We start from the raw sequence: 42,142 nt of genomic DNA on the forward strand, positions 1-42,142 counted from the left end.
CCCCGACCGAGTCCGCTCCCGAGTACCACAACCCGTGGCACGCCGAGCCCGCCGGCGGTGCGCCCGCCCCCGGTTGGCAGCCGCGTCCGAGCCGCTCGCCGCTGCGCCCCGGCGACGACCAGCAGTGAGCGCCGCCGACCGCGACCGCCTCGCCACCCTGGTGCGCGAGCTGGCGGTCGTCCACGGAAAGGTGACGCTGTCGTCGGGCAAGGAAGCCGACTACTACGTCGACCTGCGCCGCGCGACGCTGCATCACGAGGCGAGTCGGTTGATCGGCAAGCTGATGCGCGAGATGACCGCGGACTGGGAGTACGCGGCCGTCGGCGGACTGACCCTGGGCGCCGACCCGGTCGCGACGTCGATCATGCACGCCGACGGGAGCCCCGTCGACGCCTTCGTCGTCCGCAAGGAGGCCAAGCGGCACGGCATGCAGCGCCGGATCGAGGGTCCGGACATCGCCGGGCGCCACGTGCTCGTCGTCGAGGACACCTCGACGACCGGGGCGTCGCCGAGCGCGGCGGTCGAGGCCGTGCGCGAAGCGGGCGCCACCGTGGTCGGGGTGGCGACCGTCGTCGATCGCGCGACCGGTGCGGACGAGGTCATCGGCAAGCTGGGTGTTCCGTACCGCTCGCTGCTCGGCCTGGGCGACCTCGGCCTCGCCTGAGAAACCCGTGTCGGAGAACCCGCCCGACGATGCGACCGGCCCCACCGAGTGGCAGAACCGGTCGACCCCCGTCGTCGGGGTGGGCCCGTGGCCCGGTGAACCGCCCGACGATCCGCGGTATGACCCCCAACTGCTCGCCGAGGGCGATGCGCGCAACGTCGTCGACGCCTACCGCTATTGGACCCGCGAGGCCATCGTCGACGACATCGACCGTCGTCGGCATCCGTTCCACGTGGCGATCGAGAACTTCTCCCACGACGCCAACATCGGCACCGTCGTGCGCACCGCGAACGCCTTTGCCGCGGCCGCCGTGCACATCGTCGGGCGACGCCGCTGGAACCGGCGCGGCGCCATGGTCACCGACCGCTACCAGCACCTCGAGCACCACGAGACGGTCGCGGACCTGATCGCCTGGGCGCGGGCACGGGGCCTGGCCGTCGTCGCGGTCGACAACACCCCGGGCGCCCGGCGCATCGAGCGGACCGAGCTGCCGCGGGACTGCGTGCTGCTCTTCGGCCAGGAGGGCCCGGGGGTGAGCGACGACGCGCAGTCGCAGGCGGACCTGACGGTCTCCATCGCCCAGTTCGGCTCGACCCGGTCGATCAACGCCGGCGTCGCGGCCGGGATCGCCATGCACGTCTGGATCGGCCAGCACGCCGACCTCGACGACGCCTGGTAGCCGAACGCGCACCTTGACGTGACGGCGCTCACACCCTAGCGTCATACATCATTCGAAAAATGTATGACGTATAGCGGGGATTCGATGGGCAACCTTGGCAAGCGGGCAGTGGTCCTGGGCGGCAGCATGGCCGGCATGTGCGCGGCGGGTGCGGTGGCGCCGCACTTCGACGAGGTGGTCGTGCTCGAACGCGACGAGATCCCGGCCGACGCACAGCACCGGCGCGGCGTGCCACAGAGCAAGCACCCGCATTTCCTGCTCAACTCCGGCCGTCGGTCGATCGAGCAGATCTTCCCGGGCTACGAGGAGGCCCTCATCGACGCCGGGGCGCTGCACCTGATGCCGTCGTTGGCCGCCGCCCACTGCGAGGGGTCGGGCTGGATTCCGCGGCAAGAGGGCTCGATGACGATGGTCTACGCCTCCCGCCTGCTGATCGAGCGCACGCTGCGCGCCAAGCTCGCCGAGGTACCCAACATCCGCGTCGTCGAGGGCGTCAGCGTGATGGGACTGCAGATCGACGGCGACGCCGGGGCCGGTGGGCGGGTGAGGGGCGTGTGGATCGCCGGCGGCGAGGAAGGGCCCGACCGCCGACTCCTCGACGCCGACTTCGTCGTCGACACCCTGGGGCGCGGGTCTGCGGTCTCGGACTGGCTGCACAAGGCCGGGTGGCCCGAGGTCCCCGTCCAGTCGCTCGACGCGGGCGTCACCTACACCTCTCAGTGGTTCCAGAAGCCGGCCGACCTCCCGGAGAGCTGGTGGTGGGCCCACATGTCGGTCATGCCCACCGTCGAACCCGGCGACCACCCACCCGAGCACGACTTCCTCTGCCAGATCTTCCCGATCGAGGGCGACCGCGTGCTGGTGACCCTGGGGTCCTGGGGGCACCCGATGCCGCGCAAGGAGGACGAGTTCCTCGACTCGGTGCACAAGGTGCGTGCGCCGGGCTTCGGTCGTGCGGTCGACCTGTGCGAGCCGATCTCCAAGGTGTTCGTGACAAAGTCCACCGGCAACAAGCGGCGCCGCTACGACCGACTGCCGAACCCGCCCGCGGGGCTGGTCTACGTCGGCGATGCGATCTGCGGGTTCAACCCGTTCTACGGGCAGGGGATGAGCTCGGCGGCCAAGTCCGCACTGCTGCTCAAGGACAAGCTCGCCGACGCCACCGCCGTCGACACCCCCTTCGTCATCGACTACCTCACCGACCAGTGTCGGCTGCTCGACGACATCTGGACGCTGGCCCTGGCCCGCGACCAGGGTTACGCGAATGCCGAGGGCACCGAGATCGCGCCGCGGTGGCGGCAGAAGCTCGCCTACCGCGCGAGCTGGCCGGCGTTCCACCACATCTCGGCGACCACCCGCGAGGACCCGGTGGTCGAGGAACACTTCTCGCGGGTCTTCAACCTCGACGAGTCGGTGACCACCTTCGTCAAGAACCCGCGCGTCGTCGCCGGCCTCGCATGGTTCGCGGTGAAGCGGGCCTTCGGAAAGAACCGGCTGCCGCTCGGCTTCGACAGCCGCGCCGACCCACCGTCGGACATCTGGCGCGACGGCGTCCCGCATCCGGGCGGTCGAGTACAACCACTCCCCAAGGGCACCAAGCCCGGGGCCATGACGAAGGGAGCCTGAGAAATGGCTGTCTGCACCGCGGGCGACGTCCCGTCGATCATCACGCGCTACCTCGGCTTCGACTGCGCGAACGCCAATCCCGTCATCACCGTCCGCAACCCGGCCGATCTGGCCAACTGGACGTTGCCGGTCCTGGAGATCACCATCATCCTCGGCGCGGTCCTGGCCCTGCTGCACGCGATCCGCCGGTGGCGCCGCGACGGCGACCCGACGAATCTGACGATCTGGGTGGCCTCGCTGGTCTATCTGTTCGTCATCGAGCCGCCGCTGTATTTCCCGGAGTGGTTCCACGCCCAAGAGGCGATGGGCTTCATGTTCTCCCACAACGTGTTCACGGTGAACCTGATGTACGACCGGCTGCCGCTCTACATCGTCGCGATCTACCCGGCGCTGAGCCAGCTCGCCTACGAGATCGTGCGGTCGTGGGGCTTCTTCGACGGGACGACGCGCTCGGCGGTGAAGGGCTCGGTGGTCATGGCCGTGGTGTTCCAGGCGTTCTACGAGATCTTCGACCAACTCGGACCCCAGCTGAAGTGGTGGGCGTGGAACGTCGACGCCCCGTTCTACTCCGACACCATCGCGCAGATGCAGGCGCAGGGGGTCCACGCCGACAAACTCGGCAACCCGGCCGCGGTGCCCACCCTCGCATCGGTGCCGTGGGGCAGCGTGTGGCTGTTCGCGACGGTGTCATTCGCCGTGTTGGTGTTCCTCGCGGTCCGGCTGGTCTACAACCCGACGGTCGCCGGCCATCGCCCGCGCGGGTTGTCGTGGGTCTGGCGCACCCTGGTGACCGGCGTGCTCGCCGTCGTCAGCCTTCCGCTGCTCTCCATCCCCACCGGGATCTTCGGCCGCGACGAGCACGCCAACCTGACCGCGCAGCACATCGTCTACGTCACCGAGTTCTGCATCGTGTGGATCCTCGCCGGCTACGCGCTCTACACGCAATGGCAGCACCTGCGCCGCGAACCGGCGGCAGCGGTCGCCGCCGCCCGCTCGGCCCGCCCGTTCCTGGTGGTCTTCGGACCGCTGTTCCTCCTCGTCCACCTCGGGCTGTGGATCACCGCGCTGCCGGCGTTCTTCGTGGCGAAGGACGGGATCACCGCCGACGACACCCCGATCGGCAACCTGCCCTACGTCGTCGTCTGCTTCATCGTGGCGACCGTGGTGCTGGGGGTGGCACTCGCGCGGGGTCGGTCGAGTGCCGTCGAACCGTCGCCGGTGAGTGCTGCGTCGCGCTAGCGGCCTGTGGGAGCATGGCGCCATGAGGACGCGCGGCTGGCAGGGTGACCTGCCCCAGGATTCCGACGAGGCCCGTGCCCGGATCCTGGCCGCCGCGGCCACCTGCGTCGAGCGGTTCGGTGCGGAGAAGACGCGGCTGGCCGACGTCGCGGGCGAGCTCGGGGTGACCCGGCAGACGGTGTACCGCTACTTCGCCTCCGTCGACGACATGCTCGTGGCCGTCGCCGAGGCCGGCGTCGACGACTTCCTGGACCGGATGCGCGTCGAGCTCGGCCACGTCCACACCGCTTCCGACGCGGTCACCGAGACCATCATCTGGTGCCTGCACGCACTGCCGGAGGAACCCGCGATCGGGTTGATGGTGCGCACCGGCAAGACGGACTTCTTCACCCGTGAGGCGACGACGCCGGGGGCGGTCGCGCTGGGAGCCCAGATGCTTCGGCGGCTCGATGTGGACTGGGCGGCCGAGGGCTTCGACGACGCTGCGCTAACCGGGCTGGCCGAGCTGGTCATGCGGGTCTGGCTGAGTTTCCTGCTCTACCCGGCGAGCCCGCCGCGCTCGGACGACGAGCTGCGCGACTACATCCGGACGTGGGTGTGTCCACCGGCGCTCGCGCGGGCCGCCGGCTCGACCGGCGGCTAGGAAGCGGCGGTGGCGTTGCGACGCCGGCGCCACCACTCGAAGACGATCGGCAGCACCGAGACCAGCACGATCGCGATGAAGATCGGCTCGATCAGCTTCTGGATCGTCTCGAACTGGCCCAGCCAGTAGCCGAGCAGCGTGATGCCGCATCCCCACACGATGGCGCCGACCACGTTGTAGGCGGTGAACTTGGCGAACGGCATCCGTGCCGAGCCGGCCACGATCGGCGCGAGGGTGCGCACGATCGGGACGAAACGGGCCAGGAAGATGGTGACCGGTCCGCGCTTCTCGAAGAACTCGTGGGCCTCGTCGAGGTAGCGCTGCTTGAGGAAGCGGGCGTCGGGCTTGAACATCTCCACGCCGATGAACCGGCCGATCCAATAACCGACCTGTCCGCCGAGGATGGCGGCGATCGGGATGCCGATGAGCAGCAGCCAGATGTTGAAGTGCGCCTTGTCGACCTGCGCCGCGTGTTCGCCGGCCTTGCCGGCGGCGAGCATGCCGGCGACGAACAGCAGGGAGTCGCCCGGCAGCACCGGGAACAGGACGCCGGATTCGATGAAGATCACCAGCAGCAGGCCGATGAAGGCGAAGGTGCCGAACCAGCCGATCAGGTTGAACGGATCGAGGATGCCGGGCAGGGCGACGACTTCGCTGGTGGCGGTGGTGGCCAACGACAAGGTGTTCACAGGCCATCAGGGTACCGGCGGGGTACTGAGAACCCGCTGAGGGTGTCCGATTCCCAGGTGGCGGCATGGCGCCCGGGGCGGCTTGCCATACTGGTAGCTGCTCATTGACACTCGCGTCGCGCGAGTGCCCGAAACTTCGGTTGGAGGACCGTTCCATGCCCATTGCGACTCCGCAGCAGTACGCCGAGATGCTCCAGAAGGCGAAGGACGGCGGGTACGCCTTCCCGGCCATCAACTGCACCTCGTCGGAGACCATCAACGCCGCCATCAAGGGATTCGCCGATGCCGGCTCGGACGGCATCATCCAGTTCTCCACCGGTGGCGCCGAGTTCGGCTCGGGCCTGGGCGTGAAGGACATGGTGACCGGCGCCGTCGCGCTCGCCGAGTTCGCGCACGTGGTCGCCGACAAGTACGACGTCACCATCGCGCTGCACACCGACCACTGCCCGAAGGACAAGCTCGACGGCTTCGTGCGGCCGCTCATCGAGATCTCCCGCAAGCGCGTCGAGGCCGGTCAGAACCCGCTGTTCCAGTCGCACATGTGGGACGGCTCGGCCATCCCGATCGACGAGAACCTCGAGATCGCCCAGGAGCTGCTGGCGGCCACCCAGGCGGCCAACATCATCCTCGAGGTCGAGATCGGCGTCGTCGGCGGCGAGGAGGACGGCGTCGAGAACGAGATCAACGAGAAGCTGTACACCTCGGTCGAGGACTTCGAGAAGACGGTCGACGCGCTGGGCGTCGGTGAGAAGGGCAAGTACCTGCTCGCCGCCACCTTCGGCAACGTCCACGGCGTCTACAAGCCGGGCAACGTCAAGCTCAAGCCGTCGGTGCTGAACGACGGCCAGCAGGCCGCCATCGCCAAGCTCGGCCTCAAGGCCGGTTCGAAGCCGTTCGACTTCGTCTTCCACGGCGGCTCCGGCTCGCTCAAGAGTGAGATCGAGGAGGCGCTGAGCTACGGCGTGGTGAAGATGAACGTCGACACCGACACCCAGTACGCCTTCACCCGTCCCGTCGCCGGGCACATGTTCAGCAACTACGACGGTGTGCTGAAGGTCGACGGCGAGGTCGGCGACAAGAAGACCTACGACCCGCGCAGCTACCTGAAGAAGGCCGAGACCTCGATGGCCGAGCGCGTCGTCGAGGCCTGCAACGACCTCAAGTCGTCGGGCAAGTCGATCAGCGCCAAGGCCTGACGACCCCGACTGCGAAAGAAGCCCCGCCGATCGGCGGGGCTTCTTTCATGTCCGGGTCCGGCTACTTGGGGGTGCAGACCTTCCAGGTGCCGTCGACCTTGCGCAGGTTGATCGCCGTCGGCGTGACCTCGCCCGGCTTGGCCGTGCGGAAGGTGTCCACCTCGACGACGGCCTGGTCGCCGCTGACGACCTTGGCCGCGCGGACGCTGCTGATGTTCACCAGCTCGTTGCGCGACTGCTGGGCCTGGAAGAGCTTGGCGTACTCGGCGTCGTCGATGTCCTTGTAGTACTTGTTGGTGTCGCCGCAGGTCACCGACCGCAGCGTCTCCAGATCGCCGCTGTTCATCGCGGCCACGTACTTGCTGGCGGTGTCCGCGGCGACGTCGGCCTGGGCCGGCTTGCGGAGGAAGAAGAACCCGCCGGCGGCCGCGGCGGCCAGCAGGATCACCGCGGCGGCGATGGCCAGGGGCTTGCGGCTGCGCTTGGGCTTGTCGACCGTCGTCTTCGGGATCGTGGTCGGCTCGGCGGCCTTCTCATCCGCCGACTTCCACTTGCCCTCGACCTCTTTGGTCTTCTCCTCGACCTTGGCGGCAGCCGCCTTGGCCTCATCCTCGACCTTGTCGGCGACCTTCTCGGTCTTCTCCTCGACGGCCGCCGCGGCTTCCTTGGTGTCCGTTTCGACCTTGGCGGCGGTCTCCTTGACCTCTTCCTCGACCTTGGCGGTCTCGGTTTCGGCCTTCTCCTGCACCTCGGCTGCCTTCGCCTTGGCCTTGGTGACCCGCCCCTTGGCGGACTTCTTCACCTTGGCCTCGGGCTCTTCCTCGGCCTCGGCCTCGGCGGCCTTCGACTTCTCGACATTGTGCGTCTCCGCGGCGGCGACGGCCTCGGTGGCCTCGCCCTCCTCGGACTCAGTCTTCTCGGCGGCCGGCGCCTCGGTTTCGGTCTTCTCCGGCTCGTCGGCGGAATCCGCCTCGGTCTCGGCGGCCTCGTCCTTGTCGTCGGACTTCTTGCCGCCGGCGAGCTTGGCTGCCACGGCACCGGTCGCGGCGGCGAGCGTGGCGCCCACCGCGGCCTCGGCGCTGATCGACGAGTCGGCCTCGGTGGCCTCGCCCTCGTCGGCATTGCCGGCGGCGTCCTCGTCGACGCCGTCCTCGGTGTCGGCGGCCGCGGCCGACTCGGCTGCCTCGTCGGCAGCGTCCTCGTCGGCCTGTCCCTCGGCGGCCGAATCCTCGGCCTTCTCGGCCTGGTCGGCGACATCGCCCTCGTCGGCGGCCGTCAGGTTCTCGGCGGCCTCGGCCTGTGCCGCGGCGTCGAGATCGGCCTCGTCGGCCTTCGGCACGTCGGCGGCGTCGGCGGGCTCGTCCTTCGCCACCGCGTCGATGTCGTCGAGCTCGGGCAGGTCGGCGGCCTGGGGGAGGTTGTCGCGGTCGATGATGCGGGTGGCCGCGTCGACACCGCCACCGCCGCGCGGCTTGGGCTTGGCCGCCTTCTTGGCGCGGCCCTTGCCCGCCGTGGAAGTCTCCGGGGTGCCGGAATCCTCAGCGGTGTTCTCGCCGGTGTTCGGGGTTTCGTCTGACTGCGCCATCTGCCGCGCCCTGCCTTTTGTCCATAGATCGCTAGCGCTCACACATTAGCGAAAACCGCCGGGTAAGACACACCCGGTATGCCTGTTGGCGGAGGTGATCACACCGACCCGAAGTGGTTGAATTGGGTGGTGACTTCCTTCGGAGACCTGCTGGGCCCCCCGCCCACGTTACTCACCGGCGACGATGAAGCCGAGTCCGAGCTGTTGAACGGTGCCGCCCCGGCCGCCGTGGCCGCCGGTTCGCCCACCGCCTCGATCGCCTGGGCCTACCTCGCCGAGGCCGCGCTGGACCGCGTCAACGGGTCGGCCGCGGCGGACGAGGCGCCGGCGGCGGCCGTCGAGGCCTACGCCTACGCCCGCACCGGCTACCACCGCGGCCTGGACCAGTTGCGCGGCCACGGCTGGAAGGGCTACGGGCCGGTGCCGTGGGAGCACCAGCAGAACCAGGGCTTCCTGCGCTGCGTCGGAGCATTGGCGCGCGCCGCGAAGATCATCGGCGAGGAGGACGAGTACCTCCGCTGCCTGGACCTGCTGGGCGACTGCGACCCGCGCGCCGCCGCGGAGGTCGGGCTCGTCTAGAGCAACTCGCGACTGACCATCTCGGTGGTCACCAGCACCGCGATGGCGCTGACGGCGAGCAGGGCGATCAGCACGAACAGCTGCATGATCGCCGCCGCCGTCGTCGACGCTCCGCCCAGGACCATGCCGACGAAGGCGCCCGGAATGCCGACCAGGCCCACCGAGCGCGTCTGGTCGATTCCCGGGATCAGGGCGGTCGCGGCTGCGGGCTTGATCAACGCCAGCCGGGCGTCGCGCGGCAGGAACCCGAGGGACAGCGCCGCCTCGACCTCGCCGTAGCGGTGGGCGAGCTCGTCGTGGGAGTGCTTGCCGGCCAGCGAGGTCGCCGTCATGGCGCTGCTGAACATGATCCCGGCGGTGGGGATGATGGCGATGCCGGAGGCGGGCACCACCCCGGCGGCGACGACGGCGGCCATGATCACGGCCGTCGGCAGCGCCACCGGCAGCAGGCAGAGGGCGACGGTGCGCAGGGGAGAGGTCGACTTCCGCAGATGGCCGCCGGTGAGGCGGCTGGCCGAGGTGGCCGCGGCCGCCACGGCCATGACGGCGGCGAACAGGATCGAGAGCCCGAGGTTCCGGATCACCACGGCGAGGATCGCGGCCAGTGCACTGAGCTGCACGACCGCGCGGATCACGGCGATGACGGTCTCGCGACCGTGCCCGCTCGACGCGGCGACGTTCACCGCCACCGCGACCCCCGCGAGCACCACCATCACGATGACGAGCGCGGGCCCGATCCGGATGATCGTGTCGCCGAGGTGGTCCACCGCCCCATCTTGTCAGTTGCGGGTATCCGGGAGCCAGGGGAGCCGGTCGCTTAACCTTTAGCCGGTGAGGCCACGGAACCGGGCGGAGCGACCGCATCCCGCGCAGGCGGTGGGGGAGCAGTGGATGCGCGCCCGGGAGCCGGGCAGCCGCGCCCTGCGCCGCTTCCCGCCGCCGGTGCAGCGCCGGATCCGCCGCCTGCTGAACTCCGCCGTCCCGATCCTTCAGTGTGCGGTCGCCGCGGCCGCCGCCTGGTGGATCGCGACCGAGGTGTTCTCCCACCACTCGCCGTTCTTCGCGCCGATCGCCGCCATCATCTCGTTGGGGCTGTCGCTGTCCAAGCGGTGGCGCCGGTCGGCCGAGCTGGTCGCCGGGGTCACCATCGGCGTCCTCATCGGCGACTTCCTGGTGCGCCAATTCGGGTCCGGAGCATGGCAGATCGCCGTTGCCGTGCTCATCGCGATGTCCCTGGCCGTGTTCGTCGACAACGGCCCGATCATCCCGATGCAGGCGGCCTCCTCGGCCGTGCTGGTCGTCGCGCTGCCGGTCACCGGCGCCGGGTTCACGCGCGCCGTCGACGCGCTGATCGGTGGCATCGTGGGCATCCTCATCGTGGTGATCCTGCCGACCAACCCGGCCCACCGCGCCCGCCTCGACGCGGCTCGAATCCTCGCCACCGAGCGCGACGCGTGCGCCCGCCTCGCCGCGGCGATCCGCGCCGACGACGCCGGGGCGATCAGCGACGTCCACCGTCAGATCAGCGGGCTCCGCGGCAACCTCGACGAGATGCGCACCGATATGCGCGCCGGTCGGGAGGTCAGCGTGATGTCCCCGCTCTACTGGGGCTCGCGGGCCCGGATCGCGCGCATCGCCGCGACCGCCGAGCCGATCGACGCGGCCGTGCGGAACCTGCAGGTGCTCACCCGGCGCATCGACGGGATGGCCACGCGCGGCGAACCGGTACCCGAACCGGTGGTCGAGCTGATCGCCCAGCTCGCCGACGGCTACGAGATTCTCCGCGCCTTCATGTTGGCGCCGCCCACCGGAGCGCCCGACGCGGCCGATGCGGCCCGCGTGTTGCGCGGCATCGTGCGCCAGGCGCGTCCCGAACTCGTCGCCGCCGAGGATGTGACGGCCGCGTCCACGCTGGCCCAGATCCGCTCCCAGCTGGTCGACATGATGATGATCGCCGGCCTCTCCCGCACGACCGCCGTCGCGCAGCTGCACCGCGGGAGCTGACCACCGCTTGCAGATATGCATGGCGGCGCATATGTTTGCCGCATGGGGCACTCACACGACCACGCGCACGTCGATGCGACGGCCGGCAACCGGCGGATCTGGCCGCTGGCGTTGTCCGCGGTGCTCATCGGCGGCTTCCTGGTCGTCGAGGTGGTCGTCGGCTTGAGCACCAAGTCGTTGGCGCTGATCGCCGACGCCGGGCACATGGCCACCGACCTGGTCGCCCTGCTGATGGGCCTGTCGGCCCTGCTGCTGGCCCGGCACGGCTCGGCGACCGCCAGCCGTTCCTTCGGCTGGCACCGCGCCGAGGTGTTCAGCGCCGTCGTGAACGCGGTGCTGCTCCTGGCCGTCGGCGCCTACGTCCTCTACGAGGCGATCGCGCGCTTCGGCAAGGATCCGCACGTGCCCGGCGGCCCGCTGATCATCGTCGCCCTGATCGGCCTGGTGGTGAACCTCATCGTCATGGGACTGCTGCGGGCCGATGCCAAGGAGTCGATCGCGGTGCGCGGGGCCTACCTGGAGGTACTCGCCGATGCGCTCGGCAGTATCGGCGTCCTCATCGCCGGCATCGTCGCGATGGTCACCGGCTCGGGCTACGCCGACATCGTCGTGGCCGTGCTCATCGCGCTGTGGGTCGTGCCGCGCGCGGTGCGCCTCGCGGCCGACGCCCTGCGCATCCTCAACCAGCAGGCTCCCAAGCACGTCGACGTGCAGGCCGTCGAGAACCAGCTCGCGGCGATCCCCGGCGTCGTCGACGTGCACGACCTGCACGTATGGACGCTCACCACCGGCATGGACGTGGCCACCGTCCACGTCACCAGCACCCAACCGGGCGCGCCCGTGCTGGCCGCCGCCCAGGACGTGTTGGCCGCCCACGGTCTCGAGCACGCGACCGTCCAGGTCGAATCGGGACACGAGGGCTGTCGCGAGCTCAGCTGGTAGTCGGCACGACCAATCGCCACGGCACGTGGTGCGGGTAGAACGTCGACCGCGGCGCCGCCCGCGGCGTGAGGACACCTTCGCGTTCGACGAAGACCGCTGGGCCGCCGGTCTGCACCGCGCGTCCGCTGGTCCAGCGGCGCCCGATCACCCGCCGGGGCACACGCCCGCGCAGACCCGGCAGGTGGGGCAACGGCTCGATCTCCACGGCCGCGACCTCGCCGTCGAACAGGCGCAGGTCGTCCAGATAGCACTCACCCGACAGTGGCCCGCCGTCGGCGCCGACGTGCCGGGCCCGGCCGACCAGGACCGAGGCGGCGTCATCGCGGATCAACGGGAATTCCCGGGCGAGGCCGGTCCGCGCCAGTTCGGCGGCGGCCGGACCGGTGGGCAATCGGTAGACGCCGGTCGCGACGGTGGGGCCGTCGGTCACGTACGCGACCTCCACGTCGAGTCGCTCGAGCGTCATCAGCCGTGCGACGACGGCACCCAGGAAGGCGTCGGCGCGCGGGCCCTCGGCCTGCACGATCAGGCGGTCGATACCGGTGTCGGCGAGCGCGTCGTCGACGACCGGTTTCACCGCGGCGCGCAGCGACAGCAGGCTCCAATCGGCCAAATCGGGCGGCGTCAGAACGGCGGCGGTCACGGCGAATAGCGTAGCTGTGGCGCAAACCAAGTAGGGTTGGGCGGGATTGTCTGGCGAACAAGGAGTCTTCTGCATGCCTGCGATCGTGCTGATCGGCGCCCAGTGGGGCGACGAGGGCAAGGGGAAAGCGACCGACTTGCTGGGCGGCAAGCTGCAGTGGGTCGTCCGCTACCAGGGCGGCAACAACGCCGGACACACCGTCGTCCTGCCCAGCGGCGAGACCTTCGCGCTGCACCTCATCCCGTCGGGGATCCTGACGCCGGGCGTGAAGAACGTCATCGGCAACGGCGTCGTCGTCGACCCGAGTGTCCTGCTGAGCGAGCTCGCCGGTCTCGAGGAGCGCGGCGTCGACACGTCGAACCTGCTGGTCTCCGCCGACGCCCACCTGCTCATGCCGTACCACGTGGCCATCGACAAGGTGACCGAGCGCTTCCTGGGCAACGCCAAGATCGGCACCACCGGTCGCGGCATCGGCCCCTGCTACCAGGACAAGATCGCCCGCGTCGGCGTCCGTGCGGCCGACGTGCTCGACGAGAAGCTGCTGGGCGAGAAGGTCGAGGCGGCGCTGGAGATCAAGAACCAGATCCTCACCAAGATCTACAACCGCAAGGCGCTCGAGCCCGAGGCCATCACCGACGAGGTGCTGGGCCTGGCCGAGGGGTTCAAGGGCCGCATCGCCGACACCCGGCTGCTGCTCAACCAGGCGCTCGAGCGGGACGAGACGGTGCTGCTGGAGGGCTCGCAGGGCACGCTGCTCGACGTCGACCACGGCACCTACCCATACGTGACCTCGTCCAACCCGACCGCCGGCGGCGCGTCCGTCGGCTCGGGCATCGGACCGGGCCGCATCTCGACGGTCCTGGGCATCCTCAAGGCCTACACGACGCGCGTCGGTTCGGGCCCCTTCCCGACGGAGCTGTTCGACGAGTCCGGCGAGTACCTGGCCAAGACCGGCGGCGAGGTCGGCGTGACCACCGGGCGGGCCCGCCGCTGCGGCTGGTTCGACGCGGTCATCGCGCGCTACGCGACCCGCGTCAACGGGATCACCGACTACTTCCTCACCAAGCTCGACGTCCTGTCCGGACTCGACGAGGTGCCGATCTGCGTGGCCTACGAGGTGAACGGCAAGCGCTTCGACGAGATGCCGATGACCCAGTCCGATTTCCACCTGGCCAAGCCCGTCTACGAGACGATGCCCGGCTGGTGGGAGGACATCTCGGCGGCGCGGAGCTTCGACGAACTGCCCGCGAACGCCCAGCGGTACGTGCTACGACTCGAAGAGCTGTCCGGCGCGCACATCTCGTGCATCGGTGTGGGGCCGGGCCGCGACGAGACCATCGTCCGGCGCGAAATCGCCTGACGCGCTGACCGCCACCGACGGAAGGAGACGCGGCGATGCCGTTCGCCTCCACCGCGCGTGACTACGGGTCGGTGTTCCTGGGATCCGCCGGCGACAGTCAGCTGGTCAAGCGGATCCGCACCCAGACGCTGCTGACCTCCGCGATCGTCATCGCCAACGTCATCGGGATCGCGGTGGCGATCGTCCTGCTGACCGTGGGCATCCCGGTACCGTCCATCTTCCGGTCCGACACCGTGTGGCTGAACTTCGTCGCCGCGCCGATCTACATCGTGTTCGCACTCGCCTTCGGGGTCGTCACGGGGACCTACTTCACCGTGCGCGACCTGCGCTGGGCGATTCGCGGCGAGAAGCCGACCGCCCAGGACGCCAAGAACACCCGCCGCGCCCCGCGCCGCCTCACCGCGATCCAGGGGTTGCTCTGGATCGGCGCCACCATCGGCTTCACCGTCGCCTACGGCGTCGTCGACGCCCAGCTCATCCCGAAGGTCCTGTTCGTCCTCTGGTTCAGTGGGACGGTCGTCATGGGTATCTCGGCGCTGTTCGTCGAATTCATCCTGCGGCCCGCCGAGGCCGAGCTGATCGAGGCCGGGTTCACCGGCGGGCGTCGCCGGCTGCGCGGTCGGGCGATCTCCGCGTGGCTGGTGGGTTCGGGCATTCCGATCATCGGGATTCTGTTGGTCGGTCTGTTCACCCTGCTCTTCGACAACATGGGCAAGCACGACATGGTGGTCGCGGTGTGGATGATCGGCGGCGTCGCACTCTTCACCGGCCTGCTGCTGACGGTGCTGTCCAACATGAGTGTCGTCGGACCGGTCCGATCGGTGCAGGACGGTATGCGGCGCGTGCGTGCCGGCGACACCGACGTCGACATCGTCGTCTACGACGGCTCCGAGCTCGGCGACCTCCAGTTGGGCTTCAACACGATGGTCCACGGCCTGCGCGAGCGCGAGCGCATCCGCGATCTGTTCGGCCGGCACGTGGGGCAGGACGTCGCCGCCGCGGCGCTGCGGGCCGACCCCGAACTCGGCGGCAGTGAGCAGACCGTCGCGACCATGTTCATCGACGTGATCGGTTCGACGACGCTGGCCGCCACGCGCACCCCGACCGAGACCGTGGCCATTCTGAACCGGTTCTTCGCGGTGATCGTCGCGGCGGTCGAGGCGCACCGGGGGCTGGTCAACAAGTTCGAGGGCGACGCGGTGCTGGCGATCTTCGGGGCACCGTTGGAGGTGCCCGATCCCGCCGGTGCCGCACTGGCGACGGCCCGTGCGATCGCCGAGGCCCTCCCCGAGCAGGTGCCCGAACTCTCGGCGGGGATCGGCGTCGGCTACGGGCCCGCGGTCGCGGGGAACGTCGGGGCGATCGAGCGGTTCGAGTACACCGTCATCGGCGACCCGGTGAACGAGAGTGCCCGTCTCTCCGAATTGGCCAAGCGGGACCCTCGGCGGCCCCTCGCATCGGAGGTCGCGGTGAAGGCCGCCGACCCCGCCGAGGGGGCGCATTGGGAGACCCTGGCGGCCGAGGTGCTGCGCGGGCGCACCGAGCAGACCGTCGTCTGCGCGGCTCGCGTCTAGACACGTCGACCCGAACCCGGAGATCGGCGTCCCGGCGTGATCCGGCGCACGTTAGGATTCTCGGCATGAGTAGCGATTCGCGCGCCGCGGTGCCCGCTGTGCTGGGTACCCCGTTGACCGATGCCGCCGTCAAGGTCTTGATCCTCGGTGCCGGTGAACTGGGCAAAGAGGTCACCATCGCCTTCCAGCGGTTCGGCGTCGAGGTGATCGCCGTCGACCGTTATGCCGACGCTCCGGGGCACCAGGTCGCGCACCACGCCGAGGTCGTCGACATGACCGACGCCAAGGCCGTCACCGCCGTGATCGAGAAGTACAAGCCGGACTTCGTGGTGCCCGAGATCGAGGCCATCGCCACCGAGGCCCTCGGCGACATCGAGGCCCGCGGCGTCGCGAAGGTGGTGCCGTCGGCCTTCGGCGTCACCGCCACCCTGAACCGCGAGCGCGTCCGCCGGTTGGCCGACGAGGACCTCGGCATCCCGGTGCCGCCGTACCTGTTCGCCGACTCGGCCGAGGAGCTGCGCGAGGCGACCGAGAGCATCGGGTTCCCCTGCGTGGTCAAGCCGATCATGTCCTCGTCGGGCAAGGGCCAGACCATCCTGTCCGGTCCGGAGGACGTGGACAAGGCGTGGGAGACCGCGACGACCAAGGCGCGCGTGGCCAACACGCGGGTCATCGTCGAGGGCTTCGTCGACTTCGACTACGAGGTGACGCTGCTGACCGTCCGCTCCCTGGATCCGCACACCGGTGGCGTGGTGACGCAGTTCTGCGCCCCGATCGGGCACCGGCAGGTCGACGGCGACTACGTCGAGAGCTGGCAGCCGCAGCCGATGGAATCCTTCGCGATGGCGTCGGCGACGTCGATCGCCGCGCGCATCACCGGCGCCCTCGCCGGGGACGACGTGAACGGCGGGCTCGGCATCTTCGGCGTCGAATTGTTCGTCAAGGGCGACGACGTGTACTTCTCCGAGGTCAGCCCCCGCCCGCACGACACCGGCCTGGTGACCCTCGCCAGCCAGCGCCTCAGCGAGTTCGAGCTGCACGCCCGCGCCATCCTGGGGCTGCCCGTCGAGGTCACGCTGGCCTCGCCCGGTGCCTCGGCGGTCATCTACGGCGACCGCGACGAGCCGGCCATCGGTTTCGAGAACGTCGCCGGCGCGTTGAGCGTCCCGGAGACCAGCGTGTGGCTGTTCGGCAAGCCCGAGTCGACCAATCGCCGTCGACTGGGCGTCGTGACGGCCACCGCCGACGACATCGAGGAGGCCCGTCGTCGCGCCGGTGAGGCCGCCGCGCAGGTGCGCGTCGTGTCGACCGGGGCGGCCAAGCGACCGGCGGCGAAGAAGACCGCCGCGAAGCGCACGGCGGCCAAGCGGACCGCCGCCAAGAGCACGGCGACCAAGGGTGCGGCGAAGAGCACGGCCGCGAAGCGGACGGCGGCCAAGAAGACCGCCAAGCCCGCCACCTCCGCGGCGAAGTCCGCGGCCAAACCCGAGTAGCCCTCGGTGCCGTTCTGGGGCGAGGCGCTCGTCGGCCTCGCCATCGTCGTCGGCCTGCTGGGCATCGTGTTCCCGGTCCTGCCCGGCGGGATCATCATCGCGGCCGCGATCGGGGTGTGGGCCTTCGTCGTCGGCGGATGGGCGTGGGCCTTCTTCGCCGCCGCAGCCGCGGTCATCGTGGCCGCCGAGGTGGTCAAATACTTTGTCGCCGGTCGCACGCTCAAGCGTGCGGGCGTGCCGAACCGCACGGTGCTCGTCGGCGCCGTCGTCGGGATCATCGGGTTCTTCGTGGTGCCGTTCGTCGGCCTGATCCTCGGGTTCGTCCTGGGCGCGATGCTGGCCGAGCTGGTGCGCGGGTGGAGTCTTGAGAACGCCTGGCGCGGTGCCGTTGCGGCCACCAAGGCGGCCGGGGCGAGCATGCTCGTCGAACTCGCCGGCGGCCTGACCGCGACGGCGATCTGGCTGGTCGGAGCGTTTTCCTTCTAGGTCGCCACCGGGCGATCAGTGCGCGTCCGGATTCGTCGCAAAGGCGTGGACGACGAGGTCTTCAATCCGATCCGACACATTCGTGCCGGTCGGCTCGTTCTCGTCGACCCAGTGCGCGAGTTGGCTCTGCTGGATCGCCAGCAGCGCCCGGGCGTAGGCGTCCGCGTCGCCGGCGCGCACCGAACCGTCGGCGATGCACCGGTCGAACAAGCGCTTCTGGGTGTCGAAAGTCTGGTACCAGATCGGCGAGAACGACGGGTTCTCCGACGACCACGCGCGGCTCTCGCGCAGCTCCATCTTCAGATAGTTCGGGTGCTCGACGAAGTACTGGTTCGCGCCGCGGACGCCGAGGATCAGTGCCTCCAGCGGCGTCGTCGCGGGGGCGGCGACGGTCTCGGCATGGGCGACCAGCGCCCGACGGTGGCCGTCGCAGACCGCGTCGATGATCTGCTGTTTGCCGTCGAACACCGAATACAGCGTGCGCGGCGCGATACCGGCGGCTGCGGCGATGTCCTCGACCTTCGTGTTGTCGATGCCGTCGGCGAAGAGTTCTTCGGCGCACTCGAGGACGACCCGGCGGTAGGCATCCTTCTTGGCGAGCTGTGAGCGGCTCTGTGTACGTGCCGGCATCGCGCCGCGGCTCCCGTTCGTGGTCGGCGATCCGAGGGGTCGGATCAGCGTGACATCTCGCCGCAGTTGACCATCAGGTGTTGACCGGTGATCGCCCGCGAGAGATCCGAGTTGAAGAATACCGTCGCGTCGGCGACCTCCCGATCATCGGCGATCCGGCGCAACGGGAACTTCCCGGCGATCTCGTCGAGCACGGCCTCGCGCGTGGTGTCGCCCTTCTGGGCCCGGTAGTCGACGAGCATCTCGACGTTCGGGCCCCACATCCAGCTCGGGATGACGGTGTTGACGCGGATCTTGTCCGGCCCCAGTTCGTCGGCGAGGTAGTACATCGTCGACAGGAGCGCCCCCTTGCTGGCCGCATACCCGGCCTGGGGCATCGCCGGCTTGAAGGCGGACTGGGTGCCGATGAGGACGATCGATCCGCCGCCGGCGGCCTTGATCGCGGGCACCGCGGCGCGCAGGATGCGCAGGGCGCCGATCACGTTGGTGTCGTAGGCCTTGCCCCACTTGTCCAGATCGGCGTCGAAGAGGCCGCCCCACGCGTCCTCGAAGGCCGCGACCTGGACCAAGGCGTCGACCGATCCGAAACGCTTGACCGCCGCGTCGATCAACGCCGCGCACGATTGATCGTCGTTGATGTCGGCGACGTGCGCCAGTACGCGCTTGCCGGTGGGGTCCAGTTCCGCGGCGACCTTCTCGATGCGGTCGGCCGAGCGGGCCGCGATGACGACGTTGGCGCCCTCCTCGAAGTGGGCGGTGGCGACTTCGACGCCCAGGCCGACTCCGACGCCGGTGACGACGACGGTCTTGTTCTTCATCAAGTCGGCCATGGTGAGAATCCCTCTGTCGTGGTCGAAGGCTGTACGACCGCACTGGTTTATAACTATGCTGTTACTTCGTAACATGATGATGTTAAAACAGGCAAGAGTCCATGGGCGAGGAGTCTGGGAATGAGCAAGCGCGTAGTCGTGTGGGGAACCGGGTTCGTGGGTCGGATGGTGATCGCCGAGATTCTCGACCACCCCGATTTCGAACTCGTCGGGGTCGGCGTCAGCAACCCCGACAAAGTCGGCCGCGACGTCGGTGAGATCTGCGGTCTGCCGCAGCAGGTCGGCATCACGGCGACCGACGACGTCGAGAGCCTGATCGCGCTCAAACCCGACGCGCTGGTCCACTATGGACCGACGGCCGCACACGCCGACGCCAACATCGATCTCATCGGCCGGTTCCTGCGCGCCGGCATCGACGTGTGCTCGACCGCGATGACCCCGTGGGTGTGGCCGCAGATGAAGCAGAATCCACCGAATTGGATCGAGCCGATCGAGCGGGCCTGCGCCGAGGGCAAGGCCTCCTGTTTCACGACCGGTATCGACCCGGGCTTTGCCAACGACCTGTTCCCGATGACGCTGATGGGCCTGTGTTCGAAGGTGCGCACGGTGCGCGCCTCCGAACTGCTCGACTACACGAACTACGAGGGCGACTACGAGTCGGAGATGGGCATCGGCCGCGAGGCCGACTTCAAGCCGCTCCTGGAGTACCCGGAGATGCTCATCATGGCGTGGGGCGCGACCGTGCCGATGATCGCCCATGCGGCGGGCATCGAGCTCGACGACATCACCACGACCTGGGACAAGTGGGTGACGCCCACCGATCGGGAGACCGCCAAGGGTGTCATCAAGGCCGGCAACGTCGCCGCCGTCCGGTTCACCATCAACGGGGTGTACCGGGGTGAGACGCGGATCCAACTCGAGCACGTCAACCGCATCGGTCGCGACGCCGCACCCGACTGGCCCTCGGGCACCACCGACGACGTCTACCGGGTGGACATCGAGGGCACGCCGAGCATCTCCCAGGAGACCGCCTTCCGGTTCACCGACGGCTCGGGCCGCGATGCGGCGACGGCCGGCTGCCTGTCGACCGGGCTGCGGGCGCTCAACGCCGTCCCCGCGGTCAACGACCTGCCGCCCGGGTGGGTCACCCCGCTCGACCTCCCGTTGATCGCGGGGCACGGCACGATCCGATAGGTCGTGGCGAACGGGGGGCGACGACGGCCGAAGCCCGTCGCCGCGCCCTAGGTCAAGTCGGGACCTACTCGCGACTACATGGAGCCGATGTGCGCCTGTGACTCGATGAGGCCTTCTTCGCTGGGCTTCTCGCCCTTGTCGAAGACGCGGTCGTACTGCTTGGCGCGGAAGTCCAGGTGTGCTTCCTGCGGATTCGCGTAGCCGTACTTTTGCTGCGCCTCCCGGGGGGTCATCGTGACCGTCGACTTCGGGGGGATCCCGAGCATCGCCGGAACGGCCGACGGCAGGGCCGGGCTGGCGATGACGCTCGTCAGGAAGTACTTGAGGACGAACGACCGCTCGAGCACCTGATGGATCAGCCACGTCGGCGGAGTGAAGACGGCGTCGGTGACGCGCCCCTGCCGAATGCCGAGCAGCTCCCGCATGTACTGCGGGTAGGTCGCGATCACGCCCTTGGACAGGATGTACGTGAGCGGCAGGAACGGAAGGCGCTGGAGCTTGGACATGGTCGGCGGCAGCGCGACGTGTAGCGACAGGATGTACTTCACCATGTCGACGGCGGCCTCCGACGAGGCCAGCTGGGGTCGCTTCTCGGCGAAGTACGCGCGGACTTCGTCCCTGCTGCGCGGCACGGTGGCCGGATCGATGGTCTGCAGTTCGGCGGCCCGGGCGCACTCCGCCCAGTACTGGTTCTCCTCGGCCTCGGTGAGCTTGCCGCCGCCGAACTTCTCGTAGCAGTACAGGATCGAGTGCCACGCGGTGACGTGGATCCACAGCTGCGAATCCGGGTTGTTGGCGTCGTAACGCCCGCCGGTGACCGGATCGGTGCCGATGGCCTTGGAGTGGACCTTCACCAGGACGTCGGCGGCCTTGGCCGTCGGCCTGGAGGCTCCGAAGCTGACCTGGCTGAAGTAGGACATGGTCCGCCCGTAGCGCGAGTGCGTCCGATAGCGGACTCCGCCGGACTGGACCACGGCCGCGGTGAGGTTGGGGTCGAGGTGCTCGATCGTCACCGAGCGGACAAATCCCAGGACCAGCGACGTCGAGTGTGACCAGACCTTCCAGGACATCGAGTCGGGGCCGAAGAAGCCGTAGTCGTCGGCCGGCTCGTAGCGCGCGGCGAGCTTTTCGCGGGTCTTGATCAGCGGGACTCGCGGCCACGTGTACTCAGACATTGCTGTACTCCTCGATGCGGGGCTGTGGATGGCCGGGCACACCAAGTGCCAACCATGACAATGAGCATTGTAATGGATGGTCCCGGATTGCGAGGAGTTTGCGCCTTAACGCGGTAGTCCGTAGCCGACGATGCCCTTGACGGTGGCCAGGTCGTAGCTGTTGATGCTGATCGCGATCGGCGGCTCGTTGCCGCCCAGCGTGGTGACGCGATTGCCGTCGACGGCGATCACGGTGTTGGTGTGCTGCTTGAAGCGGTTGGGCGGCGAGTACAGCACCACGTCGCCGGGCTTCGGGTGGTAACCGGGACCGCGGAATCGACCGACGGATTGGTAGTACTCGGTCAGGGTGGCGACCCCAGGGATCCGCCACGAGCCGTTGCCCGGATTGCGGACCGGGCTGCCGGCCTTGCGCTGGGTCCAACTGACGAAGTCGGCGCACCACGGCTCGCGCACACCCTGCGCGTAGTACTCACCCGCGTGCGGGTGGTCGTACTCGGTCCGCAGGACGGAGACGATGCGACGGCGCACCGGGGAGAGCCCGGCGGCGGTCGCGGGGAAGGCCGGACGGGCGACGCGGTGGACCCCGATCGAGTCCAGAGCGCGCTCGGCGAGGTTGTCCCCATGGGCGGTGGACTGGCAGCCGAGGACTCCGGGGATGGCGACGAGGGCGGCCGCCAGTGCGATCGCGCGACGGTGCTTGTGCTTCGGGGTGGCTGTTTCCATGGGATCCGATGGTACCGAGCCGTCGCATGGTCCCGTCGATTCATCGGCTCGATCAGCGGGACCGCCGGCGGATGACTACGGTCGGATCCATGTCACCGCAGCGCGCAACGGACCTGACCATCGAGCAGCAGGCTCGACTGACCAGTGGTGGGGGTTACTGGACCACCAAGGCCGAGGGCGGTGCCCGCTCGATCCTGCTCAGCGACGGCCCCAACGGACTCCGCAAGCAGGAAGGTGCTGCCGACGCGTTCGGCATCGCCCAATCCGACCCGGCCACGTGTTTCCCACCGGCCGTCGGCCTCGCCCAGACCTGGAACCCGGAACTGGCCGGAAAGGTGTCCGGCGCCTACGGCGAGGAGGCCCGCGCCGCGCAGGTGGCGGTGGTCCTCGGCCCCGGCATCAACATCAAGCGCTCACTGCTGGGCGGTCGCAACTTCGAGTTCTTCTCCGAGGACCCCCTGCTGACCGCCGCGGTGGCGACCGCCTGGGTCAACAGCGTGCAGAGCAAGAACGTCGGCGCCTCGCTCAAGCACTTCGCCGCCAACAACCAGGAGACCGACCGCATGCGAATCTCCTCCGACGTCGACGAGCGGACCCTGCAGGAGATCTACCTGCGTGCCTTCCGCCACGTGGTCAAGCAGGCGCAGCCGTGGACCGTCATGTGCTCCTACAACCGGATCAACGGCGTGCACACCTTCGCCGACCGCGGTTTGATGACCGACACCCTCCGCGCCGACTGGGGCTACCAGGGCCTGGTCGTCAGCGACTGGGGCGCCATCGCCGACCGGGTGGCCGCGGTTGCCGCGGGGACCGACCTGACCATGCCGTTCCCCGGCGAGGCCGACGACAAGCTCCTCGCCGAGGCCGCCACGACCGGCAAGCTCGACGCGACGGCGCTGGCCGAATCCGCCCAGCGCGTCCTCGACCTCGCCGCCAAGGCCGGTGAGCCCGACGCGACCGCGACGTTCGACGTCGACGCCCACCACGCCATCGCGCGGGAGACCGCCGCCCAGGCGCTCGTCCTGCTCCGCAACGACGCCCCGGCCACGGGTGGCGAGCCGCTTCTCCCGCTCGACCCGGCCGGCGACCTGCTGGTGATCGGTGAACTCGCCAAGACCCCGCGCTACCAGGGTGGTGGTTCGTCGCACGTCTTCCCGACCAAGGTGGACATCCCGCTCGACGCCATCACCGCCCGCGCCGGGGGAAAGGTCACCTTCGAGGCCGGGTACTCCACGGAGAAGACCGACGCGAAGGCCGCCGACGCCGCGGTGGCCGCGGCGAAGAAGGCCGGCACCGTCCTGCTGGTGATCGGTCTGGGCGACAGTCAGGAGTCCGAGGGCTTCGACCGCAAGAACATCGACCTGCCCGCCGACCAGGTGGATCTGGCCCGGCGCGTGCTCGAGGCCAATCCGCGCACCGTGGTGATGGTCTGCCACGGCGGCGTCGTCGATCTGACCGCGATCGGCTCGCCCGCCCTGCTCGACGCCGCCCTCCTCGGTCAGGCGGTCGGCTCGGCCATGGCCGACGTCCTGTTCGGCGACGTCGACGCATCGGGCCGGCTCGCCGAGACGGTCCCGCTGCGCCTGCAGGATTCCCCGGCCTACCTCGAGTTTCCCGGCGAGTTCAGCCACGTCACCTACGGCGAGGGCCTGTACGTCGGTTACCGCTGGTACGACGCCCGCGACATCGACGTGGCCTTCCCGTTCGGATTCGGCCTCTCGTACACGACCTTCGAGTACTCCGACCTCGCGCTCACGGCCGGTGATGACGGCGTCACGGTGACGCTGAACGTCACCAACACCGGCGACCGGGACGGTCTGGACGTCGTCCAGGCGTACGTATCGGTCGAGCAGTCGGTGGTCGCCCGCCCGGTGCGGGAGCTGAAGGGCTTCGCGAAGGTCGCCGTCGCCAAGGGGCAGACGGTCCCGGTGACCATCACGATCAGCCGCGACGACCTCGCCTACTGGAACATCCACCACCACCGGTACCTGGTCGAGGGCGGCACCTACACGGTGGCGGTGGGCGCCTCCAGCCGCGACCTGCGGCTCACCGGCACCGTCGACGTCACCGGGGACACGCCTCCGCGACTTCCCCTCACCCTCGACTCCTCCCTCACCGAGTGTCTGGCGGATCCGGCCGGCGCCAAGGTCTTCGGGCCCCTGGTCGACCAGCTGACCGCGAAGATGGGCGGCGGGGACGCCGGCAAGGGAATCGGCACCGACCTGACCGCCATGATGGGCCCGACCCCGGTGGGCCGCGCCGCCAAACTGTCCGACGGTGCGATCTCCACCGAGCAGATCCAGCAGCTGCTCGACCAGGCCAACACCGCGGCCGGCTAGGGGTATCCCTTCCTTGGTGACTTCTGTGAGGTCACTGGCCGTGTGCTGATTCGCGTAATCCCCGGTTGGTCGATGTCGACATACTTCGTGGAACGGCCGTACCGTGCGGCCGCACTCGACACATGGGAGGCAGAAATGCGCAACTCCACCACCCTGCGCCGGGGCCTGATCGCCGCCGCCGCATCCACCGCCCTGCTTGCCTCGGCGGCCACCGTCGCCGGACCCGCCAGCGCCGCGAGCCCGGGCGAGCTCCAGATCCGCGGCGGCATCGAATGCCACTTCGGCCAGAAGGGCTCCACCTGGAACAACCTCTGGTACCAGGTCCGCTGGATGACCGTCGTCAACGTCGGCGGCACCACCATGCACAACGTGAGCCTGCAGGAGATCAACGGCCCGCGCGTGACCGTCCGCGAGATCAAGCCGGGCAAGTCGATGTCCAAGTGGAACACCAAGACCAAGCGGTGGCAGCGGCCGATCGAGACCCGCTGGCCCGGCTGCGTCCCCACGTCGATCAGCGGCTACACCTGGGGCGACACCTACGACGACCTCAGCAACAACTTCGGCTACTGGAGCACCAACATCGATCGCCCGGCCAACCCGCGTATCCCGGCTCCGCCGGCCACCGGGTCCTGACACCCAGCCGGTCGCAAACCCGACAGTTACGGACAACCCCACACCGAAATGGTGTGGGGTTTGTCCCGTTCTGTGGGGTTTACCCCCGGGGCGGTCAGGCCTTGCGGACCTTGTCCGGCTCCGAGGCGGCGAGCATCTCCTCGCGCTCGACGACCTTGATGCGCTCACGACCCTCGGCGGCGCCCAGCGAGCGCTCGTGCTCGTCGAGGCGGTACCAGCCGTCCCAGGTCGTGAACGGGATGCTGCGCTCCTCGAGCAGGGCGATGACCGACTCTTCGGAGGCATCGTCGGGGGTGCCGAGCTTGCCGTCCTTCATGTCCTCGACGATGCAGTCGACGGTCTCGTTGGCGTCGCCCTTGGTGTGGCCGATGAGTCCGACGGGGCCGCGCTTGACCCAGCCGGTCGTGTACAGACCGGTCAGGTGGGCGCCCTCGTCGAAGATCCGGCCGGCCTCGTTGGGGATGACGCCCGCATTGGTGTCGAACGGGATCTGCGGCAGGTTGTCCGAGAGGTACCCGACGGCGCGGTAGATCGCGGTGACGTCCCAGTCGGTGGTGCGGCCGGTCGGCTGCACGTTGCCGGTGCCGTCAAGCTCGGTGCGCTCGGTGCGCAGGCCGACGACCTTGCCGTCCTCGCCGAGGATCTCCACCGGGTTCTCGAAGAAGTGCAGGAACAGCTTGTGGATGGCGCCCTGCTTGGGCTCGCGGATCGCGTAGTTCTCGATGATCGTCGCGACCTGGTCGGTGATCTTGGAGCTGCGCCGCGCGACGGCCGACCCCTCGTCGTACTCGATGTCCTCGGGGTTGACGATGACCTCGATGTTGGGGGAGTGGTCGAGCTCCTTGAGCTCGAGCGGGGTGAACTTGGCCTGCGCCGGGCCGCGGCGGCCGAAGACGTGCACCTCGATCGCCTTGTTGGCCTTGAGGCCCTCGTACACGTTGGCCGGGATCTCGGTCGGCAGCAGCTCGTCGCCGGTCTTGGCGAGAACGCGCGCGACGTCGAGGGCGACGTTGCCGACGCCGATGACCGCGACCTTCTCCTCGTCGAGGGGCCAGGTGCGCGGGAAGTCCGGGTGACCGTCGTACCAGGCGACGAACTGCGCGGCGCCGTAGCTGCGCTCGAGGTCCACGCCGGGGATATCCAGGCCGCGGTCGTCGGTGGCGCCGGTGGAGAAGATCACCGCGTCGTAGTGGCGCTTGAGGTCTTCGAGTGTGATGTCGGTGCCGTAGTCGATGTTGCCGAGCAGACGGATCTGCGGCTTGTCGAGCACCTTGTGGAGGGCGTTGATGATGCCCTTGATCCGCGGGTGGTCGGGGGCCACCCCGTAGCGGATCAGACCGAAGGGGGCGGGCATGCGCTCGTACAGGTCGATGCTGACGCCGCGGTCGGCCAGATCGTCGTGCTTCATCAGGGCGTCGGCGGCATAGATGCCGGCCGGGCCGGCGCCGATGATGGCAACGCGCAGCGCGCGGGATTCGGAGCTCATGGCTTCTACGGTAGGTGGTCGGCGGCGGCTGCCAAAATGGCGGATCGGCGTCGGGGTGAGGTTTGCCTCAATTTCCCGGCTGACCTGGGCGGGCATATAGTGAATCGTTGTGGCTGATTCCCCGGACGATGACATGGGCCGATTGGACGCAGAGCTCGACGAGCGCGACGCTCCGACCCGGGCACCGATCATTGCGGCGCTGGTCGTCATCGCAATTTTGATCATCGTGATTCTAATTGCCCAGTGGACGCACCCCTTCAGTAGCCGCCTGAGCCCCGAGGATTCGGTGCGCGTCGCGATCAACGATCAGTACACCGCGCGCAACGCACTGAACTACGAGTCCTATCAGCGGATCACCTGCGCGCCCAAGATCGAGCCGCGCGAGGCCTTCCTCGCCGAGAACCAACGCTCGCGCGACGAGAACGGGAAGATCGTGATCCCGCAGATCAACGACGTGGTGATCGACGGCGACAAGGCGACCGCCTCGGTGGTCTGGAACTTCGAGAAGAAGCCCGACGCCAAGACGACGACGCCGACCACCCTGGTGCGCCAGGACGACGGATGGAAGGTCTGCTCATGAGCTACGCAGGCGATGTCACGCCCACCGAGGCGTGGGAGCTGCTGGAGAACGACGAGAACACCGTGCTCGTCGACTGCCGTACCACCGCGGAGTGGAACTTCGTCGGTGTTCCCGACCTGGAGATCATCGAGAAGAAGACGATCTTCGTCGAGTGGTCGATGTTCCCGTCCGGCGAGCCGAACCCGCGCTTCGTCGAGCAGCTGCGCGATTCGGGCATCACCGACGACAACCGGGTGCTGTTCATCTGCCGGTCGGGAAATCGGTCCATCGGCGCGGCCGAGGCGGCGACCGCGGCCGGCATCAAGCAGTCGTTCAACGTGCTCGACGGCTTCGAGGGACACCTCGACGAGTACGACCACCGCGGCGCGACGGGCTGGCGCGCACTGAATCTTCCGTGGCGACAGTCCTGAGCTGGGAGGCGGATGAATGACTGACGACATCTTCGGCGAGTTGCCCCCGGGCGTCGGCCCGGACACCATCGCGGTGCACGGCGGCACGGCGCGCTCGGGCTTCCAGGAGACCTCCGAGGCGCTCTACCTCACCAGCGGCTACGTCTTCGACTCGGCCGAATCGGCCGAGCGGGCGTTCACCGGTGAGGAGCAGCGGTTCGTCTACTCCCGCTACGGCAACCCGACGGTCGCGATGTTCCAGGAGCGGCTGCGGTTGCTCGACGGTGCGCAGGCCTGCTTCGCGACCGGCAGCGGCATGGCCGCGGTCTTCGTCGCGCTCGGGGCGCTGTTGAAGGCCGGCGACCGGCTGGTCGCCGCGCGCAGCCTGTTCGGTTCCTGCTTCGTCATCTGCAACGAGATCCTGCCGCGCTGGGGCGTCGAGACCGTCTTCGTCGACGGCGAGGACTTGGCGCAGTGGGAGGCGGCCCTGTCCGAGCCGACCACCGCGGTGTTCTTCGAGACCCCGGCCAACCCGATGCAGACGCTCGTCGACATCGAGGCGGTCACCAAGCTGGCCCACGCCGCCGGTGCGAAGGTCGTGCTCGACAACGTCTTCGCCACCCCGCTGCTGCAGCACGGCTTCGACCTGGGAGTGGACGTCGTCGTCTACTCGGCCACCAAGCACATGGACGGCCAGGGCCGCGTCATGGGCGGGGCCATCCTCGGCGACGAGGAGTTCATCAGCGGTCCGGTGCAGAACCTCATGCGGCACACCGGCCCGGCACTCAGCCCGTTCAACGCGTGGACGCTGCTGAAGGGTTTGGAGACGATGCGGCTGCGCGTCGACGCCGCCGTCGAGTCGGCGCTGAAGGTCGCACAGTTCCTCGACGACGACGAGCGCATCTCCTGGGTGAAGTACCCGTTCCTGCCGTCGCACCCGCAGTACGACCTGGCGCGCAAGCAGATGTCCGGCGGCGGAACCGTGGTGACCTTCGAGATCGCCGACCGTGGCGGCAAGAAGGGCAAGGAGCGCGTTTTCGAGGTGCTCAACAAGCTGCGCGTCGCCAAGATCTCCAACAACCTCGGCGACGCCAAGACCCTGACCACCCACCCGGCGACCACCACTCACCGGGCGATGGGACCCGAGGGGCGCGCGGCCGTCGGCATCACCGACTCGGTCGTGCGGATCTCGATCGGCCTGGAGAACGTCGACGACCTGATCGCCGACCTCGACCAGGCTCTGGGTTAACCGCCGGTCGGCGCGGGACGGGCGTCCTCTTGCGCCGGGAGTCCGCGCAACAGCACGTCGAGGAACAGGTCGAAGCGGGGCGTTCCCTCGCCGAGGTCGTAGTCCGCGTGGTCGGCGCCGATCCAATGGACCACGCTCATGCCGAACACGAACCAGCTCTGTTCGGCCATGTCCTCGGATGCGCCCGCCATCCGAAACGCGGTGAGGACCCGGTCGCGCAGCCGGCCGAAGGACTCGGGGTTGTGTCGGTGCGGTGCGGCGACATGGGCCGCATAACCGGGTACGGCGCGGAACTCGTCGTGCATCTTCCACGCCAGGTCGCGTAACCAGTCCCGCCAGGTCGCCTCGGTCGGCTCGGTCGACGGCAGGATGCGTTCGACCATGACGTCGCTGATGAGGTCGAAGAGGCCGTCGCGATCGGGGACCCAGCGGTAGAGCGCGGAATGCGAGACGCCCAACCGCGTGGCGAGCTCGCGCATGGTGAGCGTGTGCAGGTCCGACTGCAGCGCGGCGGTGACGATCGCCTCCCGGCTGAGTCGCGCCGGTCGACCCGGCGCGGGAGTCGATTCGCGCACGTCGACAATCCTACGTCTTCCGTGCTCGTGGTCGGGTCGCGGTTGCCTATTAGTGACCAATGGTCTCTAATGGGTTAGGTTCACCTAATCAAATCCGATCGGAGAAGTCCCATGATCTGTCTCCCAATCAACGGCGGTGCCTGATGTGGATCCTGCTGGCCCTCGGCGGCGCCGCGGCGTTTCTCGGCCGACGACTGAACCTGCGGGACGGCGACGGAGGGCCGACCGCGCGCGCCATCCGGATCGCCGCACCCGTCCTGTTGGTCGCTTCCCTCGCGGTCGCGTTGGCGCAGACGATTGTCGTGTCGGTCCTCGGCGGCCTCGCTTCGGCCTTGCACACGGACACGGTCGGCGTGACCTGGCTGCTCACGGCATTCATGTTGGCGTCGGCGGTCGCGACGCCGATCGGCGGCAAGCTCGGCGACTTGTTCGGCTACCGCCACGTGATGGTCGGCGGACTGGTGCTGCTGGTCGTGGGCAGTGCCGTTTCGGCCTTCGCCGTCGACCACGGCTCCTACTCCGGCACCCTGGTCGGTCGGGTGATCCAGGGCCTGGCCGGTGGCGTGTTCCCCTGTGCGTTCGGCTACGCCCGCGAGGTGCTGCCACCCGCGCGCCTGGGGAGCGTGGTGCCCGCGCTGAGCGCGATGTTCGGCCTCGGCGGGGCCGTCGGCATGTTGGCCGCGGGTCCACTCGTCGACCGTGGCGGTGTCAGTGCGATCTTCTGGACGGTCGTTGTCGTCGCCGCATTCACCCTCGTGCTCACCGTCGTGTTGCCGACCGGGGGTGAGCGGATCCGTCGCGGGGCCGTCGACGTCGTCGGTGCCGTCCTCCTTGCGGCGACCCTGGTGGCACTTCTGCTGGCCGTCAGTCAGGGCCGCAATTGGGGCTGGACGTCGCCGGCCGTCATCGGACTCCTCATCGGTGCCGTCGTCGCGGCCGCCCTGCTCGTGGTCGTCGAGAGACGCGCCGCCGAGCCGCTCATCGATCTGCGACTGCTGGTGGGCCGCGATCTGCTGGCCGTCAACGCCGCGACGATCGTGGTGGGTGCCGGGATGTTTGCCGCGGTGACCCTCATCCCGCTGTTCGCGCAATCGCCGCGACAGCTCGGCTACGGGTTCGGCTTCAGTGCTTCGCGCACCGGCCTGCTGATCCTTCCGATGGCGGTGTTCATGGTGCTGGCCACGCCGATCGCTCCCCGCGTTGCGGCCCGCTTCGGCTCCCGCACCGTCTTTCAACTCGGTGCCGCGCTTGCCGCGCTCGGCCTGGTTCTCCTCGGCCTGTGGCACGAGAGTCCGGTCGAGGTCGCGGTGGGCGGGGCGATCCTGGGGCTGGCCTACGGATTGGCCTTCGGTGGCCTGGGCAGCCTTGTGGTCGGCGCCAGCCCGCCCGAGCAGACCGGTGCAGCCACCGGGATCAACACGATCCTGCGCACGGTCGGAGGTGCGATCGGGACGGTCGTCGCCGCCACGATCGTCGGAGCAAGTGCGCCCGCACCGGCACGGCCGCCGACCGAGTCGGGGTACACCTGGGCATTCCTGGTCTCCGCACTGATCGCGGTGAGCGCATGCCTGATCGCCGCCGCGATTCCGAGGCCCGATATCCATGAGCCTCATGTGTAGTTCCAACACGACGAAACAGGGTCCAACACCGGATGGTGTTGGACCCTGTCGCGTTGTGTTGGATCTTCGCAGCTACTTCAGCGAGACCTTCGAGCCGTTGGAGAACATCGAGTCGTGCAGCTCCAGGGCTGACGGAACGGCATTCTTGGGGATGTCGAAGACGAGCTTGACGTTGACCTCGTTGCCGGGGTTGATGTCGTCCCAGATGGGGATGTCCGAACCGCCGAGGGCGAGCTGGGCGGTCGTATCGGTGCCGTGTTCGCGGCCCTGCTGATCGACCAGCTTCTGCGACGACGGGTCGAAGCTCTGCTTCTTGTCGCCGATGTTCTTGACGGTCACTGAGACGATCGCGAACTGTCCCTGGGCCTTCTGCTCCAGGATCGACTCGCCCACCGACGTCTGGCCGGTGTCGACGTTCGTGACCACAAACTCGAACTTCCCGTCACGAACAGGCTGGTTCAGCTTGGCGTCGCCGTCGTCATGCTTCTCCTCGGCCTGCGTCTCGCCTCCGCCGGCGGGGGCGTTGGCGGTCGGCGTCGAGGACTTGTCCGACTTGTCACCGCCGCCGGATACGGCGACGCCGATTCCGCAGAGGGCGATGATCGCGACGATGATGCCGATGATCAGACCCTTCCGGGACTTCTTCTCGGGGGCTGCGGGAGGCGGGTAGCCTCCCGGCGCCGGGTAGCCACCCTGGGGTGGGTAGCCGCCGCCCTGGGGCGGGTATGGCGGCTGCTGGCCGGGGCCTTGAGGTGTGGACATTGAGGGGTGCTCCCGTCGAGGTATGTGTAACAACATGTTGTGCGTAAGGAAACATACAGTTCGAATCCGACGGAATGAACGAAAAGGTCGTTTTGGGCCTTAAACGACCAATGTCGGATCGGCGCCGAGGGCGCTAAGAGCCGTGCCGAACTTCGCGGTCGTTTCGGCCAACTCGGCGGCAGGGTCGGAATCGGCGACGAGGCCGCCGCCGGCCCACGCGGTGACGCGGCGGGCGTCGGCCCCCAGCTGGACACACCGGATCGACACGACCCAATCGCCGTCGCCGTCGGCGCCCGACCAGCCGACGGCGCCGCCGTAGAAGCCGCGGCTCCCCTCGTACTCCGCGATGATCGCGGCAGCGGCGTCGGTCGGCGTCCCGCACAGCGCCGGCGTGGGAGACAGTGCGAGCGCGAGGTCGAGCGAGGTCACCGCTTCATCGGCGAGGACCCCGGTGATCGGGGTGGCCAGGTGCCACAGCTCGCCGGTCGACAGCAGCGTGGGCTCGACCGGCGCATCGAGCTCGGTGCAGAACGCCCCCAACCGCTCGCGCAGGAAGTCGACGACGAAGGCGTGTTCGGCACGGTCCTTGGCCGACCCCCGCAGGGCGGCCGCCCGCTGCTCGTCGACCGCCGGGTCACTCGAGCGCGGCATCGTGCCGGCATACGGCCGGCAGCTGACCTCGCGCCCGCGCCGGCGGACCAGCAACTCGGGGCTCGCGCCGACGATCCACCGACCGGCGTACTCGTCACCGGCAGCATCGAGGGAAGCGGCGAAGGCGTTGTGGGCGGCGTTGCCGTTGGCGAAGGCGGACGCGAGTGCGACCGGCTCCAACGGCTCGTCGACCTCCAGCTCGAGGGCCCGCGCCAGCACGACCTTCCCCGCGTCCCCCGCACGGATCCGCGCCACGACCTCGGCGACGCGCCGCTCGTGCTCGGCGGGCTCCGGGTGGTGTGCCAGGACCCGCACGTCGTGCCGCTGGGGCCACGCGGGGCGGATGGGGTTGTGCTCGACGACCAGCTGCTCGGGCTCCCACAGTGCGACCGGGTTGCCCGGGGTGAACGGGAGGGCCCCGACGATGCCGGTGCACCCACCGGTGCGCAACGCGGCGGCCGCCTGCTCGGCGTCGGAGAAGGCGCGCACCCGCCCGGCGCCGCGGACCGATCCCGGGCGCCCGGAGAGGAGGAAGGTCGTCTCGGGGGGTCCCACGGGTTCACCGTATCGCGGGCGTGAACCGGCTGACGGACCCCGCCCGCGGCGCCCAAGTAGTGTCGGCCTGGTGAGACAACCCGACAGTCCGGCGATCGCGACCGCCGCCGGCGCCCCGGTCGACGGGCCGGCCGGGCAGGCACTTGCGTTGGGGGCGCCCGAGGCGGTGCGCTACCGGACGTACTGGAACTCCGCCGGGTTGCCCGACGCCGGCCCCGGCGACCCGCTCACCATCCGCGCCGACGAGCGCCGACGCCTCCAGCGGATCCTGGGTGAATCGATCCATCGCCAATCCTGGCTCGACGCGGCCGACGACTATCTGCGCGGCAAGCACATCAACGCCACCGCCGGCGAGCGTGCCCTCGACATCCGCGAGGACGTCCTGGACGACCGTCGCGACGCGTACCTCGACGTCGACGAGTGGCTCGCCGCCGTCGGGGCCGCGGCGACGGAGAAGCAGTGGCCCGACGAGGAGACCGACGCCGTGTCGCGCGCGGTCGTCAAGGCGTTCCAGATCGAACGGCAACTCACCGATGACGGTCGCCTCGCGCCGGGGCGGCGCGTGTGGACCTACATGGCCTACGACCTGGCCGGTGCGGTGTACCTGGTGCAGGCCGGACTCCGATTGGGTTTCGCCGATGCGCCGTTGGCCGCCCAGATCCTCGACGCCGCGCGCGACAACGCCGCCGCCATCTTCCCCGACTGGGAACAGTTCGGTGCCAGCTACATCGCCGCGCACTCCTGCCTGCACGGCAGCTATCCCTGCGATCACGTGTGGCGGGAGGCCTCCGCGGCGGTGACCGCCCTCCTGGGCGACCCGGGAAGTCCGTGGGTCACGTTGCCCTTCCCGTCGGCGGTCGGGGACGCCGCCGATGGTTGACGGACCCGACGCAGGCGACGAGTTCGCCGACATCGCCGCCGCCTTCCGTGCCTCTGCCGACGACGCGAGCGGCGACATTGGCTGGGTCCGCACCACCGACCAGCCGCGGGTGGCCGGCGCCGCACTGGCCGAACACGCCGCCCGCGACATCCCCGTCGATCCCGACGGCCCGCTCTACGGACACCTGGCCCAGGGGTTGGCGCTGGGCGCGCTGTCGGCCGTCGGAGCCGGGGCACCGTGGAATTCGTTGACCGACGTGGGCCTGCCGGCGTACATGATGCGCATCGAGCTGGAGCAGACGTGGGGCGTGCACGACTCGGAGGACTGGTTCGCCTCGATGGCGTCGATGATCGGCGGGCAGGAGTTCGTGGAGGCCGAGGCGATGCTCGACGCGCGCTCGGCCGCAGTCGCCCGCGGCGACTACCGGCCCGACGACCACGACGACCTGTGGCGCCAATGGCTCATCGACCACGACTACGACGCGGAGGTCTATGAGGGCACCCGGGAGCGCCTGGCCCAGGTGAACGTCGTCGACGACCGGCTGCGCGACTGCGGGCTACTCGCGCCCGGCGCCCGCGTCACCACCATCGCCGGATACGTGATCGCCTGGTCGGTGCGCCTGGCCCGTGGGGGCGTGGTCGCCGGCTATGCGCCGCCGGGCGAGGCGGTCCACATGATCATGGCCGCCCGCGACAGTGCCGCCCGCATCTTCGGCTCGTGGACCGAGTTCGCCGTGTCCTGCGTCGCGGGAACCCTGCTGCACCACAACATCGGGTGGGACGAGCTGCGCGGCTCGGTCGCGACGCTGCTGTCCGTCGACCACAGCCCGTGGCGTGCGCTGCCCTTCCCGCTCAGCGACCTTCCGGCGGTGAGGCCCGATGAGCCCTGAGAACAGCCCGGATAACGGCGACACCCCCGAGGGGATCGCCGCCGCGATGGCGGCGGACTACACCGACGCCGCCATCCCCGTCGACCCGGACGGCCCGCTCTACGGGATGCTCGCGCAGGGCCTGGCCCTCGGGGCGCCGCTGACGATCATGGGCTCGCACACGCCGTGGAACTCGGTGCGCGACTGCGGCGACTACGACACCGACGACTGTCGCGAGCTGCTCATGGAGGTCTGGGGACTGCCGACCGAGGAGCGGTGGCTCGAAGTGATCGGGCAACTGGTCGACGGCGAGTACGGCAACGGCGAGGCCTATTGGGCGGTGCGCGCCCGGACCATGGCCCGGCGCCGCCTCGGGGTGTCCATGGTCGACGACGACACCTGGCGGGCGCAGATCGACGAGATGTTCGCCGAACCCGAGCAGCGCAAATACGTCGACCCGATCAGCTCGGCGATCGAGCAGGTGCACGTCGCGGAGAACCAGATGCGTGCGGCGCACGTCTTGGACGCCGACGAGCAGGTCGAGCACTGCGAGGCCTACGACTACACGCGCGCGGTCGCCGTGGCCCGGTGGGGCGTGCGGTACGGCTGGGGGACGCCGAGCGTCGTGCCCAACGTGGCGGTGGCCGTGGCCCGCCGCGCGTCCTACGACTACTCGTCGTGGCGCGGCTACGCCCTCGGCTGGGATCTGGGCCGCATCGTCACCTACCCCGACACGTGGGGGCGGCGCTTCGCCGAATCCATCGCCGCGCTGCGGCCGTTGCTGGACTCGCCGGCGTCACCGTGGAACAACCAGCCGTTCCCGGTGCCCGAACAGTGGGACAGCGACGACGACGTCGACGACGGGGAGGACCCGGCGGTCAGTGACCCTGGGTCTTGAGGCGCTCGACGGCCTCGTCGAGGACCTTCTGCGCCTGCTCGCGGCCGACCCAGCCACCGGGGGTGACCTCCTTGCCGGGCTCGAGGTCCTTGTAGTGCTCGAAGAAGTGGGCGATCGCCTTGGTCTCGAAGTCGCTGACGTCGCCGATGTCCTGGATGTGGTCCCAGCGCACGTCGTCGGCGGGCACGCACAGCAGCTTGTCGTCGCCACCGGCCTCGTCGGTCATCGTGAACATGCCCACGACGCGGGCCTTGACCGTGCAGCCGGGGAAGACCGACTCGGGCAGCAGCACCATCGCGTCCAGCGGGTCGCCGTCCTCGCCGAGGGTGTGATCGATGAACCCGTAGTCGGCGGGGTAGCCGAACGACGTGTAGAGGTAGCGGTCGAGGAAGACCCGACCGGTCTCGTGATCGACCTCGTACTTGTTACGGCTCCCCTTGGGGATCTCGATGATGACGTCGACGGCCACGGTTGTTCCTCTCGTTGGTCGGCTCTGAGCCGGTTCAACGATACTGTTTACCCCAAGGACCGACGACGCGGAGGTAGTGGTGGCCGACACGGGCAAGCTCGTGGCCGACAAGGGCAAGCGCAAGACAGCACGCTGGGCGGTGGTCGGTCTGTTGGTCGTGGCGCTGATCGGCGGCGGTGGGGTCGTCGCGGGCAAGACGATCATGGCCGGCGAGAAGGTCCCGGAGGGCACTCCGGCGCGACCGGACCTGATCACCCCGGCCCCGCAGATCGTGCCGGTCAAGCCCGACGCCCCCGTCCCGACGACCGCCGGCCTGGCCATGGCGCTGTCGAAGGTGTCCGCCTCACCCGACCTCGGCCAGCTGACCGGTCAGGTCTCCGACCCGGTCACCGGCACGGTGCTGTGGGAGAAGAACCCGGGCAAGCCGCTGATCCCCGCGTCGAACGCGAAGGTGCTCACCGCGGCCGCCGCACTTCTCGGGATGGACCAAGACCGGCGCCTGACGACGACCGTTGTGGCCGGCCCGAACGGTCAGGTCATTCTCCGCGGCGCCGGCGATCCGACGTTGTCGGCGCAGCCGGTCGGCGCGGAGACCTTCTTCACCGACGCGCCGCGCATCGCCGACCTGGCCCAGCAGATCAAGGCCGCCGGCATCAAGGTGAAGTCGGTCGCCATCGACACCTCGCTCTACTCGGGCCCGACGATGGACAAGACCTGGGATCGCCGCGACATCGCCGGTGGCGACATCACCCCGATCAAGTCCCTGATCGCCGACGCCGGGCGTGACGACCCGCTCGACGAGTTCTCGCCGCGCACCGCCGAACCGTCGACCGACGCGGGCAAGGCCCTGGCCAAGGCGCTCGGCGTCGACGGCGACATCGCGAGCGTCCGCGCGCCGGAGGGCGCCAAGCAGCTGGCCTCGGTGAAGTCGGCGACGCTGGCGACCCGCGTCAACGACATGATGCGCTTCTCGGACAATGTGCTCGCCGAGACGCTGGGGATCGAGCTGTCGCTGTCGCGCGGCGGCCCGGGCACCCTGGCCGGCGGCGCCGACGCGGTCCGCAAGACGCTCGCCGACAAGGGGTTCGACACCACCGGGGTCACCCTGCGAGACACCTCCGGGCTGTCCTACGGCAACAAGGTCCCCGCCCGCGTCCTCAACGACATGATGTCGGGCATCGCCGGCACCCGGTACCCGCAGCTGCGCGTGCTGCTCGACGGCCTGCCGATCGCCGCCGGCACCGGCACCCTCGCCACCCGCTTCAACCCGAAGAAGACCTCCGGCGCCGGCTGGGTGCGTGCCAAGACCGGCACGCTGACCGGCGTGAGCTCGCTGACCGGGATCGTGCAGACCGTCGACGGCCGCGTGCTGTCCTTCGCGATGATGTCCAACGGAACCTCCCCCGAGGAGGCGCGCCCGGCGCTCGACGCCGTCGTCGGCAAGATCCGCGATTGCGGCTGCCGGTGACCGATCCCGAGCGCTCCGCCGATTCCGCGGCACCGCCCATCGACTGGGGGATGGCCGCCGGGATCGGCCGGCGACTCGCGCGGGGCGGACCGGCGATGACCCAGTACACCCGCGACCAGGTGTACGCCGAACTGGCCGACGCCTCGGCCCGCGCGGAAGCCCCGGTGCGCGAGGTCACCGGGCTCGCCGACGGGCTGGCGGTGCCCGCCGCGCGGATCGTCGACCGCGGCGAGTGGATCGCGGCCGCCGCCGACTCGATGAGCTCGATGCTCGGTGCCTCCGGATCGGATGCGGAACCGGCGCCGGCGACGTCGGAGGGCCTGATGTCGGCGCTCACCGCGAAGGCGGGCGGCTTTCAGGCCGGTGGGCTGCTGGCGTTCCTGTCCAGCGCCATCCTCGGCCAGTACGACCCGTTCACCGCCGACCCGGCGACAGGGGAGGACGGGGTGCTGCTGCTCGTCGCGCCCAACATCGTGAGCGTGGAGCGCAAGCTCAAGGCCGTGCCGTCGGACTTCCGCCTGTGGGTGTGCCTGCACGAGGTCACCCACCGCGTCCAGTTCTCGGCCAACCCGTGGCTGCGCGACTACATGGTCGACAACATCGCGACGCTGACCGCGGCGGGCGACGAGACGACGGCGCAGCTGGTCAACCGCGTCGCCTCCGCCGTCCGCAACGACAAGCCGCGCGAATCGGGCGTGCTGGGGGTCATGCAGCTGCTCCAGTCGCCCGAGCAGTACGACGCCTTCACCAACATGATGATGCTCGGCACCCTGCTCGAGGGCCACGCCGATCACGTCATGGACGCCGTCGGGCCGGCCCACGTGCCGACGGTCGAGCGCATCCGCGCCGGCTTCGACGCCCGCCGGACCGCCCCGCGCAACCCGATCGCGCGCATCATGCGCGCGCTCATCGGCATGGACGCCAAGATGGCGCAGTACATCCGGGGGAAGGCCTTCACCGACCACGTCGTCGAGAAGGTCGGCATGCCCGCCTTCAACACCATCTGGACCGGCCCGGAGACGCTGCCGAAGCCCGACGAGATCGACGAGCCGGACCGGTGGATCGCTCGCGTGCTCTGACCGCCGCGGTCGTCGACTTCGTCTCCGCGCACCTGCACGGCGACCGTCGCGTGTGTGTGGCCCTCTCCGGCGGGCCGGATTCCCTCGCCCTGACCGCGGCGGCCGTCCACGCGGGATGTGAGGTCCTCGCGCTCGTCGTCGACCACGGGCTGCAACCCGGATCCGCCGACGTCGCCGAGGGTGCCGCCGTCGCCGCGCGCGGACTCGGCGCGCAGGCGCGGGTGCTGCCGGTGACGGTCGGTTCCGACGGGGGTTTGGAGGCCGCGGCCCGATCGGCGCGCTACGCCGCGCTCGACACCGCCCGGCAGGGGCGCCCGGTACTCCTCGGGCACACCCTGGACGATCAGGCCGAGACGGTGCTGCTCGGACTGGGTCGGGGATCGGGTCCGGCCGCGCTGTCCGGGATGCGCCGCTGGCGCGCCCCGTGGGGGCGCCCCCTGCTGGACCTGCGCCGCGCCGACACCGTCGCCGCCTGCGCGGAGTGGGGGCTGGCGCCGGTCGATGACCCCCACAACGCCGACCCGAGGTTCACCCGGGTGCGCGTGCGCACCGAGGTGCTGCCGTTGATGGAGGACGTCCTCGGCGGCGGCGTGGCCGCAGCGCTCGCCCGCACGGCAGACCTGCTGGCCGACGACGACGCCTTCCTGGGCGAGATGGCCGACGAGCTGGCGGCGGCGGTGACCGACGGCGACGACCTGCTCGTCGCGCCCCTCGCGGAAGCCCCAATCGCGCTGCGGAGTCGGGTGTTGCGGGATTGGTTGCGCGCGGGCGGGGCGAGGGAACCGACGAGCCGCATCATCGAAGCGGTCGAGGACCTGGTCACCGGTTGGCGCGGGCAGGGACCGGTGGCCGTCGGCGGCGACCGGGAGCGCCGCCTCGAGGTCGTGCGGGACGGGGACCTTCTGGTGTGGCGCACGAGTGCGCGCGACTAAGGTGGGCCGGGTGAGCAGCCATCCCTACGGTGACGACATCGAAGCGGTGATCATCACCGAAGAGCAGATCAAGCAGCGCACCGCCGAGTTGGCGGAATCGGTGGCCGAGAAGTTCCGCGACGCCCCCGACGACCTGGTCCTCATCGGCGTCCTCAAGGGCGCGATCATGTTCATGACGGACTTCGCCCGGGCGCTCCCTATTCCGTCGCAGATGGAGTTCATGGCGGTGTCCAGCTACGGGTCGTCGACCTCCTCGTCGGGAGTGGTGCGCATCCTCAAGGATCTCGACCGCGACATCGCCGACCGGGACGTGGTGATCGTCGAAGACGTCATCGACTCGGGCCTGACGCTGTCCTGGTTGATGAAGAACCTGGCCACCCGCTCGCCCCGCTCGCTGAGCATCTGCACGTTGCTGCGCAAGCCCGACGCGGTCAAGGTGAATCTGGACGTCGCCGACGTGGGTTTCGACATCCCCAACGACTTCGTCGTCGGTTACGGCCTCGACTATGCCGAGCGCTACCGGGACCTGCCGTTCATCGGGCGCCTCAAGCCCGCGGTCTATCAGGGCTGACCACCGCAGATCCCGGCGGCGCGGACTCCGCGTGCCGGGTAACCTGGTGGGAACTCTTTGATGGGAAGGACGATGGCGGCCCGTCGGCGTCGCCGCACCACGTATGAACCGTAAGACTGTCTTTCGCAATGTTGCGATCTTCGTCCTGATCTTGCTCGCCCTGTGGGGTTGGAGCTCGATGCGCGACAACTCGCGCGAATACCGCGCGGTCGACACCTCGATCGCGCTGTCGCAGCTCAACGCCAAGAACGCCAAGTCGGTGCAGATCGACGATCGTGAGCAGCAGCTGCGCGTCGAGCTGAAGAACCCGATCCAGGTCGACGCCAAGTCGTCGCGGGACAAGGACAAGAAGGAGTCCGCCGACAAGATCTCCACCAAGTACCCCGCGCGCGGCGCCGACTTCGTCTTCGAATCGGTGCGCCAATCGGGCGCCCAGTACCAGACCAATGTGCGTCAGGACTCGGCCCTGGTGCAGATGCTGGCCCTGATCCTGCCGCTGATCCTGCTGGTCGGCCTGTTCCTGTTCATGATGAACCGGATGCAGGGCGGCGGTCGCGGCGGCGTGATGGGCTTCGGCCGGTCGCGCGCCAAAGAGATCACCAAGGACATGCCGAAGAACACCTTCGCCGACGTCGCCGGTGCCGACGAAGCGGTCGAGGAGCTCTACGAGATCAAGGACTTCCTGCAGAACCCGGCGCGCTACGAGGCGCTGGGCGCGAAGATCCCCAAGGGCGTGTTGCTCTACGGCCCGCCCGGTACCGGTAAGACCCTGCTCGCCCGCGCGGTGGCCGGTGAGGCCGGCGTCCCCTTCTTCACGATCTCCGGCTCGGACTTCGTGGAGATGTTCGTCGGTGTCGGCGCCTCGCGTGTGCGCGACCTGTTCGAGCAGGCCAAGCAGAACAGCCCGTGCATCATCTTCGTCGACGAGATCGACGCGGTCGGCCGCCAGCGCGGCGCCGGCTTCGGCGGTGGTCACGACGAGCGCGAGCAGACCCTGAACCAGCTGCTCGTGGAGATGGACGGCTTCGGCGACCGCTCTGGGATCATCCTGATCGCCGCGACGAACCGCCCCGACATCCTCGACCCGGCGCTGCTGCGCCCGGGCCGCTTCGACCGGCAGATCCCGGTCAGCAACCCCGACATGCGCGGGCGCGAGGCGATCCTCAAGGTCCACGCCAAGGGCAAGCCGTTGGCCGCCGACGTGGACCTGGCGGGTCTGGCCAAGCGGACCCCGGGCATGTCCGGCGCCGACCTGGCCAACGTCATCAACGAGGCCGCGCTGCTCACCGCCCGCGAGAACCAGACCGTCATCACCGCGGCGACCCTGGAAGAGGCCGTCGACCGTGTGATCGGCGGACCGCGGCGCAAGAGCCACGTCATCAGCGAGCACGAGAAGAAGGTCGTGGCGTACCACGAGGGCGGTCACACGCTGGCCGCGTGGGCGATGCCCGACCTCGACCCGATCTACAAGGTCACCATCCTGGCCCGCGGTCGTACCGGCGGTCACGCACTCGCGGTTCCCGAGCAGGACAAGGACCTCATGACGCGGTCGGAGATGATCGCCCGCCTGGTCATGGCGATGGGTGGTCGCGCCGCCGAGGAACTCGTCTTCCACGAGCCGACGACCGGGGCCTCCTCCGACATCGACCAGGCGACGAAGATCGCCCGGGCCATGGTCACCGAGTACGGCATGAGCTCCAAGCTCGGCGCCGTGCGCTACGGCCAGGAGCAGGGCGACCCGTTCATGGGCCGGTCGATGGGCGCACAGGCCGACTACTCCGACGAGGTCGCCTCGCAGATCGACGAGGAGGTGCGCCGCCTGATCGAGGCCGCGCACAACGAGGCGTGGGCGATCCTCGCCGAGCATCGCGACACCCTCGACGTGCTGGCCACCGAGCTCCTGGAGAAGGAGACGCTGACCCGCAAGGACCTGGAGAAGATCTTCGAGGGCGTCGACAAGCGTGAGCGCATCACCGACTTCAACGACTTCGGCGGTCGCACGCCGAGCGACAAGCCGCCGGTGAAGACGCCGGGCGAACTCGCCATCGAGCGCGGCGAGCCGTGGCCCCCCGAGCCCGAGCCGGTGCCCGAACCCGAGCCCGCGCCGCAGGCGCAGCCGGTCGGCCACCCCCAGGCCGTGGCCCAGCCGACCGCCTCCGGCGTCGACTACGGCGCCCCGGCGGGC

Annotated in this window: 41 protein-coding genes; 28 read left to right on the forward strand and 13 right to left on the reverse strand. The window is 69.4% G+C overall.

All coding sequences use genetic code 11. The features are described from left to right. The first annotated feature begins 124 nt into the window (after window positions 1–124). From pyrE to QM634_RS03075, 5 genes are all read left to right on the forward strand, one after another. Complete coding sequence (pyrE, locus tag QM634_RS03055; protein WP_415041303.1) at window positions 125–664, forward strand: orotate phosphoribosyltransferase; 540 nt, start codon at window positions 125–127, stop codon at window positions 662–664. Between the two features lie 7 nt (window positions 665–671). Continuing rightward, complete coding sequence (locus QM634_RS03060; RefSeq protein ID WP_415041304.1) at window positions 672–1,343, forward strand: TrmH family RNA methyltransferase; 672 nt, start codon at window positions 672–674, stop codon at window positions 1,341–1,343. 84 nt (window positions 1,344–1,427) lie between these two features. Beyond that, a complete protein-coding gene (locus tag QM634_RS03065) occupies window positions 1,428–2,969 on the forward strand; it encodes an FAD-dependent oxidoreductase (RefSeq protein ID WP_415041305.1) in 1,542 nt (513 codons plus the stop codon). 3 nt (window positions 2,970–2,972) lie between these two features. Then, the gene (locus QM634_RS03070; RefSeq protein ID WP_415041306.1) at window positions 2,973–4,208 is read left to right on the forward strand and encodes a hypothetical protein; all 1,236 of its coding nucleotides are present in this window, start codon (window positions 2,973–2,975) and stop codon (window positions 4,206–4,208) included. 22 nt (window positions 4,209–4,230) lie between these two features. Then, a complete protein-coding gene (locus QM634_RS03075) occupies window positions 4,231–4,851 on the forward strand; it encodes a TetR/AcrR family transcriptional regulator (RefSeq protein ID WP_415041307.1) in 621 nt (206 codons plus the stop codon). Here the strand turns inward: QM634_RS03075 and QM634_RS03080 are convergent. Next, window positions 4,848–5,540 carry a DedA family protein gene (locus tag QM634_RS03080; RefSeq protein ID WP_415041308.1) on the reverse strand — a complete coding sequence of 231 codons (693 nt, stop codon included), beginning with the start codon at window positions 5,538–5,540 and terminating at the stop codon, window positions 4,848–4,850. The genes QM634_RS03075 and QM634_RS03080 overlap by 4 nt on opposite strands. 155 nt (window positions 5,541–5,695) lie before the next feature. On the opposite strand from QM634_RS03080, the gene fbaA reads away from it, so the two are divergent. Beyond that, window positions 5,696–6,736 (forward strand): class II fructose-bisphosphate aldolase, encoded by a 1,041-nt coding sequence (gene fbaA, locus QM634_RS03085; protein WP_415041309.1) that lies wholly within the window; start codon window positions 5,696–5,698, stop codon window positions 6,734–6,736. A gap of 61 nt (window positions 6,737–6,797) precedes the next feature. On the opposite strand, the gene QM634_RS03090 is transcribed toward fbaA, so the two are convergent. Further along, on the reverse strand, window positions 6,798–8,321 hold the full coding sequence (locus QM634_RS03090) for a hypothetical protein (protein WP_415041310.1): 1,524 nt from the start codon (window positions 8,319–8,321) through the stop codon (window positions 6,798–6,800). A gap of 129 nt (window positions 8,322–8,450) precedes the next feature. Here QM634_RS03090 and QM634_RS03095 point away from each other — a divergent pair, with 129 nt between their 5' ends. Further along, window positions 8,451–8,900: a DUF3151 domain-containing protein gene (locus QM634_RS03095; protein ID WP_415041311.1), complete on the forward strand. Its 450-nt coding sequence runs from the start codon at window positions 8,451–8,453 to the stop codon at window positions 8,898–8,900. Here the strand turns inward: QM634_RS03095 and QM634_RS03100 are convergent. Next, window positions 8,897–9,667, reverse strand: a complete 771-nt coding sequence (locus QM634_RS03100) for an ABC transporter permease (RefSeq protein WP_415041312.1) — start codon at window positions 9,665–9,667, stop codon at window positions 8,897–8,899. The genes QM634_RS03095 and QM634_RS03100 overlap by 4 nt on opposite strands. Before the next feature lie 124 nt (window positions 9,668–9,791). Here QM634_RS03100 and QM634_RS03105 point away from each other — a divergent pair, with 124 nt between their 5' ends. After that, complete coding sequence (locus QM634_RS03105; protein WP_415041342.1) at window positions 9,792–10,904, forward strand: FUSC family protein; 1,113 nt, start codon at window positions 9,792–9,794, stop codon at window positions 10,902–10,904. Window positions 10,905–10,946: 42 nt separating this feature from the next. Then, complete coding sequence (locus tag QM634_RS03110; protein ID WP_415041313.1) at window positions 10,947–11,846, forward strand: cation diffusion facilitator family transporter; 900 nt, start codon at window positions 10,947–10,949, stop codon at window positions 11,844–11,846. Here the strand turns inward: QM634_RS03110 and QM634_RS03115 are convergent. Continuing rightward, window positions 11,836–12,489, reverse strand: coding sequence for a hypothetical protein (locus tag QM634_RS03115; protein ID WP_415041314.1), 654 nt, complete (start codon window positions 12,487–12,489; stop codon window positions 11,836–11,838). The two genes, QM634_RS03110 and QM634_RS03115, sit on opposite strands and share 11 nt — an antisense overlap. Window positions 12,490–12,562: 73 nt before the next feature. Between QM634_RS03115 and QM634_RS03120 the strand changes: the two genes are divergently transcribed. The 4 genes from QM634_RS03120 (at window position 12,563) to QM634_RS03135 (ending at window position 17,402) form a co-directional block, all read left to right on the forward strand. After that, window positions 12,563–13,849 (forward strand): adenylosuccinate synthase, encoded by a 1,287-nt coding sequence (locus tag QM634_RS03120; protein ID WP_415041315.1) that lies wholly within the window; start codon window positions 12,563–12,565, stop codon window positions 13,847–13,849. A 35-nt stretch (window positions 13,850–13,884) separates the two neighbouring features. Then, on the forward strand, window positions 13,885–15,423 hold the full coding sequence (locus QM634_RS03125) for an adenylate/guanylate cyclase domain-containing protein (protein ID WP_415041316.1): 1,539 nt from the start codon (window positions 13,885–13,887) through the stop codon (window positions 15,421–15,423). Window positions 15,424–15,488: 65 nt separating this feature from the next. Continuing rightward, a complete protein-coding gene (gene purT / locus QM634_RS03130) occupies window positions 15,489–16,916 on the forward strand; it encodes a formate-dependent phosphoribosylglycinamide formyltransferase (protein WP_415041317.1) in 1,428 nt (475 codons plus the stop codon). 6 nt (window positions 16,917–16,922) lie between these two features. Continuing rightward, window positions 16,923–17,402, forward strand: coding sequence for a DUF456 domain-containing protein (locus QM634_RS03135; protein ID WP_415041318.1), 480 nt, complete (start codon window positions 16,923–16,925; stop codon window positions 17,400–17,402). A gap of 15 nt (window positions 17,403–17,417) precedes the next feature. On the opposite strand, the gene QM634_RS03140 is transcribed toward QM634_RS03135, so the two are convergent. Next, window positions 17,418–18,032: a TetR/AcrR family transcriptional regulator gene (locus tag QM634_RS03140; RefSeq protein ID WP_415041319.1), complete on the reverse strand. Its 615-nt coding sequence runs from the start codon at window positions 18,030–18,032 to the stop codon at window positions 17,418–17,420. A 44-nt stretch (window positions 18,033–18,076) separates the two neighbouring features. After that, window positions 18,077–18,862, reverse strand: a complete 786-nt coding sequence (locus tag QM634_RS03145; RefSeq protein WP_415041320.1) for an SDR family oxidoreductase — start codon at window positions 18,860–18,862, stop codon at window positions 18,077–18,079. A gap of 120 nt (window positions 18,863–18,982) precedes the next feature. On the opposite strand from QM634_RS03145, the gene QM634_RS03150 reads away from it, so the two are divergent. Continuing rightward, window positions 18,983–20,056: a dihydrodipicolinate reductase gene (locus tag QM634_RS03150; RefSeq protein ID WP_415041321.1), complete on the forward strand. Its 1,074-nt coding sequence runs from the start codon at window positions 18,983–18,985 to the stop codon at window positions 20,054–20,056. Between the two features lie 74 nt (window positions 20,057–20,130). Here QM634_RS03150 and QM634_RS03155 read toward each other — a convergent pair whose 3' ends face one another. Both QM634_RS03155 and QM634_RS03160 read right to left on the reverse strand, forming a co-directional pair. Beyond that, complete coding sequence (locus tag QM634_RS03155) at window positions 20,131–21,231, reverse strand: oxygenase MpaB family protein (protein ID WP_415041322.1); 1,101 nt, start codon at window positions 21,229–21,231, stop codon at window positions 20,131–20,133. 105 nt (window positions 21,232–21,336) lie between these two features. Then, window positions 21,337–21,954: a CHAP domain-containing protein gene (locus tag QM634_RS03160; protein ID WP_415041323.1), complete on the reverse strand. Its 618-nt coding sequence runs from the start codon at window positions 21,952–21,954 to the stop codon at window positions 21,337–21,339. 89 nt (window positions 21,955–22,043) lie between these two features. Between QM634_RS03160 and QM634_RS03165 the strand changes: the two genes are divergently transcribed. Together QM634_RS03165 and QM634_RS03170 are read left to right on the forward strand one after the other, a co-directional pair. After that, window positions 22,044–24,293, forward strand: coding sequence for a glycoside hydrolase family 3 C-terminal domain-containing protein (locus QM634_RS03165; protein ID WP_415041324.1), 2,250 nt, complete (start codon window positions 22,044–22,046; stop codon window positions 24,291–24,293). A 135-nt stretch (window positions 24,294–24,428) separates the two neighbouring features. After that, window positions 24,429–24,926: a hypothetical protein gene (locus tag QM634_RS03170; protein WP_415041325.1), complete on the forward strand. Its 498-nt coding sequence runs from the start codon at window positions 24,429–24,431 to the stop codon at window positions 24,924–24,926. A gap of 94 nt (window positions 24,927–25,020) precedes the next feature. Here the strand turns inward: QM634_RS03170 and QM634_RS03175 are convergent, their stop codons facing one another. Then, a complete protein-coding gene (locus QM634_RS03175; RefSeq protein WP_415041326.1) occupies window positions 25,021–26,412 on the reverse strand; it encodes an FAD-dependent oxidoreductase in 1,392 nt (463 codons plus the stop codon). A 109-nt stretch (window positions 26,413–26,521) separates the two neighbouring features. Here QM634_RS03175 and QM634_RS03180 point away from each other — a divergent pair, with 109 nt between their 5' ends. From QM634_RS03180 to QM634_RS03190, 3 genes are read left to right on the forward strand one after another with little or no spacing between them, the layout of a single operon-like run. Continuing rightward, on the forward strand, window positions 26,522–26,992 hold the full coding sequence (locus QM634_RS03180) for a hypothetical protein (RefSeq protein WP_415041327.1): 471 nt from the start codon (window positions 26,522–26,524) through the stop codon (window positions 26,990–26,992). Further along, window positions 26,989–27,402, forward strand: coding sequence for a rhodanese-like domain-containing protein (locus QM634_RS03185; protein WP_415041328.1), 414 nt, complete (start codon window positions 26,989–26,991; stop codon window positions 27,400–27,402). Before QM634_RS03180 ends, QM634_RS03185 begins: the two co-directional genes overlap by 4 nt. Window positions 27,403–27,418: 16 nt before the next feature. Continuing rightward, window positions 27,419–28,630: an O-succinylhomoserine sulfhydrylase gene (locus tag QM634_RS03190; RefSeq protein ID WP_415041329.1), complete on the forward strand. Its 1,212-nt coding sequence runs from the start codon at window positions 27,419–27,421 to the stop codon at window positions 28,628–28,630. Here the strand turns inward: QM634_RS03190 and QM634_RS03195 are convergent. Next, entirely contained in the window at window positions 28,627–29,205 is a 579-nt protein-coding gene (locus QM634_RS03195) for a TetR/AcrR family transcriptional regulator (RefSeq protein WP_415041330.1), read from the reverse strand. The genes QM634_RS03190 and QM634_RS03195 overlap by 4 nt on opposite strands. Window positions 29,206–29,348: 143 nt before the next feature. Between QM634_RS03195 and QM634_RS03200 the strand changes: the two genes are divergently transcribed. Beyond that, window positions 29,349–30,824 (forward strand): MFS transporter, encoded by a 1,476-nt coding sequence (locus QM634_RS03200; protein ID WP_415041331.1) that lies wholly within the window; start codon window positions 29,349–29,351, stop codon window positions 30,822–30,824. Window positions 30,825–30,896: 72 nt separating this feature from the next. Here QM634_RS03200 and QM634_RS03205 read toward each other — a convergent pair whose 3' ends face one another. Continuing rightward, the gene (locus tag QM634_RS03205; protein WP_415041332.1) at window positions 30,897–31,586 is read right to left on the reverse strand and encodes a DUF4352 domain-containing protein; all 690 of its coding nucleotides are present in this window, start codon (window positions 31,584–31,586) and stop codon (window positions 30,897–30,899) included. A gap of 99 nt (window positions 31,587–31,685) precedes the next feature. Next, complete coding sequence (locus QM634_RS03210) at window positions 31,686–32,792, reverse strand: isochorismate synthase (protein WP_415041333.1); 1,107 nt, start codon at window positions 32,790–32,792, stop codon at window positions 31,686–31,688. Between the two features lie 70 nt (window positions 32,793–32,862). Here QM634_RS03210 and QM634_RS03215 point away from each other — a divergent pair, with 70 nt between their 5' ends. From QM634_RS03215 to QM634_RS03225, 3 genes are read left to right on the forward strand one after another with little or no spacing between them, the layout of a single operon-like run. Continuing rightward, entirely contained in the window at window positions 32,863–33,672 is an 810-nt protein-coding gene (locus QM634_RS03215) for a DUF1266 domain-containing protein (protein ID WP_415041334.1), read from the forward strand. After that, window positions 33,665–34,561, forward strand: a complete 897-nt coding sequence (locus tag QM634_RS03220; RefSeq protein WP_415041335.1) for a DUF1266 domain-containing protein — start codon at window positions 33,665–33,667, stop codon at window positions 34,559–34,561. The genes QM634_RS03215 and QM634_RS03220 overlap by 8 nt, the downstream gene beginning before the upstream one ends. After that, window positions 34,551–35,438 (forward strand): DUF1266 domain-containing protein, encoded by an 888-nt coding sequence (locus tag QM634_RS03225; protein WP_415041336.1) that lies wholly within the window; start codon window positions 34,551–34,553, stop codon window positions 35,436–35,438. Before QM634_RS03220 ends, QM634_RS03225 begins: the two co-directional genes overlap by 11 nt. Here QM634_RS03225 and QM634_RS03230 read toward each other — a convergent pair. Beyond that, window positions 35,419–35,907 (reverse strand): inorganic diphosphatase, encoded by a 489-nt coding sequence (locus QM634_RS03230; RefSeq protein ID WP_415041337.1) that lies wholly within the window; start codon window positions 35,905–35,907, stop codon window positions 35,419–35,421. The two genes, QM634_RS03225 and QM634_RS03230, sit on opposite strands and share 20 nt — an antisense overlap. Before the next feature lie 79 nt (window positions 35,908–35,986). On the opposite strand from QM634_RS03230, the gene dacB reads away from it, so the two are divergent. The 5 genes from dacB to ftsH form a co-directional block, all read left to right on the forward strand. Beyond that, the gene (gene dacB, locus QM634_RS03235; protein WP_415041338.1) at window positions 35,987–37,375 is read left to right on the forward strand and encodes a D-alanyl-D-alanine carboxypeptidase/D-alanyl-D-alanine-endopeptidase; all 1,389 of its coding nucleotides are present in this window, start codon (window positions 35,987–35,989) and stop codon (window positions 37,373–37,375) included. A gap of 50 nt (window positions 37,376–37,425) precedes the next feature. Beyond that, complete coding sequence (locus QM634_RS03240) at window positions 37,426–38,454, forward strand: zinc-dependent metalloprotease (protein ID WP_415041343.1); 1,029 nt, start codon at window positions 37,426–37,428, stop codon at window positions 38,452–38,454. After that, window positions 38,433–39,386 carry a tRNA lysidine(34) synthetase TilS gene (tilS, locus tag QM634_RS03245; RefSeq protein WP_415041339.1) on the forward strand — a complete coding sequence of 318 codons (954 nt, stop codon included), beginning with the start codon at window positions 38,433–38,435 and terminating at the stop codon, window positions 39,384–39,386. The genes QM634_RS03240 and tilS overlap by 22 nt, the downstream gene beginning before the upstream one ends. Window positions 39,387–39,396: 10 nt before the next feature. Further along, window positions 39,397–39,957, forward strand: coding sequence for a hypoxanthine phosphoribosyltransferase (hpt, locus tag QM634_RS03250; RefSeq protein ID WP_415041340.1), 561 nt, complete (start codon window positions 39,397–39,399; stop codon window positions 39,955–39,957). Window positions 39,958–40,060: 103 nt separating this feature from the next. Continuing rightward, window positions 40,061–42,142 (forward strand): ATP-dependent zinc metalloprotease FtsH (gene ftsH, locus QM634_RS03255; RefSeq protein WP_415041341.1); only part of this gene is annotated, 2,082 nt, incomplete at its 3' end.

Origin of the sequence: Gordonia sp. (in: high G+C Gram-positive bacteria) (assembly GCF_047606305.1) — a bacterium.
Taxonomy (GTDB): Bacteria; Actinomycetota; Actinomycetes; order Mycobacteriales; family Mycobacteriaceae; genus Gordonia.

Excerpts from the sequence above, each read along its gene's own strand:
- QM634_RS03065 (WP_415041305.1), top strand. The coding sequence starts at position 1,428 with ATGGGCAACCTTGGCAAGCGGGCAGTGGTCCTGGGCGGCAGCATGGCC.
- QM634_RS03070 (WP_415041306.1), top strand. The coding sequence starts at position 2,973 with ATGGCTGTCTGCACCGCGGGCGACGTCCCGTCGATCATCACGCGCTAC.
- QM634_RS03075 (WP_415041307.1), top strand. The coding sequence starts at position 4,231 with ATGAGGACGCGCGGCTGGCAGGGTGACCTGCCCCAGGATTCCGACGAG.
- fbaA (WP_415041309.1), top strand. The coding sequence starts at position 5,696 with ATGCCCATTGCGACTCCGCAGCAGTACGCCGAGATGCTCCAGAAGGCG.
- QM634_RS03090 (WP_415041310.1), bottom strand. The coding sequence starts at position 8,321 with ATGGCGCAGTCAGACGAAACCCCGAACACCGGCGAGAACACCGCTGAG.
- QM634_RS03105 (WP_415041342.1), top strand. The coding sequence starts at position 9,792 with ATGCGCGCCCGGGAGCCGGGCAGCCGCGCCCTGCGCCGCTTCCCGCCG.
- QM634_RS03110 (WP_415041313.1), top strand. The coding sequence starts at position 10,947 with ATGGGGCACTCACACGACCACGCGCACGTCGATGCGACGGCCGGCAAC.
- QM634_RS03120 (WP_415041315.1), top strand. The coding sequence starts at position 12,563 with ATGCCTGCGATCGTGCTGATCGGCGCCCAGTGGGGCGACGAGGGCAAG.
- QM634_RS03125 (WP_415041316.1), top strand. The coding sequence starts at position 13,885 with ATGCCGTTCGCCTCCACCGCGCGTGACTACGGGTCGGTGTTCCTGGGA.
- purT (WP_415041317.1), top strand. The coding sequence starts at position 15,489 with ATGAGTAGCGATTCGCGCGCCGCGGTGCCCGCTGTGCTGGGTACCCCG.
- QM634_RS03140 (WP_415041319.1), bottom strand. The coding sequence starts at position 18,032 with ATGCCGGCACGTACACAGAGCCGCTCACAGCTCGCCAAGAAGGATGCC.
- QM634_RS03145 (WP_415041320.1), bottom strand. The coding sequence starts at position 18,862 with ATGGCCGACTTGATGAAGAACAAGACCGTCGTCGTCACCGGCGTCGGA.
- QM634_RS03150 (WP_415041321.1), top strand. The coding sequence starts at position 18,983 with ATGAGCAAGCGCGTAGTCGTGTGGGGAACCGGGTTCGTGGGTCGGATG.
- QM634_RS03155 (WP_415041322.1), bottom strand. The coding sequence starts at position 21,231 with ATGTCTGAGTACACGTGGCCGCGAGTCCCGCTGATCAAGACCCGCGAA.
- QM634_RS03160 (WP_415041323.1), bottom strand. The coding sequence starts at position 21,954 with ATGGAAACAGCCACCCCGAAGCACAAGCACCGTCGCGCGATCGCACTG.
- QM634_RS03165 (WP_415041324.1), top strand. The coding sequence starts at position 22,044 with ATGTCACCGCAGCGCGCAACGGACCTGACCATCGAGCAGCAGGCTCGA.
- QM634_RS03170 (WP_415041325.1), top strand. The coding sequence starts at position 24,429 with ATGCGCAACTCCACCACCCTGCGCCGGGGCCTGATCGCCGCCGCCGCA.
- QM634_RS03175 (WP_415041326.1), bottom strand. The coding sequence starts at position 26,412 with ATGAGCTCCGAATCCCGCGCGCTGCGCGTTGCCATCATCGGCGCCGGC.
- QM634_RS03185 (WP_415041328.1), top strand. The coding sequence starts at position 26,989 with ATGAGCTACGCAGGCGATGTCACGCCCACCGAGGCGTGGGAGCTGCTG.
- QM634_RS03190 (WP_415041329.1), top strand. The coding sequence starts at position 27,419 with ATGACTGACGACATCTTCGGCGAGTTGCCCCCGGGCGTCGGCCCGGAC.
- QM634_RS03200 (WP_415041331.1), top strand. The coding sequence starts at position 29,349 with ATGTGGATCCTGCTGGCCCTCGGCGGCGCCGCGGCGTTTCTCGGCCGA.
- QM634_RS03205 (WP_415041332.1), bottom strand. The coding sequence starts at position 31,586 with ATGTCCACACCTCAAGGCCCCGGCCAGCAGCCGCCATACCCGCCCCAG.
- QM634_RS03220 (WP_415041335.1), top strand. The coding sequence starts at position 33,665 with ATGGTTGACGGACCCGACGCAGGCGACGAGTTCGCCGACATCGCCGCC.
- QM634_RS03225 (WP_415041336.1), top strand. The coding sequence starts at position 34,551 with ATGAGCCCTGAGAACAGCCCGGATAACGGCGACACCCCCGAGGGGATC.
- QM634_RS03240 (WP_415041343.1), top strand. The coding sequence starts at position 37,426 with ATGGCCGCCGGGATCGGCCGGCGACTCGCGCGGGGCGGACCGGCGATG.